Raw genomic sequence first — 57,671 nt, 5'->3', positions numbered from 1 at the left:
TCGCGCAAATCCCCCGCTCACTTTCCGCCACCAGGCAACGCCCCAGCGAACAATCGGCCAGCGCATAACGAACAGCCAGATTTTCGCCACCATGACGAAACTGTTTAGCCGTCATGCCCAGCGTTTCGTCGGCTTTACGGTAGTAACTGCTGCCGTCGGGAAATCCGGCGTGGAGAATCGCCTGGGTGACGCTCTCCCCTTTCGTTAACGATTCGCGCAAGCGACGAGCGCGCCAGGCCTGTTGCCAGGCTTTTGGTGTCATTCCGGTCGTGGCTTTAAATAAACGGTGTAAGTGGAATGGACTCATCGCCACCTGGTCGGCTAAAGCCTCCAGCGTCACGGGCGTTTCTTGTTCCAGCAGCCGGCAAGCATGGGTGATTTTATCCAACCGGTCTTGCCGGGCATTGGCTTTGTCCGGCTGGCAACGTTTGCAGGGGCGAAAACCTGCGGCAAGCGCCTCGCTGGCATCCGCATAAAAGGAGACGTTTTCCCGCAGGGCATGTCTGGCGCGGCAAGACGGGCGGCAAAAGATGCCCGTGGTACGCACGGCGAAAACGAATTTGCCGTCGGCGTGCGGGTCGCGGGCCAGGACAGATTGCCAGCGTTGATCGTCAGTTAAGCATGTGGCGTTTTTCATAAGCAGCTCCCTGGTTAAGGATAGCCTCTAGTCTGCCCGGTCACCATCACGCAAAAACCAACAATCTTGCGCTTTAATTTTTTTCGCTGATAAGGAAGCTTTTAAACTGCGGCGACATCCAGGTTTTAAAACTATCGCCCTCTTTGGTGATCATATAGACCGCCAGCCCTTCCCGGCGAACGATTTCTTTGGCTTTATCCGGCCCGAGAACCATTAACCCGGTGTCCCAGGTATCGGCCTCCAGCGCCGTCGGGGCAATTACCGTCACGGACACCAGATTATGTTCGATGGGACGCCCGGTTTGCGGATCGATAACATGGGACAGGCGTTTGCCGTCCAGCTCGTAATAGTTGCGATAGCTACCGGAGGTGCTAATCCCGTGGCCATTGATATCGACCACGGCCTGAACCGCATTCTCTTTATCGGTCGGTTTTTGGATCGCCACCCGCCACGGCTGCCCTTCACCATTCATGCCCCGGCTGTTCAGTGCGCCGCCAACCGACACCAGATAGCGGGAAATACCTTCCTGCTCCATGAGGCGCGCCAGATGATCTGCCGCATAACCTTCACCCACGGTGGAGAGATCGACATATAAGTCCGGCACATCTTTTTGCAGATATTGCTGATGCAACTGATTAATTACCGTCAGGTGCTGTAAGCCGGTTTTGGCTTTCATCGCGTCGATCTGTTCCTGGGTCGGGATTTGTACCGGCTGTTGCTCCGGGCCAAAGCCCCACAAATTCACCAGCGGCCCGACGGTAATATCCATCGCACCGTCAGTCTTTGCGCCAATGCGTAGCGAAGTGGTGACGATATCAGCCATCGCTTCACTTACCGGCCACGGCGATAAACTTTGCGAGTCGTTAAAACGCATCAGCGCGGAATCTTTTTTATAAGTCGAAAGTAGCTGATCGTCGGCATCCAACTGAGTCTGGATCTTCTCTTTGAGTTCAACACTACGTTTGGCGTCAATGCCCGGAATGCTGGCACGCCAGAAGGTTCCCATCGTTTTGCCTTCAAGAACGGTAACTTCAGGAGCGTTGGGTTTGGCGGGTTGTGGTTTTTGATCGCAACCAACAAACAAGAGCGCGGCAGCCAGCAATGCCACACGGGTAAAGTTCATTTCCATACGTGATTATCCTCATGCGAACGGTCGCAAGAGTACACCAAAAGACTGAGTTTGTACGCTGAAAACAATGAAAAAAGGGCCCGCAGGCCCTTTGTTCGATATAAATCGAGATTAGAACTGGTAAACCAGACCCAGAGCTACGATGTCATCAGTGTTGATGCCAGCAGCGCGGGTGAAACGGTTGTCGTCCAGCAGGTTGATTTTGTAGTCAACATAGGTGGACATGTTTTTGTTGAAGTAGTAGGTAGCACCAACATCAACATATTTCAGGATATCTTCGTCGTCATAGTTATGACCAGCAATGACACCCAGGTTTTTACCTTTAGACTGCAGGTATGCTACAGACGGACGCAGACCGAAGTCGAACTGGTACTGAGCAACAGCTTCGAAGTTCTGTGCTTTGTTCGCCCAACCCAGGGAACCTACGCGAGTTGCGTTATAGGTCTGGGTGTACTGAGCAGCCAGGTAGATGTTGTTCGCGTCGTATTTCAGACCACCAGTGTAGGTTTCAGCACGATCGCCGTTACCGATGTAAGCAGCGCTGTTCTGATCATCAGTACGTTTGGAGCTGGAAACTGCAGCACCGATACCGAAGCCTTCGTAATCATAAGTGATAGAACCGCCAACGCCGTCGCCGTTCTGACGCAGAGCGCCACGACCGTTGTTGGTCATGCCTTCGCCGCTTACGCTACCGTTTTTACCCTGATACTGAACAGCAAAGTTCAGGCCGTCAACCAGACCGAAGAAGTCGGTGTTACGGTAGGTCGCGAAGCCGTTACCACGCTGCTGCATGAAGTTGTCAGAACCGTAGGTGTCGCCACCGAATTCTGGCAGAACGTCGGTCCAGGAAGTTACGTCGTAAACAACGCCGTAGTTACGACCGTAGTCGAAAGAACCGATATCCTGGAATTTCAGACCAGCGAATGCCACACGGGTCCAGGAGTTGTTTTCGCTTTCCGGAGCGTTGCCCTGGATCTGATATTCCCACTGGCCATAACCGGTCAGTTGGTCAGTAACCTGAGTTTCACCTTTGAAGCCGAGACGCATGTAGGTCTGGTCGCCATCTACAGACTTGTCGTCAGAGAAATAGTGCAGGCCGTCTACTTTACCGTACAGATCTAATTTGTTGCCGTCTTTGTTGTAAACTTCAGCAGCGTTTGCTGCGCCTGCTACCAGCAGAGCTGGGACCAGGAGGGACAGTACTTTAACTTTCATGTTATTAACCCTCTGTTATATGCCTTTATTTGCTTTTTTATGCCACTGCATACTGATTAACCCTCATTAATCAGTCGGCAAGTCCATTCTCCCCAAAAATGCAGAATAATCCAACACGAATATGATACTAAAACTTTTAAGATGTTTCATTTATCGCTATAGATGTTTCAAAATGTAAATGTGATGGAACTTTTTAAGATTCTTGATGATTGGCGAAATAAGCACCTAACATCAAGCAATAATAATTCAAGGTTAAAATCAATAACTTATTCTTAAGTCGTTGATAGCACTGAATGCCAAAACAAAATCTTCACTCGCAACTAAAATATGTCTCGCTATCATCATTAACTTTATTTATTACCGTCATTCATTTCTGAATGTCTGTTTACCCCTATTTCAACCGGATGCATCGCATCCGGTTTTTTTTACCCTTCTTTACACAACTTTTATTTTCTTGTGCTACCCATGCAAAATTATAACAACTGTTAATAGTTTCACATAAAATTAACAATATTATAATTCCCCGCCATCTTTCCTTATTTGTAATTAACTTTGTTCTTTTTGCAGATTATTTGTACAAAAAAATGCCGCATGTACATCTCTTTCCCATCGTGCAAAAGGATAAATATCATTGGGGAAGAGAGAACCATCTATCTGGTAATAGTCTGGAATTTCGCTCTATACCCTTTATACTGCCCTATCACTTCGAGAAGTTTTAACAGGTCATAAACACGAATGCGTCAGAAAGAGACAACGGCCACGACCCGCTTTTCACTCCTACCGGGGAGCATTACCCGCTTCTTTTTACTGTTGATCATTGTGTTACTTGTGACGATGGGAGTGATGGTACAAAGCGCCGTCAACACCTGGCTAAAAGATAAAAGCTACCAGATTGTCGACATTACCCATGCTATACAAAAGCGTGTCGATACCTGGCGTTACGTGACCTGGCAGATCTACGACAACATCGCTGCGACGACTTCGTCTTCCACCAGTGAAGGTTTGCAAGAGACGCGTCTGAAACAGGATGTCTATTATCTGGAAAAACCACGCCGCAAAACAGAAGCCCTGATCTTTGGTTCTCACGACAATTCAACGCTTGAGATGACCCAACGAATGTCTACTTATCTGGACACATTATGGGGCGCAGAAAATGTACCGTGGTCGATGTATTATCTGAACGGCCAGGATAACAGCCTGGTGTTGATCTCTACTCTGCCATTAAAAGATCTCACTTCTGGTTTCAAAGAGTCGACCGTCAGTGACATTGTCGACTCACGTCGCGCGGAGATGCTGCAACAGGCCAACGCACTGGATGAACGCGAAAGTTTTTCTAATCTGCGTCGTCTTGCCTGGCAGAACGGCCATTACTTTACCTTGCGTACCACCTTTAACCAGCCAGGACATCTGGCGACGGTGGTTGCATTTGATCTGCCTATTAATGACCTGATCCCGCCGGGGATGCCGCTGGATAGCTTCCGTCTTGAGCCAGAAGCGGGCGCAACGGGTAACAATAATAATGAGAAAGAAGCCGCAGACAGCGTCAGCATTAACTTCAACAGTTCTAAAATTGAAATCTCTTCGGCGCTCAACTCCACCGATATGCGATTGGTCTGGCAGGTTCCTTACGGCACTTTACTGCTGGATACATTGCAAAACATTCTGCTGCCACTGCTACTGAACATCGGTTTGCTGGCGCTGGCGCTTTTTGGTTATACCACCTTTCGCCATTTCTCCGGCCGCACCACGGAAAGAGCCCCCAGTACTGCAGTGAATAACGAACTGCGTATTTTGCGGGCAATAAATGAAGAGATTGTGTCACTCCTACCGCTCGGCCTGCTGGTTCACGATCAGGAATCGAATCGCACAGTAATAAGCAATAAGATTGCCGACCATCTGCTACCGCATTTGAATCTGCAAAATATCACCACTATGGCAGAGCAACATCAGGGAATCATTCAGGCGACTGTTAATAACGAACTGTATGAGATTCGCATGTTCCGCAGCCAGGTAGCGCCGCGTACACAAATCTTCATTATTCGCGATCAGGATCGCGAAGTGCTGGTAAACAAGAAACTCAAGCAGGCACAGCGTCTGTATGAGAAAAATCAGCAGGGCCGGATGGCTTTTATGCAAAACATTGGTAACGCACTGAAGGAGCCAGCCCGGGGGCTTGCAGAAAGCGCAGCAAAACTTAACTCGCCGGAAAGCAAACAACTGGCGAATCAGGCGGACGTATTAGTACGACTGGTTGATGAAATTCAGTTAGCGAACATGCTGGCGGACGATAGCTGGAAGAGCGAGACTGCGCTTTTCTCCGTGCAGGATTTAATTGATGAAGTGGTGCCTTCTGTATTGCCTGCGATCAAACGCAAAGGTCTGCAACTACTGATTAACAATCATCTGAAAGCACATGACGTGCGCCGTGGCGATCGTGATGCCTTACGCCATATTTTGCTGCTGCTGATGCAATATGCCGTCACCTCAACGCAACTGGGGAAAATTACCCTCGAGGTTGATCAGGATGAATCCTCCGAAGAACGTCTGACTTTCCGTATTCTGGACACCGGAGATGGTGTAAGTATTCATGAAATGGATAATTTACATTTCCCGTTCATCAACCAGACCCAGAGCGATCGCTATGGTAAGGCAGACCCGCTGGCATTCTGGTTGAGTGATCAACTGGCGCGCAAACTGGGCGGTCATTTAAACATCAAAACACGGGACGGCCTTGGTACACGCTACTCCGTGCATATCAAAATGCTCCCGGCAGACCCGGACGTTGAAGAGGAAGAGGAACGTTTACTGGATGATGTCACCGTGATGGTGGATGTAACTTCTACAGAAATTCGGAATATTGTCACTCGCCAGTTAGAAAATTGGGGGGCAACCTGTATCACACCCGATGAAAGATTAATTAGTCAGGATTATGATATCTTTTTAACGGATAATCCGTCTAATCTTACTGCCTCTGGCTTGCTTTTAAACGATGATGAGTCTGGCGTACGGGAAATTGGGCCTGGTCAATTGTGCGTCAATTTCAATATGAGCAATGCTATGCAGGAAGCAGTCTTACAATTAATTGAAGTGCAACTGGCGCAGGAAGAGGTGACAGAATCGCCTATGGGTGGAGATGAAAATGCGCAACTCCATGCCAGCGGCTATTATGCGCTCTTTGTAGACACAGTACCGGATGATGTTAAGAGGCTATATACTGAAGCAGCAACCAGTGACTTTGCTGCATTAGCCCAAACGGCTCATCGTCTTAAAGGCGTATTTGCCATGCTAAATCTGGTACCCGGCAAGCAGTTATGTGAAACGCTGGAACATCTTATTCGTGAGAAGGATGTTCCAGGAACAGAAAAATACATCAGCGACATTGACAGCTATGTCAAGAGCTTGCTGTAGCAAGGTAGCCTATTACATGAACAATATGAACGTAATTATTGCCGATGACCATCCGATAGTACTGTTCGGTATTCGAAAATCACTTGAACAAATTGAGTGGGTGAATGTTGTCGGCGAATTTGAAGATTCCACAGCACTGATCAACAATCTGCCGAAACTGGACGCGCACGTGTTGATTACCGATCTCTCCATGCCTGGAGATAAATACGGTGACGGGATCACCTTGATCAAATACATCAAGCGCCATTTCCCAAGCCTGTCGATCATTGTTCTGACCATGAACAACAACCCGGCAATTCTTAGTGCGGTACTGGACCTGGATATCGAAGGGATCGTACTGAAGCAAGGCGCGCCTACGGATCTGCCGAAAGCCCTCGCCGCGTTGCAAAAAGGCAAGAAATTTACCCCAGAAAGCGTTTCTCGTTTGCTGGAGAAAATCAGTGCCAGTGGTTACGGCGACAAGCGTCTCTCGCCTAAAGAGAGTGAAGTACTGCGCCTGTTTGCAGAAGGTTTCCTGGTTACCGAGATTGCCAAAAAGCTCAACCGCAGCATCAAGACCATTAGCAGCCAGAAGAAATCCGCGATGATGAAGCTGGGCGTCGAGAACGATATCGCCCTGCTGAACTATCTTTCTTCTGTTACCTTAAGTCCGGCGGATAAAGAGTAATTTAGCCAGCCAACAGGTCGGATGCGGTGTAAACACCTTATCCGGCCTACAAATCCCAATATTTCAATAGATTGCACAAACGCAGGCCTGATACGACGTGCCAGCGTCGCATCAGACATTTACACCGACCGCACCCTACGATGATTTCCGCGCTTTCCTGACTCTTTCGGCATACATCGTCAGCGTCTGTTTTATGACATCCAGCGTCACCGGCTTCGACAGACAACTATCCATCCCGGACTCCAGGCATCGCTGCTTCTCTTCGGCCAACGCATTGGCTGTCACCCCGATTACCGGCAATGTTAGCCCCAATTGGCGAATACGCTGCGTTAACCGGTAACCATCCATATTCGGCATGTTAACGTCACTAAGCACGATATCAATGTGATTCTTGCTAAGAACATTAAGCGCATCGATACCATCATTCGCGGTCTTACACTGATAACCCAACGATCCGAGCTGATCGGCCAATAAGCGACGGTTAATAGGATGATCATCAACCACCAGAATCATCATGTCGTCGTTGCTGGTAGACTCTTTGTCCGCCAGCGGCAGAACGTTGCCAGGATCATCATTTTCCATCTCAACCCGATAGATACGCGCCAGTAGCACAGGCAGTTCATGCGACGAAGCAACGCTATGCTCCCATTCACCGGGCGCTCTTTCCAGCGGAATGCCAATATGTCGGCGGCAGAAAGTCACCACCGCTCTGCCCTGCCATTTTTCACTCAGCGGCTCATCAGTAATCAACACATCCTCAGGTGACGGTTCCTGACCTTCATATGTTGTAACGACTACACCACTGCGCTGCAAACTGGTTTCGATAAATTGGCATAGCGACGCATTGCGTACCGCCAACCAACAGCGTTTACCCGTTAACCCTTCAACGCCTTTTTTATGTGGATATTGTGCGCCGTACAGTGGAATACGCACGGTAAACTGGCTTCCCATACCAGGTTCAGACTCCACCGAGATGTCACCGTCCATCATGCTGATCAATTTTTCACAAATCGCCAGCCCCAGACCGGTTCCCTGGAAGTTACGCTGAACGCCTGTCCCCACCTGGAAGAAGGGATCAAACAGCCGCACCACTTCTTTCGCCGGGATACCCACGCCGGTATCGCGAACGCGAATAGAGAGATAATCACCATCGGCACGGACATGCAGAACAATGCAGCCGGTATCGGTAAATTTTATGGCGTTACTCAACAGGTTGGAGATGACCTGCTGTAAACGCATCGGATCACAGTTTAAAGTTACCGGCACATCCGGTTCAATAAAGCAGTACAAACCAAGCTGTTTACGCACCACCAGCGGCAAATAGTTGGCGGTGATATGGTTCATCACTTCACGCGGTGAAAACTCACGCGGTTCTATCTTCAACTGTTCCGATTCAATCTTCGAAAAATCGAGAATGTCGCTGATAATTTTCAACAGCAGACTGGAAGAGTTGTTCATTGCCGTCACCAGACGGTCAACGCCTTTCGGTAACTCTTTAGTTTGCAATAGATCCAAGTTACCGATAATGCCGTACAGTGGTGTACGCAGCTCGTGGCTGACGGTAGCAAGGAACATCGATTTCGATTGGCTCGCCTGTTCTGCTGCCTGCGCCATCTCTTGCAGCGACTCTTCCATCTTCACACGTGAAGAAACATCGACAAGTACGCAAATCGCCACGTTTTCATTACGATAGCGCGAATGGACGAAACTGATTTGCAGATTGGTATTGTTGCTGGTCAGGACATCGACAAAATTGACCTGTTGACCGCAAATAATTTGCGTCAGCCGCTGGCGATCCTCATGCGTAAGCATATTGAGATAGGTATGCGCCAGTTCGTTACTCAAAATATTGACGCCATCAGCGGTACGCAAAATGCAGATCCCGACCGGCGCGGAGGCGACAATCTTGCGATTAAACTGCTCATGCTCCTCCAGACGCTGGGCGTCGCTTTCCGCCGGAATGAAAATACGCCGCTCATACATCCGCGCGAGGGTAAACAACGCCGCCCCGGTGATCACATTGAGCAAAATCGCGTTGAGGATCAGCATACGTATGCGTTCCAGCACCTGATCAACGGGCACCGAGTAAACAATGCTTAACGATGACGGCGGCAGATTTTTCTTCAGCACCAGCTCATGGAAACCTGGTGTATAACCGAACCAGGAGCGTTCCTGCATCCAACGCGGTTCAGCTTTGATTTTACTTTCCGGTCCGGTCAACGAAATCAGGGTATGACCATTCTCATCAAGGATGGTGACTCCCATCGGTAATGTACCCGGTAAAAAGAAGTTCTCCATCCGAATGGTTTGTTCAACGCCCAACAAGGCCTGCAAACGGTTCGCCAGATAAACCGGCGTCAGCGCGTAGAAATACCCGACGCCAGGGCGCGGGCCTTCGCTGATCCAATAGAGGTTGCTGCCACTGTCATCCTGCGGCGCATTACGATACTTATTGATGCGCTCATGCAGAGCTTTCAAGGCGGTATCGCGTTCGACAGGCATATCACGCAAACCAAAGTTTGCCATGCAGAGGTTATCGCTGCCGATCAAAAATACGCGGTTGAGATCGTAAGCTGCAGAGAAATTATCGCGCCAGTAGCGCATAAACCATGCCAGCGACTCCAGAGATCCCCGCCAGGTGTTACTCATCGCGGAACAGTCAGAATCGGCAAACAGCGGTTCGAACTCGGGCACATCCGTTTGCGTTTCCCGCCCACGCGGGGAAAGTACGCCGTTTTCTGCAGACAAGCGATTTTCGGCAATGTACTTCAGCTCTTTCATCACATCAGAAGTGCGTTGGATAAACCGCTGAGCCTGATCGGAGCTCAGGTTAAATTCCTGACGAATCTCAGATTCTCGCTGATGCAGAGCATTGACGATGTAAAACACTGATGAGAAAGCAATCAACAGCCAGAGCAATAACGCCAATGCTCTGAACATATAGCGCGAAACTTTCAGGGTTGTACGAAAAGAAGCAAGGTATTTCAAAGGGGCGAAGCTCCGCCTCAGGTGACCGATGGAGTGTGGTTAAGGTAGCGGTAAAAACGTGCCACCGCAATGTTCTGTCATCCCGGTAATATGATACACCGCCGAGAAATCATCACCTTAACCCCCGATAATCGTCATATACCGGACAAGATTGGTGGATTTCAGCATGAATTATATGAAGTGGATTTATCCACGCCGCTTACGCAATCAAATGATCCTGATGGCAATCCTGATGGTCATTGTCCCAACGCTTACTATTGGTTATATCGTAGAAACGGAAGGACGTTCAGCAGTCTTATCTGAAAAAGAGAAAAAACTTTCTGCCGTGGTCAATCTGCTTAATCAGGCGCTAGGCGATCGCTACGATCTCTACAACAACTTACCGCGTGAAGAGCGTATCCGCGCATTGAACGCAGAACTTGCTCCCATTACCGAAAATATCACTCACGCCTTCCCTGGGATAGGTGCTGGTTATTACAACAAGACGCTGGATGCGATAATCACCTACGCGCCTTCAGCGCTATATCAGAATAATGTGGGCGTTACTATCGCCGCGGATCACCCTGGTCGCGAAGTAATGCGTACAAATACACCTTTAGTTTATTCAGGCAGGCAAGTTCGCGGCGATATTCTGAATTCAATGATTCCCATTGAACGTAATGGTGAAGTCCTCGGTTATATCTGGGCCAATGAATTAACCGAAGATATTCAACGCCAGGCCTGGAAAATGGATGTGAGGATTATCATTGTGCTCACCGCCGGTTTGCTGATTAGCCTGCTGTTGATTGTGCTCTTCTCCCGCCGCCTGAGCGCCAATATAGATATCATCACCGATGGCCTCTCGACTCTGGCGCAAAATATTCCTACCCGATTACCACAATTGCCCGGTGAAATGGGGCAAATCAGCCAGAGTGTTAACAACCTCGCCCAGGCACTGCGTGAAACGCGGACACTTAACGATCTGATTATTGAAAACGCTGCCGATGGCGTCATTGCCATTGACCGCCAGGGTGATGTAACCACCATGAACCCCGCAGCAGAAATCATCACTGGCTATCAACGTCATGAACTGGTAGGGCAGCCTTACGCCATGTTGTTCGACAATACTCAGTTCTACAGTCCTGTACTGGATACGCTGGAACATGGCACCGAACACGTGGCACTGGAAATCAGTTTTCCAGGCCGTGACCGCACCATTGAACTCAGTGTCACTACCAGTCGTATTCATAACACGCATGGTGAAATGATAGGTGCTTTGGTGATTTTCTCTGATTTAACTGCCCGAAAAGAAACCCAACGCCGCATGGCGCAAGCTGAACGCCTCGCCACCCTGGGTGAACTGATGGCAGGCGTGGCGCATGAAGTACGTAATCCGCTGACGGCTATCCGTGGTTATGTGCAGATCCTACGCCAACAAACCAGTGACCTAATACATCAGGAATATCTGTCCGTTGTGCTCAAAGAAATCGACTCAATTAACAAAGTCATTCAGCAATTGCTCGATTTTTCACGCCCACGCCACAGTCAATGGCAACAAGTCAGCCTTAATGCATTGATTGAAGAAACTCTGGTACTGGTGCAAACCGCCGGAGTACAAGCGCGGGTCGACTTCATAAGCGAACTGGATGATGAATTAAGCCCGATTAGCGCCGATCGTGAACTGCTCAAACAGGTACTACTGAATATCCTGATCAATGCCGTCCAGGCTATCAGTGCACGAGGGAAAATTCGCATTCGAACCTGGCAGTACAGTGACTCACAACAGGCCATTTCGATAGAAGACAACGGCTGTGGCATTGATCTCTCGCTGCAAAAAAAGATCTTCGATCCCTTTTTCACCACCAAAGCCTCAGGAACAGGGCTTGGTCTGGCGTTAAGTCAGCGCATCATTAACGCCCATCAGGGGGATATTCGCGTGGCCAGTTTGCCGGGCTGCGGCGCAACCTTCACCCTTATTTTACCGATCAACCCGCAGGGAAATCAGACCGTATGACCGCTATTAATCGCATCCTTATTGTTGATGATGAAGATAATGTTCGCCGTATGTTGAGCACCGCTTTTGCACTACAAGGATACGAAACACATTGTGCGAACAACGGACGCACAGCATTACAACTGTTTGCCGATATTCACCCTGACGTGGTGTTGATGGATATCCGCATGCCAGAGATGGACGGCATCAAGGCACTAAAGGAGATGCGCAGCCGTGAAACCCGACCCCCCGTTATTCTGATGACGGCCTATGCTGAAGTGGAAACCGCCGTCGAAGCACTACGTTGCGGTGCCTTCGACTATGTTATCAAACCGTTTGATCTCGATGAGTTGAATTTAATCGTTCAGCGAGCTTTACAACTCCAGTCAATGAAAAAAGAGATCCGCCATCTGCACCAGGCACTGAGCACTAGTTGGCAATGGGGGCACATTCTCACCAACAGCCCGGCGATGATGGACATCTGCAAAGACACCGCCAAAATTGCCCTTTCTCAGGCCAGCGTCTTGATTAGCGGTGAAAGTGGCACCGGAAAAGAATTGATTGCCAGAGCGATTCACTACAATTCGCGGCGGGCAAAGGGGCCATTTATTAAAGTCAACTGCGCGGCGCTACCGGAATCGTTGCTCGAAAGTGAACTGTTTAGTCATGAAAAAGGCGCATTTACTGGTGCACAATCCTTGCGTCAGGGATTATTTGAACGCGCCAACGAAGGTACTCTGCTCCTCGACGAAATTGGCGAAATGCCGCTGGTACTGCAAGCCAAATTACTACGCATTCTTCAGGAACGGGAATTTGAACGGATAGGCGGCCATCAAACCATAAAAGTTGATATCCGCATCATTGCTGCCACCAACCGCGACTTGCAGGCAATGGTTAAAGAAGGCACTTTCCGTGAAGATCTCTTTTATCGCCTTAACGTTATTCATTTAATACTGCCACCTCTGCGCGATCGTCGGGAAGATATTTCCCTGTTAGCTAATCACTTTTTGCAAAAATTCAGTAGTGAGAATCAGCGCGATATTATCGATATCGATCCGATGGCAATGTCACTGCTTACAGCCTGGTCATGGCCGGGAAATATTCGTGAGCTTTCCAACGTCATTGAACGCGCCGTCGTGATGAATTCAGGCCCGATCATTTTTTCTGAGGATCTTCCGCCGCAGATTCGTCAGCCTGTCTGTAGCGCTGGTGAGGCCAAAACAGCCCCTGCCGGTGAGCGTAATTTAAAAGAGGAAATTAAACGCGTCGAAAAACGCATCATTATGGAAGTTCTGGAACAACAGGACGGCAACCGAACCCGCACGGCTTTAATGCTGGGCATCAGTCGCCGTGCATTGATGTATAAACTTCAGGAATACGGTATCGATCCGGCGGATGTATAACACCAAAACTTGCTATGCAGGAATTTGCACAGTGCGCAAATTTCTGCATAGCCGATCATTCACCTTCGTCATCCCCTTCTAACTTACTCTTTATTATTCAACCAGTTAAAAAACAACAGCAAATATTCTCATTCTGGCACTCCCCTTGCTATTCCCTGACTGTACCCACAACGGTGTATGCAAGAGGGATAAATAATGAAAACAAAATTGATGACATTACAAGACGCCTCCGGCTTCTTTCGTGACGGCATGACCATCATGGTGGGCGGATTTATGGGGATTGGCACTCCATCCCGCCTGGTTGAAGCATTACTGGAATCAGGCGTTCGCGACCTGACATTGATAGCCAATGATACCGCGTTTGTTGATACCGGCATCGGCCCGCTCATCGTCAATGGTCGTGTCCGCAAAGTGATTGCTTCACATATCGGCACCAACCCGGAAACAGGTCGGCGCATGATATCTGGTGAAATGGACGTCGTTCTGGTGCCACAAGGTACGCTAATCGAGCAAATTCGCTGTGGTGGTGCCGGACTTGGTGGCTTTCTCACTCCAACCGGTGTCGGAACCGTCGTAGAGGAAGGCAAACAGACGCTGACACTCGACGGCAAAACCTGGTTACTTGAGCGTCCACTGCGCGCCGACCTGGCGCTAATTCGCGCTCATCGTTGCGACACACTTGGCAACCTGACCTATCAACTTAGCGCCCGCAACTTTAACCCCCTGATTGCCCTTGCGGCTGATATCACGCTGGTAGAGCCAGATGAACTGGTCGAAACCGGAGAGTTGCAACCTGACCATATTGTCCCCCCTGGTGCCGTTATCGACCACATCATCGTTTCACAGGAGAGCAAATAATGGATGCGAAACAACGTATTGCGCGCCGTGTGGCGCAAGAGCTTCGTGATGGTGACATCGTGAATCTGGGCATTGGTCTGCCGACGATGGTCGCCAACTATTTGCCAGAAGGCATTCATATCACTCTGCAATCGGAAAACGGTTTTTTGGGGCTAGGCCCGGTGACAACGGCACACCCTGATCTGGTGAACGCTGGCGGACAGCCATGCGGTGTTTTGCCTGGAGCAGCCATGTTTGACAGCGCCATGTCATTTGCACTGATCCGCGGCGGCCATATTGATGCCTGCGTGCTCGGTGGTTTACAGGTAGACGAAGAAGCCAACCTCGCGAACTGGGTAGTGCCTGGGAAAATGGTGCCCGGTATGGGTGGAGCGATGGATCTGGTGACCGGGTCGCGCAAAGTGATCATTGCCATGGAACATTGCGCCAAAGATGGTTCACCAAAAATCTTGCGCCGCTGCACCATGCCGCTCACTGCGCAACACGCGGTGCATATGCTGGTAACAGAACTGGCAGTCTTTCGTTTCGTTGACGGCAAAATGTGGCTCACCGAAATTGCCGACGGATGTGATTTAGCCACCGTGCGTGCCAAAACCGAAGCTCATTTTGAAGTAGCCACCGATCTGAATACGCAACGGGGTGATTTATGATTGGTCGCATCTCGCGTTTTATGACGCGTTTTGTCAGCCGGTGGCTTCCCGATCCCCTGATCTTTGCCATGTTGCTGACGTTGCTAACATTCGTGATCGCGCTTTGGTTAACACCACAAACGCCGATCAACATGGTGAAAATGTGGGGTGACGGTTTCTGGAACTTGCTGGCGTTCGGTATGCAGATGGCGCTTATCATCGTTACCGGTCATGCCCTTGCCAGCTCCGCTCCGGTGAAAAGCTTGCTGCGTACTGCCGCCTCCGCTGCAAAGACGCCCGTACAGGGCGTCATGCTGGTCACTTTCTTTGGCTCAGTCGCTTGTGTCATCAACTGGGGATTTGGTCTGGTTGTTGGCGCAATGTTCGCCCGTGAAGTCGCCCGGCGAGTACCCGGTTCTGATTATCCGTTGCTCATTGCCTGCGCCTACATTGGTTTTCTCACCTGGGGCGGCGGCTTCTCTGGCTCAATGCCTCTGTTGGCTGCCACACCGGGCAACCCGGTTGAGCATATCGCCGGGCTTATCCCGGTGGGCGATACTCTGTTCAGTGGTTTTAACATTTTCATCACTGTGGCATTGATTGTGGTGATGCCGTTTATCACCCGCATGATGATGCCAAAACCGTCAGACGTGGTGAGTATCGATCCGAAACTACTCCAGGAAGAGGCTGATTTTCAGAAGCAGCTACCGAAAGATGCCCCACCATCCGAGCGACTGGAGGAAAGTCGCATCCTGACGTTGATCATTGGTGCACTCGGTATCGCTTACCTGGCGATGTACTTCATCGAACATGGTTTCAACATCACCATAAATACCGTCAATCTGATGTTTATGATTGCGGGCCTGCTACTGCATAAAACACCAATGGCTTATATGCGTGCTATCAGTGCGGCAGCACGCAGTACCGCCGGTATTCTGGTGCAATTCCCCTTCTACGCCGGGATCCAGTTAATGATGGAACACTCAGGCCTCGGCGGACTCATTACCGAATTTTTTATCAATGTCGCAAATAAGGACACCTTCCCGGTAATGACCTTCTTTAGCTCTGCGCTGATCAACTTCGCCGTACCTTCTGGCGGTGGTCACTGGGTTATTCAGGGGCCATTTGTGATACCCGCAGCCCAGGCACTGGGCGCAGATCTGGGTAAATCCGTAATGGCGATCGCCTACGGCGAGCAATGGATGAACATGGCTCAACCGTTCTGGGCGCTGCCAGCACTGGCAATCGCCGGACTCGGTGTCCGCGACATCATGGGCTATTGCATCACTGCCCTGCTCTTCTCCGGCATCATTTTCGTCATTGGTTTAACGCTGTTCTGACGGCAACTCTACAGACAGAAGGAATATAAAATGAAAAATTGTGTCATCGTCAGTGCGGTACGTACTGCCATCGGTAGTTTTAACGGTTCACTCGCCTCCACCAGCGCTATCGATCTAGGGGCAACGGTGATCCAGGCCGCCATTGAACGCGCAAAAATTGACTCACAACACGTAGATGAAGTGATTATGGGTAACGTCCTGCAGGCGGGTTTAGGGCAAAACCCGGCGCGTCAGGCATTGCTTAAAAGCGGGCTGGCAGAAACGGTGTGCGGATTTACGATCAACAAAGTGTGTGGCTCGGGTCTGAAAAGCGTGGCGCTTGCCGCCCAGGCGATTCAGGCCGGTCAGGCGCAGAGCATCGTCGCGGGTGGAATGGAGAACATGAGTTTAGCGCCCTACTTACTCGATGCAAAAGCACGCTCAGGTTATCGTCTGGGAGACGGTCAGGTTTATGACGTAATCCTGCGCGATGGTCTGATGTGCGCCACCCACGGTTATCATATGGGGATTACCGCCGAAAACGTGGCTAAAGAGTACGGAATTACCCGTGAAATGCAGGATGAACTGGCACTAAATTCACAGCGTAAAGCGGCAACGGCAATTGAATCTGGTGCTTTTACAGCCGAAATTGTCCCGGTAAATGTCGTCACACGGAAGAAAACCATCGTCTTCGATCGCGATGAATTCCCGAAAGCAGATTCTACTGCAGAAGCTCTGGCTGCATTGCGCCCGGCCTTCGACAAAGCCGGAACGGTCACTGCCGGGAATGCTTCAGGCATTAACGACGGTGCTGCCGCACTGGTGATTATGGAAGAATCGGCGGCGCTGGCGGCAGGCCTTAAACCACTGGCTCGCATTAAAAGCTATGCCAGCGGCGGCGTGGCTCCCGCGTTGATGGGAATGGGGCCAGTACCTGCCACACAAAAAGCGTTACAACTGGCAGGGCTGCAACTGGCAGATATTGATCTTATCGAAGCCAATGAAGCGTTTGCTGCGCAGTTCCTTGCCGTAGGGAAAACCCTGGGCTTTGATCCTGAGAAAGTGAATGTTAACGGCGGGGCTATCGCGCTCGGGCATCCTATCGGTGCCAGCGGTGCACGTATTCTGGTCACTCTGTTACATGCAATGCAGGCACGCGATAAAACGCTGGGGCTGGCAACGCTATGTATTGGTGGTGGTCAGGGAATTGCGATGGTGATTGAACGGTTGAATTAATAAACAAAAACGCCCGATAGCGAAAGTCATCGGGCGTTTTCTTAAACAACGACAGTGAAGGTAACCTCATTAATTACCAGTCAAAACTTTTCACCAGCGTCAGTTCACCAGCATTACGCATCGGGACAACAAAAGTTTCCTGTTTTTCATTGACCGAGCCTTCATCAGTGATGAGCGTCAGTTGAGCAGTCGTCAATTCCGTTTCGCTGCGTCCGCCATAGTAGTTGATATACACCTGATAGCGCCCGTGAATCGGCGCAGGCATAGCGAAAATCTCTGGTCCGTAACCTGTCGTGACATCCATATCCAGTGCGCCACTATTTTTCAGCGCTGTATTACCGTACCAGGCGTGTTCACCATCCGGCGTGACGACATGGAGATCGAGATCGGTATTATCCGTATCCCATGAAAGAACTAACCGTAAACGCGCGCGAATTGCACCAGCCCCCGGTGTAGAGTAAAACTGCATTTTTTGTCGGCTTTGCCCATCAGGGCTGATGACCTGCACACTGTTGCTGCCTTCGGTAAAAATATAAGGGCGCGCAAATGAACCATCAGATTCAATTCTCTGCGGCATACTGGCACCGTTGACCACCAATCGCCCCTGCTGGGTTTTGCCCGCCGCAGCATAATTTTTTATTTTGCCGCGGATCTGCGCAGAGATATTTTGATCATCAGCCATATTGACGGACGACGCGGGGTAATTGATCGATTGTGAAAAACTGGCATCTTCACCCTCTGCCGGATGCCAGCCAGAAAGCGGTGCATCAATTTCGACTTCCTGCACTCCTTCGCTGTGGGCAACAGGCGAAAGTGCCACCAGTAACAACGGAAGAAATATCTTTCGCATAGCATTAGTCCATTAATAATTGTCGGGTCAGCGCTTCGATATAGTTCTCATCCAGCCCGGTGGGGTATCCATCAAAGGCAAGATGCAGGTACTCATGAGTTAAATCCAGTCGATCCTGAAGTGTAAAAAAATTACGAATAAATAGCCTTTTTTGCTGCCGATCGGTATAGGGGAACCCCGAGACTAAACGGCACACCGCGAATACGTCTGGCTCGTTGTACCCCGTCTCGTCTTGTAACGCGCGCCGCCACTGTGGCATTTTTTCCGCCAGCCAGGCTTTCGCTTTCGGTAATAACTGGCAAGTAGAGCGTGGTGCTCCCCAGCGGCTAAGGCTGTTGTCGGGATAAGCAAAGGCGAGTATCTGGTCGTAACGCTCTCCCTGCCCCGCCTGGACGGTGGCTTGCCGCCAGGACAGCGTTCCTTCAGCAGCGCGACTGCCATGATAATGAACCGGATCGCCCGCATAGATGAGATCCTGCGTCCAGGCGGTCATCGTCCGCGCGCCCGTGGTGGCTGGCGAAGCAGAAACGCGCTGAGTGGCGCTGCTGTCCGGGATTGTCAGGCAATCGCCTTCCCGATCGGCATTTTGCTGTAAAAATGTGCGAATCGCCACGGTCATGGCTTTCGCTGCCTCAGGGGGCGTACTTTTCGCCTCGCGATCCAGCACTCTGGCAACGTACTCTTCACGATCGAGATGCGACTGCAATTTCAGTTTGCCATTTTCCGTAAGTAAGGTCGTCTCACCGTGGCTGACCAACGTAATATGGTTACCATTGGCAAACGTCACTCGATAGCGCCCATTAAGCACGCCGGGTTTTACTGCCGTCGTACTCTTTTCCGCAGTGATTTTTTTCACCGGATAACGAGCAAACAGATCCACCAGTACACATTGCCCACTGGCAACTTGCGTCGGTACAGGCAAAACCTGATTAAGAATCGTCGCGTAACGGGTCAATACCGTTTTGCTGGTGCCGCTGCCTGTAACCCATAGCGGCGTACCATCAGTTAACCAACCAGCAAAACCGCCCTGACGGATTTCCTGTTTATCATCGGCAAACCAGCTCCAGGTTTTCACTCGTACCCGACTACCGAGCATGGACGCTACGCCAATTTTCGAATCGTCCAGCACCACGTCCAGTAATATTTCCTGGGCTTTGTTTTGCGCAGGTAACGTCGCCAGTGAATCAAGCAACGATTTAACGGTTACCGACGTTTCGGGTTTCAGCGTAGAAAGCGATGCTAACCAGGTTGGTGCCTGGCGCTGTTGCCAGTATTGCCCCCACGCATCCGCACCGATGTGCAACCGCTGCGGCGAAAAGTAGAGACCACAGGAACGCACCAACGCCGTTTCGCGCGTAATGCTCTCCCCCGCCTGACAGCAATAGACTTCTTCCGGAGAGTTACCGCGACACTGGTAGGGCTGCTCCGGCTGATGAGTATCCTCAAGCCAGGCATAAACATACAGCTTCCATAAGCTCCCTAACGGCGTAGTGAGCGTGTCAGGTAGCGTAGAGACGTTTGTCACGCCCGATGGCGTCAACTGATACAGTTGATCATGCTGCGCCCCCCGCAGTGCCAGTTGTAACGGCGTCTCCTCCGCAAACGTTGACAGCGTAACCAGCGTCAATAGCCAGACGATTCTGCGCAAGTACACTTATTTCACCTGCATCCCGCGCCATTCGCTACCTGCCGCAACGCTTTGCTGCGCAGGCGCATAGGAACGCACATAACGAACGGGCGGTAGAACGAATTGCCCTTTTTGCGAGAAGCGCAGCAGATGGTGGAAAGTGACCGTTCCTGCAAATTCTTTCACCGGCACCATATAAGCCAACTCGCTCATTTCATTACGCGCTTTTTCCAGCAACTGCCCCTGCTGTTTCGCGGTGTTGGGCTTGTTGACTGAGATGCCCCACGTTGTCCGTTCAACATCAGCTCCCGGCGGTAGCGGTACTTCCACCTGACCGTAGCGCAGCGGCGCATCCTGCTCACTGGTGAGAGTGATTTCATCGAGATACAGCGCATCGCTGTCAATCTCACTACTGGTAACCGGCTGCAGAGTAAAGCTCATCTCTTCATCCCCCGGGATCAGCCGATACAACTGGCGTTCAACGGTCACCGGAATGTTACTTTGTTGAGCAGTTTTTGCCGGTTCACGCCAACGGACCTGCACGTTTTGCGACGATAATTCGTCACCAAAAGAGAGAATGTCTGGCACCCCCTGACCAACCCAACGCCAGTATTCGCCCCCGCCAGTCGCCTTTTGTTTAGCCCATGCGCCCGCAGGTGCGGGTAACACTACGGGAGGCATCGCTGCCATATATTTCGCCAGCCAGTTCATGGCCAGTGCACGTTCGATACTGGATTGCTGGGCGGTTAAACCACTTAAAATGGCCGCAGCCTGGGTGGAGTCGCCACCGCTATTAAGCAACACAACCGTGTGCGCCAGCGGTTGGTTGCTGTTTGCCGCTTTATCCCACGCATACTGCTGGACCTGTGGCATGACAGTGGACTTCAACTGTGCTTTTTTCAGTAACGTCATGGTTAAAACGTTTGCCACCGCATCCGCCAGCGGAGACTCTGGCGCATCGAGGATCAGGCTATCATTGATATCACGAGTGTCTTCCTCTGAGAGCGCTTTGATTTCTTTCCGGGAAACCGCTTCATCCAGCCCTTTCAGCAACGTTTTGCACGGCAGATTCATCTCCTGCGCCCACGCCAGCACCAGCGCCCGATGCAGTAACGGCATGTTATCCGCCTGCTCTGCGTAGCTGTCGAGCATATGCTGCCAGTATTCAGGTTGTTGCATTACGCCAAGCGCCTGACTGGCCTGCCAGTCGGCATACCATGCCCATACTGTCAGGAAGGCATCGCCATTGCCATCTTCACCCCACCAGGTAAAGCGCGCGCCTGGCCCCGCCAGTTGCATCAGCCGCAAACGGTTATCCTGAATCATCTGACGAATGTCGTTGGCGGCAGCACTCTGATGATCGGCAAGCGCACGCCAGGCAAGGCTTAGGGGGAGCAGACGGCTACCGGTGTTGATTACGCCCCCCCAGGGTTCATCGACTAACGCGTCGAGGTTATTACGGAAAATCTCCTGCGGCGTTTCGCTGCTTTGTAGTCGGATGTTACTCGCCAGCTCTGGCAACATCAGCGTGTTATCGCCACCGCCGAGCATGACGTTTTTCTGCTGTTCAACGGACCAGGTGTTATCAACAAAAGACAGTTTTGTGCTAATGCTGTCCTGCACTTGCCCATTTTGTTGCAATTCTGCGCTTAGCAAACCAGATTGCTGAATGTCCTGCGTCAGCGAAATATAGTTAGCCCCTTTATGCAACGTCAGCGTCTGGCGCATTTCAACACCCGCAAATTTACTTACCAGCTCTACCGGTTCGTTATCCTGCTGACTGAAAATAAACAGCCCTGCCGCCGGTTTGTCGCCCAGGCGATACACCGTTGGCATACTCCACTTCATGTAGAGATTTTTTTCCGAGCGCAAATAAGCACGCCCCTGCCCGACCAGCCCGTCGCCGTTCATCCCACGTGCGGTAATGCGCCAACGGGTTAACGAATCCGGCATCAGGAACGTGAAATATGCTTTGCCTTGTTTGTCCGTTGTTAGCGATGGCATCCATGCCGCGGTATCAACCTCTTCGCGCCGTGGGCGTTCCAGCATTTTCACTCGCCGCTCGCTGCGGTTTGTTGCTCCTGGCGCAACCGGCTCGCTGGAGAGTGCCTGGTCGTAGCTGATAAATGACAGGCTGGAACTGGTACGCACATTGTTACGCCCCAGCGGATAGAAAAATTTGCCGATATTTGGCGCAATCTCCGGTTGCAGCGCGTAGATCATTTCATCGACCACGCCAACCGTTAGTTGTGCAGAAACAGGTTTGCCCTTCAGCAATGAGGTTAATTCCACATTTACCAGTTCGCCTGGCTGGTAATGAGTTTTGCCCGTTTTCACACGAATATCTAACTGGGGAACGGCGACTTTGATCCCGGCATTCTGAAAACTGTACTGCCCGTTACGGGTATACAGCACCGAAAAGGTGATGTTAGGCGCAAAGGTATTACTCACCGGAACGCGGGCTTCATACTGGGTATCGTTTAAACGTTGCAGTGTTAGCCAGCTTGCTGGTTGCGATAACAGCGACCGCTGTTCAACGCGATCACGCTCCAGCGTCAGCAACGCTTCATCAATCGGTTCCGGGAAAGTGATCAGCATCTTCGCGGTTTCGCCGGGCTGGTAGAGCGTTTTATCCGCCACAATATCTACCGTACCGGTATGCGCCATGCTGCCCTTACCGCTGACCGCATGGCTTAACCCGGCGAGAATCAGGCCGTCTTTATCACGCAAAGTCAGATTGTAGTTGCCGGGTTTATCGAAATTAACGGTGAAGGATTTACCGCCAGACGCCAGGTCACCGCTGTAGCTTGTGCGGTCTTCCAGACGCAACCACTCGTACTTAACGGGAACCTGTTTTGAAGCCTCCAGCGCGGCATAACGGAATACCACCGGCTCGCCACTTTTGCTGTATTGTGCGGCGGTGCTTAGTGTGTAATGTGCAAGACCGCGTTCAATGAGGATCTCTTTGGTGGTGGTAACACGATATGCCGCGCCGTCGCTGGCGGAGACAGTTAATAAATAACGGCTCGGTTTATCGGCAGCGGGAAGATTTAACGCCACATGACCGCTATCGTCTGAAACCGTTTCGCTGCCTTCAAGCGACACCGGGAAACGCCCGGCATAACGCAAATCGTTGCCAACCATCGACAATTGTTGGGCGCGCAAACTTAACTGCACCCGAGCATTTTTTACTGGCTCACCATCCGGGTAGAGCAGTTGTAGTTTACCGCTGACCGCTTCGTCAGTTTTGAAATCTTTTTTGTCGAGGGCTAAGCCAATCTCAAAATGCGGTTTGATGTAGTTTGCCACGCGAAAACTGCTGCTATAGACCTGGTTGCGGTAAGCCAGGCGTAACTCATAACCTCCGGCAACGGCATTTTCTGGCAGGCGGAAACTCCCCTGCCCGCCATTACGCGCATCAAGCGCGACATTGACGGTTTGCAACAGACTACCGTTGGCATCCAGCACCGAGAGTTTCGCCGGAGCACTTACGATAGGGGATGAATGCAGCGGGCCGTGAAACTCGCGCCCCATCACTTTGACATCAACACGGTCGCCTGCGCGGTATAGCGGGCGGTCGGTAAAGATATACAAACGGGTGTTATAGGTTTCGCTTTCGTAGAAGAAATTCTCGGATACAAAAACGCCGCCTTCAGCATCTTTACCAAGAATGTATGAACGTTCAGGCGATATATGTTGTAACTGCAAGGCACCGCTGTCATCAGTAACGCCGCGAGTCATCACGCCAAAACCGTCAGTCCACAGGATCTCGGAGCCAGGCTTCGCTTCACCCTGCTTTTTGCCAGCGGTCCACACCAGAAGTTCGTTACCCGACACTTTGCTGAGCGCCACGGTATCGGAAACAAATACCACTGTTGTCGCCCGATAACTGCCTACCATCGCCTCGACGAGGTACAGTCCAGGCTCTTGTTTGCCGAGAGGAATATAGACATTGCCCGGCTGCGGCGAGATGAAATTACTGGATGCACCGTCCAGTTTTACGCCTTGTTGTGGCTCGACTGGTTTTGCCTGCCATAGTGGGTAACGAAACTGCTCCACCAGCGGGTATTTCTTCAGCGGTGAAAACAGGTTGTTTTGTACATAACGGGAAGGTTTGATGATGGCATTGCCAAGCTGCAATTCCGGTAATGCCTGAGTTACATTCTGCCGCGACTGAGAAGAGAAAGAACGCTGCATCACGCGGCGAGATTTGCCGTACCAGTTATCCCACAGCCAGGTCAGCGTATTGTTCAGACCGTCGCCCAGATATTGCGGCTGTACCACAATGCGATGCAGGTTTTTCTGCTGACGCAGGAACGCTATTGGGTCAGGAATACGATACAGGCGAACATCCACGCCGCCGTATTCTTCCATCTGATAACGCCGATAATCACGCCCCGGAGCTTCCAGCCGCACTTTAGCCTCTTCATTGCTGCTAAAACTGCTGTCAGCGAGCAAAAAGAATGTTCCCCCGGCAGGTGGCGCATAATTGCTGGAAGGGAGTGAGTCATCAGCGTTAACAAGCCCCGTCCCTGCGAGAGACAAGCACAGACAGGCCGCTATCGCGCCAGAAAATTTAAACGATAAATGCCAATAAAATTGGGATTGGAATCGTTGGGTATCCATCGGGTGTCCTTCCATGTCATAAGTTGTTGCAGACTGACTGCGCGCATTCCGTTGTCAGTTTTCGTAGCGCTTCCGGTGTGGTAGATGACGTAACGCCCCATCCAGACCATTAAATGCTGGGCATCGCCCTGATCGAAAAAAATCATATCACCAGGCTGCGCCTGGTTTATGTCCAGGCCAATAAAATGGCTGTTGTACTGAATCAAATTAATCGCTGTCACATAGGGGCCGGTTTTGTCGTTCCCCTGATTCCAGTTTTGTGCCAGTTGCCGCTGTTCAGGTGTTAGCGTCATCTCTGGCGGCAAATACTGACTTGCTATACCGTTACTTTTTAGCCATTTGCTGTCGTGAACTTTCAGTGCCTCGTTCGCCGCAAAGCGCACCAGTCCCGCACAATCCTGCTGATACCAACGCGGACTTGGCCCCTGGCGTAGTTGTTCTTGTGCAATGCGCACAAACCAGGCGCGAAATAGCCCCGATTGTTCGACATTCAGCCTTTCGCTATGGGCAACAAAACAACACAGCCAACAGCTCAGCGCCAGCAACCCGTGTCTCATAGTGGCTGCCAGGTAATGGGTATCCACTGCCAGGCGGCACCGGGTTCCATCTGAGCCAGCTTTATGACATAGCGAGGTTGTTGAGATAAAGCGTCCAGCTTCGGCATTAATAAAGTTTGCGCGGCATTATAAAAAACCGGTTCGAGGTTCTTCGGCAGACTGGTCAGCGTTTCGTTGCGCAACAATTTCGCCACGCCTTGCGGATTCACATAAACCGGAACCACACCACCGACCGGAATTACATCCACCATTGCCGGTCGCGTTTTATTCAGTGTTTGCAATGCGTTATTCACCAGCGTGTCATCCAGGGAGAAAAGCAACGTTTTATTTTGCATCGCCAGCGACACACGGAAAAAGGACGCTGACATAAGTTGTTCAGGTTGTGCAGCCTGTGCGGCCGGGTACTGGCCGTAACGAGAACTGACTTCCCGACGCCATATTCTGGCCTCTCCTTGTTGTGTTTCCGTCACCGGCAGTACACCTTCCGGCGCTTTGCTTTCGTGCGCGCCGATATTTTGGCTAAACAGTTTCCCTGGTAGTTGCGCCTGTTCGGCTGTGCCATCAAACTGACCAACAAATAACGGTGTTTGCAGTTTTGAGTCTTCATACCAACACAGTCCGGCTGCACCATCTAACGCCCCGTTCAACTTGTCGTTTTCCTGGCTGATGTGCGAAAGCATCTCTTCGGCAATACCGTGCGAATACGGCACAGCTACGCAGAAGCTGGCACCAGCAGGCATACTGTTCCATACCGGAGTGAAATCGAAACTGGCATCTACACTGGCGGATCCATCATTTAATGCCAGAAAGCTGTGCCAGCCGTCGTTGTTCATTTCGAAGCGCACACCGGCAAAAGATGGGATAAGTCGCTGGTAGCCAAAGCCCAGCAAATTTGCGCTAACCACGATACGCTGACGTACTGGTGTTTTTCCGGCAGTACGCTCTTCCAGGCCAAAGCGGGTTTCCCAGCGTTTTTTGCCGCTCAACAAATCACTCGCGATCGCCGTCGCTTCGCTATCCTGCTGGTCGTCTTTAAACAGCATATCCGTACTGGAGAAAACCAGCATTTTGTCCTGATAAGTCGTGAACATCAGTGTGTTATTGCTGTTATAGCGCAACTGATAAACAGGAATAGTTTCATTATTTATCTTGATGCTGCTGATTTCCGTCTTGCTTAACTGGCTGTCGCTGGTGGCAGCAAACAGTAACGGTTCCAGTAATTTACTTAAGCCACTGCGCTGAATCAGCACCATATAATGTGAAAGATGTCCCTGTTTATCGTGCCACAGCGCCGCCTGCGCAGGCTGGTCTAACAACGAGGAAAATAACTTATCTTTCAGCGTGAGATCGTGTTCATAGACAATGCGGCGAATGCTGCCTTCAATGCCCAGACGGTCGGCATGGTTCTGATAATAAAAAACAAAATCTTCGCTTAAAACATCATGGAGAAAAGGAATTGTGAGGAGATCTTTGGGGAGCTGGCTTAGAGAGTCGCTGTCGAGAAAGAGGTCCGGCTCATTGAGATCGATTTGCAGATTGTTGTGCACCACCAGTGGCGACAAGGTTTTTTCTGCTCCACTGCCAGTGTATTGCAATGCCCAGACGCCTGCGGAAAGCAGTGCTATTGCCCCAAAACCTACAAGGCCATAAAACCGCCAGCCTTTCGCCTTTTTTTCACCACTCATTGCCACATTCCTTGTGTAAAACCAGCCATTTTTTATGGGCGATGTAAAACTTTATCGCGCCCTAATACGACAAAAGCCCAGACTTTGCAGTCTGGACTTTTCAATTCAAAAAAGGGAAACAGCTCCCTTTTGGCATGAAGCGATGAAATTATTCTTCTTCTGGTTCGTCGTCAACGTCCACTTCCGGAGCGATTTCATCGTCCCCTTCCGCAGCACTGCCGTCGATAGCATCCAGCTCTTCGTCGTCAACTGGCTCTGCGACACGTTGCAGCCCCACCACGTTTTCATCTTCCGCTGTACGGATGAGGATAACGCCCTGAGTGTTACGACCAACCACACTGATTTCCGAAACACGTGTACGCACCAGCGTACCGGCATCAGTGATCATCATGATCTGGTCGCAGTCATCTACCTGCACCGCACCAACCACTAACCCGTTACGTTCAGTGACTTTGATGGAGATAACCCCTTTCGTCGCACGCGACTTGGTTGGGTATTCCGCCACCGCAGTACGCTTACCGTAACCGTTTTGCGTTGCGGTAAGGATTGCACCATCACCACGTGGAACGATCAGAGATACGACTTTATCACCTTCGCCTAAACGGATACCGCGAACACCAGTGGTGTTGCAGCCCATCGCGCGAACAGAAGATTCTTTAAAGCGCACCACTTTACCTTCAGCGGAGAACAACATCACTTCGTCTTCGCCGCTGGTCAGGTCAACGCCAATCAGTTCATCGCCTTCAACCAGTTTGATTGCCACTTTACCAGCGGTACGCAAGCGGTTGAATTCGGTGAGGACGGTTTTCTTCACAGTGCCGTTAGCTGTCGCCATGAAGACTTTCACGCCTTCTTCAAACTCGGTCACCGGCAGAATGGCGGTGATACGTTCGTCCTGTTCCAGCGGCAACAGGTTAACGATCGGACGACCACGCGCACCACGAGAGGCTTCAGGCAACTGATAAACCTTCATCGAATAAACGCGACCACGACTGGAGAAGCACAGAATATGATCGTGGGTGTTCGCCACCAGCAACCGGTCGATAAAGTCTTCTTCTTTTATACGTGCGGCAGATTTACCTTTCCCGCCACGACGCTGCGCTTCGTATTCCGAAAGCGGCTGATACTTCACGTAGCCCTGGTGAGAAAGCGTTACGACCACATCTTCCTGGGTGATCAGATCTTCCAGGTTGATATCAGCGCTGTTAGCCGTGATTTCAGTACGACGTTTGTCACCAAACTGTTCACGAACCAGTTCCAGTTCTTCACGGATCACTTCCATAAGGCGATCGGCACTGCCAAGAATACGCAGCAGTTCAGCAATCTGATCCAGCAGCTCTTTGTATTCGTCGAGCAGTTTTTCGTGCTCAAGGCCGGTCAGTTTTTGCAGACGCAGATCCAGAATCGCCTGAGCTTGCTGTTCGGTCAGGTAGTACAGACCGTCACGCACGCCGAACTGTGGCTCCAGCCATTCCGGACGCGCAGCATCGTCGCCCGCACGTTCCAGCATCGCGGCAACGTTGCCCAACTGCCACGGATTGGCAACCAGCGCAGTTTTCGCTTCTGCCGGGGTCGGCGCATGACGGATCAGCTCGATGATCGGATCGATGTTCGCCAGCGCCACGGCTAATGCTTCAAGGATATGAGCACGGTCGCGCGCTTTACGCAGTTCGAAGATGGTACGACGCGTCACCACTTCGCGGCGGTGACGGACAAACGCTGCGATAATGTCTTTCAGGTTCATGATCTTCGGCTGACCATGATGCAATGCCACCATGTTAATACCGAAAGAAACCTGCAACTGGGTCTGGGAGTAGAGGTTGTTGAGCACCACTTCACCGACCGCATCGCGTTTAACTTCAATCACAATGCGCATACCGTCTTTGTCAGACTCGTCACGCAGCGCGCTGATGCCTTCCACGCGTTTTTCTTTTACCAGCTCCGCAATCTTCTCAATCAGGCGTGCTTTGTTCACCTGATACGGAATCTCGTGGACGATAATGGTTTCACGCCCGGTTTTGGCGTCAACTTCCACTTCGGCACGCGCGCGGATATACACCTTGCCGCGACCGGTACGGTAAGCTTCTTCAATGCCACGACGACCGTTGATGATTGCTGCCGTCGGGAAGTCTGGTCCCGGGATGTGTTCCATCAGCCCTTCAATGCTGATGTCTTCATCTTCGATATACGCCAGACAACCGTTGATCACTTCCGTCAGGTTGTGCGGCGGGATGTTGGTTGCCATACCTACGGCGATACCGGAAGAACCGTTCACCAGCAGGTTAGGAATTTTGGTCGGCATGACGTCCGGAATTTTTTCCGTGCCGTCATAGTTATCAACGAAATCGACCGTCTCTTTTTCGAGATCGGCCATCAGTTCATGGGCAATTTTCGCCAGACGGATTTCCGTATAACGCATTGCCGCCGCGGAGTCGCCGTCGATAGAACCGAAGTTGCCCTGACCGTCTACCAGCATGTAACGCAGCGAGAATGGCTGCGCCATACGGACGATCGTGTCATAGACCGCCGAGTCACCATGGGGATGGTATTTACCGATTACGTCACCAACGACACGGGCAGATTTTTTATAGGCTTTGTTCCAGTCATTGCCTAGTACGTTCATGGCGTAAAGTACGCGACGGTGTACCGGCTTCAGGCCATCTCGGACATCTGGCAGCGCACGGCCAACAATGACCGACATCGCATAATCCAGATAGGAGCTTTTCAGCTCTTCCTCAATGTTGACCGGTGTAATTTCTCTCGCAAGGTCGCTCATCTAACCGCTATCCCTCTACTGTATCCCGGATTCAAAGGTCGCAAATTATAACACAGCCGCGCAGATTGAGGTAAACCTATACGCTTTATTCACCTGCAATGCCTGATATACTCGCTTGTCTTGCCAATTACGGAGTAGAAGTGCCAATGAATGCCGAAAAATCGCCGGTAAACCATAACGTAGACCACGAAGAGATCGCTAAATTTGAAGCCGTCGCCTCCCGCTGGTGGGATCTGGAAGGCGAGTTCAAACCACTGCACCGTATTAACCCGCTGCGTCTGGGCTATATTGCCGAGCGTTCCGGCGGTTTATTTGGCAAAAAGGTGCTTGATGTCGGTTGTGGCGGCGGCATTCTGGCTGAGAGTATGGCGCGAGAAGGCGCGACGGTGACCGGTCTGGATATGGGCTTTGAGCCATTGCAGGTAGCAAAACTTCACGCACTGGAAAGCGGCATTCAGGTGGAGTACGTGCAGGAAACCGTTGAAGAGCACGCGGCAAAGCATGCCGGACAGTATGATGTGGTAACCTGCATGGAGATGCTGGAGCACGTTCCCGATCCGCAGTCAGTGGTCAGAGCCTGTGCGCAATTAGTAAAACCGGGCGGCGATGTCTTTTTCTCAACGCTTAACCGCAACGGCAAGTCGTGGCTGATGGCGGTAGTCGGCGCGGAATATATTTTGCGCATGGTGCCAAAAGGCACGCACGACGTGAAGAAGTTTATTAAACCGGCAGAACTGCTGGGTTGGGTGGATCAGACCAGTTTAAAAGAACGTCATATGACCGGACTGCATTACAACCCGCTCACTAACTCCTTTAAGCTCGGCCCCGGCGTTGATGTGAACTATATGCTGCATACGCAGAATAAGTGAGATTGTAAGCCGGATCGCACCGAATCCGGCAACGATGCCAATGCCTGATGCGACGCTTGCCGCGTCTTATCAGGCCTACAAACGCTCCAGTAGGCCGGATAAAGCATTTACTCCGCATCCGGCAACGATGCCGGGCGGGCAGTAATTACCATTTCACCGTCATCGACAAAAATCCTGCCGTCTGGGCAAAATCATCACTTCCCTTCTGCCACGCCACGCTGCCGCGCAGGGAAACTCGCTGGCTAATATTGCCTGTTATCCCCACTTTTATTTCACCACGCTGCTTCGCCACATCATCGCTAATATTGCTGCCATCTTCTTCAATTTCTGCCGAATGAGGATCGTGATAATAATTCAGATCCAACGTTGGCGTGACATGAACGACGGTATGCCATTCGCTGTGTAATCCCAACCGCATCTGAATATCATCACCCTGCGATTGGGACACCCGAGCACGGTTAGCGGCGGTGAAATCATTTTGCTTCACGCCCTGATAGACAACCTGCGCTTGCGGTTCAATTAATACGCCGCGCATCGGTAACCACTGATACCCCGCCTCCAGCGACGCAACGATCCCTGATGAACGATAATGGTCCACGCCATCGCCTTGCTCGCTGACATCGTTATTAAACTAGGCATATTGCAGCCAGCTATCAAGCCATGCCCCCTGCTTTTGACTGCCATGCTGAAACCAGCTTGATGTCAGACCAACGGCATAACCGCGGTTCTGGTTATCGGCACGGGTTGAGGTGATATTCGAGCGACTATATCCCTGGTTATTGCTGTAGCTTCCAACGCCCGCCAGTGTCCATTCGCCATCATCCCCCCAGTTTTCACTTAACAGGTTGCCACTAAGCTGTATCGTAGAAGTGTCTTCGTGCAGGGCCATTTGCCCCACGGCAGTGTAATGCTCGTGCCCACCCAAAATGCGTAAATGTAGCGATTGACTGTTGCCACCGGCATGGTCGCGTCTCTCCATCACAAATGCCTGGTTTACCGCTCGCAGGTTATTAAGATATCCCCCGGTTTTCGCATTCAACACAGGCTGGTAAGCAGGCATCGGGGTTGGTGCAGGATCAGGCGTGGGATCGGGAGTCGGTTCCGGCTCAGGTAGCGGCGTCGGAGTCTCTTTTTGCGAACGCAAATACCAGTCGCTGTTATCTTCCACCAACATATAGTCGTAAGCGCCCATATTGACGTAGCCGCTGCCCGCCAGACTAAACTGCGCATTGTTCTGAAATTGTGTGGGATCGGCATTGAAATCAACCACTTTAATACCTGTGGATGTCGGCTCGCCAATGCCAGTAATCGGGTTAATCACTACCGTGGTGTTACCGGAGGTATTGCCGTTAAGTACCAGCAGATCGCTTACAGAATCATTGCCGTCTAATTCACTATCGAGCAGCAACGTACCGCCGCCATTGTAATCGCCATTCACCGTCAGTGTGTCGCCAGCAGCACCATTTTGCAGACTCACCTCACCGGAAGTATTGGTCAGATCACCATTGACCGTCACGTCTGAAAGGTAAGTCAGGCTGTCAGTTTCAAGATTGGTATTAAGCTCACCGGTCAACACCGTACCATCGGAGACATTGACCAGAGTACCGCCACCGATAAACAATGAGGCATCCAACGCGGCGGAAGTCTCCTGTCCGGTTAAACGTAAGACGGTGCCATCGCTGATATCGATAGTGCCGCGGGAAGTCGCATCAATAGACTGAATATCCTGATCCGCACCAGTCTCGAACGTAGCCCCATCACCGACCCACAACGACGAAACATAAGGAAAGATATCCGCAACATCACCTTTCAGCGTGCCTTCCTCCACTCGCACCGCCGACTGCGCCGTGCCACTGGCGGTCAGTTCCAGGGTGCCTGCGCCTGTTTTCGTTAGTGTGCTGCCAGCATCCTGATCCTGCCCACTACTGTCGGCCATCAACGCCCCCCATTGCGTGTAGACCCCCGCATCAACTGCGACTTCACCATCAGCGCGCATTTCGATATTACGCCCATGCCCCGCCGTCGCTGAGCATGTGTCAACATCTGCAGTTATCTCCATTACACTATTTTGCTGGTTATCGGTAAAAATGACCTGACGGTTGTAATCCGTATCGCCAAGCTGTGAATTATCGCTAACGATCAGCGTTCCCGAAGCGATTTGCGTAGTGCCCAGATATGGATTGTCATTCGCCAGGCTTACCTGTCTATCACCTGCATCCACCACCACATAGACACCTTTTTTCCCGTCATCGCCAATATGCAGATCGTCGCCGCCATAGAGATCGGCAACGTCCTGACTGCCAATCACCGTGCCGCCACTGCCGCTAATTTCCAGACCATCGTTTTCTGCCGTACCACTCTGCCAGGTAGTAAAATCGGAAAGATCCAGCACACCATTGTTTAGCACGATTGACTGTGGATCGTTCTGCATCGCCGCCAGGTCATCAGCATTGCCGGTTAAGGAGAGAATCGCCCCGTCTTCCACCACAATATCGCCGGTCAGTGCCATCGACTGCGCTCCCGTCAGGACATAACTACCGTTTTCAGCAATAGTCAGTTGCCCATCCCCCTGAACAGTCCCGGCAAAACCGCCCTGGTTGACAGTAACATTACCACCGGCGTCAATATTTAAAGTGCCATTCTGAAAACCCGTTAACGAATGTACAAATGTTTGCTGAGTCGTTCCAACGTTAAGCTCAGCCTGATTATCTGTCTGTCCGATACTGCCAACGCTCAGACCATAGCAATTTTGCGGATTGTTTTGGCACTGATTGTCACCAACATTCATCAGCGAATTATTCCGCCCCAACATGACTTCACCGTTTTTAATTCTCATCTCACCGGTAAAATCATTGTTATCAGCGTTAAGCACCAGTTCGCCCGCTCCGGCTTTGGTAATAAAGCCCGTCCCCGCAATGGAATCGATAACCCCATCATTTTTCGTACTGCCAATGATCAAAGTTTTACCAGCCGCAATATCAAAACGGATCTCACTTGACCCCATATACAGAAAGCCTCCTGCCGCTGCCGAAGCCTCTTCACCGTAAGCAAATGCACTGTTATTCACATCTAATAATACGCCCTCGTTCTGGCCATAACTGTCATCAACAGCGATATCAATAAGATAAGGAGAAATTGCGTTGCTGGTATAAATTGCACCACCATAACCTTCGGCAGTGTTATTTATAAATGAAGTATTATTAATGACTGTAAAGCCTGATGGATGTGTTTTATCGTTATTATTATCAGTAATATCGATAGCTCCACCATCGCCATCACTGTAACTCGTTGATGTATATGCCTGATTATTATTAAAAACCGTGTTGTTTAAGTAGACATTATTATTAATTGAATAAATTGCGCCACCTTTGCCATCGTTAGCAATATTATCTGTAAATACAGCATTGGTGACGCTAAGATCAATATCACCAGCGTCATTTGTCCCCGCGGAATAAATCGCCCCCCCATACCCCCTGCTACATTACCGTCAAAAATAACCTGAGTAAGATTCAGCGTTGAATTTTCTTTCGCAAAGATAGCCCCGCCATTATTATACTCACCACTCACGGTATTATTTTCAAACAGCGTCATCCCTGTTCCGTCTTGTGCTGACAATGTGAAATTGGCACCTTGTTGTAAAAATACCGCACCTCCACTGGTATCATTTTTCATAGAAGAAAAAATAAGCCATTGCCCGTCAGCAACATTCCAGACCTGTGTACTACCTGAAAGGCTCTGGCGACTGGCCCGGCAACTGGCTATAACGTTAACACCCTGACATGAAGGCATAATCTGCGACGCTGCATTCGCTCGTGTAAACGCACATGCAACGACAGCCAGAAAAATTAAGAGATATTCTTTCCTGATAAAAACAATCCATTTTTTATTCATAATCTGACAGCCTGTGAGAAATAACACGCCATCATTAAAAGACATATTACGATTGTAGATAATGACTAATTGTAAGCAAGAAGAATTTAAAACCTATATACTAAAAATATTATCTTCTGAAAGAGATTAATTATTCTTTTTGATATTCACTAAATTATGAAATAACAATAATTAAAACACATCAAACTGATTAATTCGTTTCTTGTTTACCTGGAATAATCAACATAGCAAATTTTTATTTCACATCTGCTGATTAAAAAATACCGCTTCCGTGAACCACAACCATTTACATTCGCTCACATCATAAACATAACATTAAGTCACAACGTGATATGAATTTGTGCTGGTATCAATTTTCGCCACTCCTGACATAAGCGCAATAAATAACCTGGATCAATAATTATCTCAAATTGAACGTTCAAGAAATCACCGAACGGTTATTTTTAACAATTTTTTCTCTTCCCATTGACTTTCCCGGACACCTTGTCTGACCTAAGGTGCGTGGAAGCCACTTTTCCCGTTGCGACTTATCCACAAAGTTATGCACTTGCAAGAGGGCCATTTTCACACTATCTTGCAGTGAATCCCAAACATACCCCCTATATATAGTGTTCATTGCGACTTTCCTTACTACAGGTAGTCAAAGCGATGCTATTGCGGAAAGTATTCCAAAAACAGGTACGACATACATGAATCAGAATCTGCTGGTGACAAAGCGCGACGGTAGCACAGAGCGCATCAATCTCGATAAAATCCATCGCGTTCTGGACTGGGCGGCAGAAGGGCTGCATAACGTTTCGATTTCCCAGGTCGAGCTGCGCTCCCACATTCAGTTTTATGACGGCATCAAGACCTCCGACATCCACGAAACCATTATCAAGGCTGCCGCTGACCTGATCTCCCGTGAAGCACCGGATTATCAGTATCTCGCCGCGCGTCTGGCGATCTTCCACCTGCGTAAAAAAGCCTACGGCCAGTTTGAGCCGCCAGCGCTGTACGATCACGTGGTAAAAATGGTTGAAATGGGCAAATACGATAATCATCTGCTGGAAGACTACACGGAAGAAGAGTTCAAGCAGATGGACACGTTTATCGATCACGACCGTGATATGACCTTCTCTTACGCTGCTGTTAAACAGCTTGAAGGCAAATATCTGGTACAAAACCGCGTGACCGGAGAAATCTACGAGAGCGCCCAGTTCCTCTATATTCTGGTTGCTGCGTGCCTGTTCTCGAATTACCCGCGTGAAACGCGTCTGCAATACGTGAAGCGTTTTTACGATGCGGTTTCCACGTTTAAGATTTCGTTGCCGACGCCAATCATGTCCGGCGTGCGTACCCCGACTCGCCAGTTCAGCTCCTGCGTACTGATCGAGTGCGGCGACAGCCTGGATTCCATCAATGCCACCTCCAGCGCAATCGTGAAATACGTTTCCCAGCGTGCAGGTATTGGCATCAACGCCGGTCGCATTCGTGCACTGGGTAGCCCGATTCGCGGCGGCGAAGCGTTTCACACGGGTTGTATCCCGTTCTATAAACATTTCCAGACCGCAGTGAAGTCCTGCTCCCAGGGCGGTGTACGCGGTGGTGCAGCTACGTTGTTCTACCCAATATGGCATCTGGAAATTGAAAGCCTGCTGGTGCTGAAAAACAACCGTGGGGTTGAAGGCAACCGCGTGCGCCATATGGACTACGGTGTACAAATCAACAAGCTGATGTATACCCGTCTGCTGAAAGGTGAAGATATTACCCTGTTCAGTCCATCCGATGTTCCGGGGTTATACGACGCGTTCTTTGCCGATCAGGAAGAATTTGAGCGCCTGTACACCAAGTATGAGAAAGACGACAGCATCCGTAAACAGCGCGTGAAAGCGGTTGAGCTATTCTCGCTAATGATGCAGGAACGCGCGTCTACCGGTCGTATCTATATTCAGAACGTTGACCACTGCAACACCCACAGCCCATTTGATCCGGCTATTGCGCCAGTGCGCCAGTCTAACCTGTGCCTGGAAATCGCCCTGCCGACCAAACCGCTGAATGACGTCAACGACGAAAACGGTGAAATCGCGCTGTGTACGCTGTCTGCTTTCAACCTGGGCGCAATTAACAGCCTGGATGAACTTGAAGAACTGGCGATTCTGGCAGTACGTGCGCTTGATGCGCTACTGGATTATCAGGATTACCCAATCCCGGCGGCAAAACGCGGGGCAATGGGGCGTCGTACGCTGGGTATTGGCGTGATCAACTTCGCTTACTATCTGGCGAAGCACGGTAAACGTTACTCCGACGGCAGCGCCAACAACCTGACGCACCAAACCTTTGAAGCGATCCAGTATTATCTGCTGAAAGCGTCTAACGAACTGGCAAAAGAGCAAGGCGCGTGCCCGTGGTTTAACGAAACCACCTACGCAAAAGGGATCCTGCCGATCGATACCTACAAGAAAGATCTGGATGCTATCGCCAATGAGCCGCTGCATTACGACTGGGAAGCATTGCGTGAGTCGATCAAAACCCACGGCCTGCGTAACTCCACGCTTTCAGCGCTGATGCCGTCAGAAACCTCTTCGCAGATTTCTAACGCCACCAACGGTATTGAGCCGCCACGTGGTTACGTCAGCATTAAAGCGTCGAAAGACGGGATTCTGCGCCAGGTGGTGCCAGACTATGAACACCTGCACGACGCCTATGAGCTGCTGTGGGAAATGCCGGGTAATGATGGTTATTTGCAACTGGTGGGTATCATGCAGAAATTCATCGACCAGTCGATCTCTGCTAACACCAACTACGATCCATCGCGCTTCCCGTCAGGAAAAGTGCCGATGCAGCAGTTGCTGAAAGACCTGCTCACCGCCTACAAATTCGGGGTCAAAACGCTGTATTATCAGAACACCCGTGATGGCGCAGAAGACGCGCAGGACGATCTGGTGCCGTCAATCCAGGACGATGGCTGCGAAAGCGGTGCATGTAAGATCTGATATTGTGATGCCGGATGCGGTGTGAACGCCTTATCCGGCATTAAACTCCCAACAGGACATATTCATGGCATATACCACATTTTCACAGACGAAGAATGATCAGCTCAAAGAACCGATGTTCTTTGGTCAGCCGGTCAACGTGGCTCGCTACGATCAACAAAAATATGAAATCTTCGAAAAGTTGATCGAAAAGCAGCTCTCTTTCTTCTGGCGTCCGGAAGAAGTTGATGTCTCCCGCGACCGTATCGATTATCAGGCGCTGCCAGAGCACGAAAAGCACATCTTTATCAGCAACCTGAAGTACCAGACGCTTTTGGATTCCATTCAGGGTCGTAGTCCGAACGTAGCGCTTCTGCCGCTGATTTCGATTCCAGAACTGGAAACCTGGGTAGAAACCTGGGCGTTTTCGGAAACTATTCACTCCCGTTCCTACACGCACATTATTCGTAATATTGTTAACGATCCGTCTGTTGTGTTTGACGATATTGTCACCAACGAGCAGATCCAGAAACGCGCAGAAGGGATTTCGGCTTACTACGACGAACTGATCGAAATGACCAGTTACTGGCACCTGCTGGGCGAAGGCACCCACACCGTTAACGGTAAAACCGTAACTGTCAGCCTGCGCGAGTTGAAGAAAAAACTCTATCTGTGCCTGATGAGCGTTAATGCGCTGGAAGCAATTCGCTTCTACGTCAGCTTCGCTTGTTCCTTCGCTTTCGCTGAACGTGAGCTGATGGAAGGTAATGCCAAGATTATTCGCCTGATTGCCCGTGACGAAGCACTACACCTGACCGGCACTCAGCATATGCTGAATCTGCTGCGCAGCGGTGCGGACGATCCGGAAATGGCGGAAATTGCCGAAGAGTGCAAACAAGAGTGCTATGACCTGTTTGTCCAGGCGGCGCAACAGGAGAAAGACTGGGCGGATTATCTGTTCCGTGACGGTTCAATGATTGGTCTGAACAAAGACATTCTCTGCCAGTACGTTGAATACATCACCAATATCCGTATGCAGGCTGTCGGTTTGGATCTGCCGTTCCAGACACGCTCCAACCCGATCCCGTGGATCAACACCTGGCTGGTGTCTGATAATGTGCAGGTTGCTCCGCAGGAAGTGGAAGTCAGTTCTTATCTGGTCGGACAGATTGATTCGGAAGTGGACACCGACGATTTGAGTAACTTCCAACTCTGATGGCTCGCGTTACCCTGCGCATCACTGGCACACAACTGTTGTGCCAGGATGAACACCCTTCCCTTCTGGCAGCGCTGGAATCCCACAACGTGGCGGTTGAATATCAGTGTCGCGAAGGCTACTGCGGCTCCTGTCGCACGCGTCTTGTTGCAGGCCAGGTGGACTGGATTGCCGAACCGTTAGCCTTTATTCAGCCAGGGGAAATTTTGCCCTGTTGTTGCCGGGCAAAAGGCGATATTGAAATCGAGTTGTGATCGAGTACTAGTGCCAGATGCGACGCTGATGCGTCTTATCTGGCCTACAACGATTACATGGCGTAGTAATACGCTTTCACCTGTTCCCAGTCCGCTTTAGGGATCGGCTCCAGATATTTCTCCAGTTGCCGGAAGTCATGATTAATCGCTTTATGGCGACGCAGACGACGGCGACTTTTCTCCAGATCAAGAAAACCGGCTTCTGGCTTACCTTCTGTTTTCACATAGATATGGCGAACGTAGCAGCAGCCGTGTTGACGATTAACGCTATGCATCTTTTTAAATGCCAGCGCCACTGCTTCCAACATTGCTTGCCGTACATCGTTGGGATAGGGCGTTACTGCATGCTGTGCATACCAGTCAGCAATACTGACAAAACCCGCCATATCTTCAGTCACCAGTAACGCACGCCATTCGCCATCAATTTTCACCGCTTCTCCAAAAACGATTTTCGGCACAATCACGCCAGCGCGTTCCAGATCTTTTATCACCGCAACCTCGCGCACAATCGTCGGGCGACCAAACGGATAGCGGATAGAATGAAACAGGTGCCGAGTCATGCGCTTTACATACAGCTTTTTGCCGTTGTGCTCGACGCATTGCACCCCGCTCATGCCGTTGCGGCGGTAATTCGGTTTCTCAACCCAGTCACCTTCTGTAGCCCACCAATGATTGAATTCGTCGAGTTTTGCTGAAACTGCCATACCCTGTCGCCTTGTTTTTATTGTTAACGACAATGACTATAGGTGTTCACCTTAAGAAAAACTTAATAAAAAGTGTTTCTTAAGGTATTTCATTTGTCGGGAACTCGTCACCTCACGCTAAAGAACAGCAAGCAAAGATAACTAACTGACTTTATTGAAGAATTAATTTCACTCTGACGTGAATGGGATTTTGAATGAAGGGAAATAGCGGATGGCACGTAAGTGCCATCCGAGACTGAAGTTACTCTTTATTGAGGAATTTTACTGCTTTATCCGGGAAGTCCGTAAACAGCCCATTAACACCCGCTTTGTTATACAGAGCGTCATACAGTTGATTCACATCGGTCGTATATTCTGGCAGCTTATCCGACCGCACGGTATAAGGATGCACAACCAACTTATTCTGCTGCGCGTCTTTCACCATTCCGGTAAGTTTAATATTGCCCGGCTGCGATGTCTCATCAATCACCATATGGTAATCCGGGCCAATGCCGTCAGCATACTCCGCTACCTGCTTCATGGCACCCGGCTTAAACATCCAGTCGTAACTGTAATTAACCCAGGTTCCATCTGGTTGTTTCTGCTGGGTTTCATTCCAGTCAGTATAGGCAATCAGTTGAACCAGATTAAGATCCATGCCCATTTTCGGTTCCAGCTCATTTTTAATACGTTTCAGCTCATCAGCATCAAAGCATTGCAAATAAACTTTGTCATCTTTACCGGTGTAACCGTATTTTTTCAGCACTTCCAGGGTTTTAGCCGCAATATCTTTCCCTTCCTGATGATGAAACCACGGCGCTTTAATTTCTGGATAGATGCCGATATTTTTCCCCGTCGAGTGGTTTAACCCCTGAACAAATTCAATCTCTTCTTCGAAAGTGTGCACACGAAAGTCAGATTTCCCCATCGGGAAGCGTCCGGGGAAAGTCTGCACTTTTTTGCCATTTTCAATATCAAAGCCTTCAGTGAATTTTAAAGACTTAATTTCATCCAGCGTAAAATCTATCGCGTAGTAACGGCCATCTTTACGCGCCCGCTCCGGAAAACGCTCGGCCACATCAGTAACGCGGTCAAGATAGTGGTCATGCAGGACGACCAGATGGTCGTCTTTGGTCATCACTAAATCCTGCTCCAGATAATCCGCCCCTTGCGCATACGCCATCGCTTTTGCGGGTAGCGTATGCTCCGGCAAATAACCACTTGCGCCGCGATGGGCTATTACAATTTTCTCGCTGTTGTCTGCCGCCATTGCACTGCTTCCCATGATCATTCCACTCATCATGATCGCCATGCTAAGGTTTTTAAGTGTCAGTTTCATGCTATTAGCCTCCGTTGCGTTTTTGCTGTAATTCCTGATGGCGACGTTTTTCGCCAATCATCACGACAATTAACAAGATAACTGCCAGAATGCTGCCGCCAATCATCACCATGAAGCCGCCATCCCAGCCGAAGTAGTCAACGGTGTAACCGACAATTGCGCTTGCCGCCACAGAACCGCCAAGATAACCAAACAGCCCGGTAAAGCCCGCCGCCGTACCTGCTGCTTTTTTCGGTGCCAGTTCCAGCGCGTGCAGACCTATCAGCATGACAGGACCGTAGATCAGGAAGCCAATGACAATCATACAAACCATATCAACAGTCGGATTACCTGCCGGGTTCATCCAGTAAACAATAGTAGCGATGGTCACCAGAGTCATAAAGAAGACGCCAGTTGCCCCACGGTTACCGCGGAAGACTTTATCCGACATCCAGCCACACAGCAGAGTGCCCGGAATGCCCGCGTACTCATAAAGGAAGTAGGCCCAGGAAGATTTATCCAGCGCGAAATGCTTCACCTCTTTCAGGTAGGTTGGCGACCAGTCGAGGATGCCGTAACGCAGCAGATAAACGAATACGTTGGCAATAGCGATGTACCACAGCAGCTTGTTCGGCAGTACGTACTGCATGAAAATCTGCTTCGCAGTCAGTTCCTGTTCCGCTTTTTCGTTATAGTCGTCCGGATAATCATTTTTGTACTCTTCGATCGGCGGCAAACCACAGGATTGTGGGGTATCGCGCATCATGGCAAAAGCGAAAAGCGCCACCAGAATGGCACAGAAAGCAGGCATATAGAGCGCCGCGTGCCAGTCATTAAACCAGGCCATACCCAGCAGGAACAGCAGCGGCGGAATACCACCACCGACGTTATGCGCACAGTTCCATACTGACACAATGCTGCCACGCTCTTTCTGCGACCACCAGTGCACCATAGTACGACCACACGGCGGCCATCCCATTCCCTGGAACCAACCGCAGAGGAACAGAAGAACAAACATCACCGCAATGCTGGAAGTCGCCCACGGCACAAAGCCCATAAATAGCATCACTGCCGCCGCAAGAATCAAACCTGCTGGCAGGAAAACGCGCGGATTCGAGCGATCCGAAACTGACCCCATGATGAATTTCGAAAATCCGTAAGCAATGGAGATACCGGAAAGGGCAAAACCTAAATCCCCACGAGAGAATCCCTGCTCCACCAGATAGGGCATAGCGAGAGCAAAGTTCTTACGAACCAGATAGTAAGCGGCATAACCAAAGAATATCCCCAGGAAAATTTGCCAGCGCAATCGACGATAAGTCGGATCGATCTCCGCAGCAGGTAGGCGCGCTTTGTGTGGCGCTGGTTTAAAAATACTCAACATTTATAGCCTCCGTGGCCCGTGGTCTTATTTATGATTAACAGACTGATTCAATAGAAGAACCTGCCGTTTCTTGAGTGGCCGCGATGTTAATTAATCATTCATTTTATGAATGTGAATTACCGCACACATTATTAAATAAGATTGTCAAAATGTTCCGAAAGACGCATGAAATCACGTTTCACTTTCGAATTATGAGCGAATATGCGCGAAATCAAACAATTCATGTTTTTACTATGGCTAAATGGTAAAAAACGAACTTCAGAGGGATAACGATGAAAACTCGCGACTCGCATGACGTGATTATCATTGGCGGCGGCGCAACGGGAGCCGGGATTGCCCGCGACTGTGCCCTGCGCGGGCTGCGCGTGATTTTGGTTGAGCGACACGATATCGCAACAGGCGCGACCGGGCGTAACCACGGTCTGCTGCACAGCGGCGCACGTTATGCAGTAACAGATGCGGAATCCGCCCGCGAATGCATTAGTGAGAACCAGATTTTAAAACGCATCGCGCGTCACTGTGTCGAACCGACCAACGGCCTGTTTATCACCCTGCCGGAAGATGACCTCTCTTTCCAGGCTACGTTTATTCGCGCTTGTCAGGAGGCGGGGATCAGCGCGGAAGCCATTGATCCGCAGCAAGCACGCATTATCGAACCTTCCGTTAACCCGGCATTGATTGGCGCGGTAAAAGTCCCGGATGGCACCGTGGATCCATTCCGCCTGACCGCTGCGAACATGCTCGATGCAAAAGAACACGGTGCGGTTATCCTCACCGCCCACGAAGTCACTGGCCTGCTTCGTGAAGGTGCGACGGTGTGTGGCGTTCGCGTGCGTAATCATCTTACAGGCGAAACCCAGGCGCTCCATGCACCAGTGGTGGTGAATGCTGCCGGGATCTGGGGGCAACATATTGCCGAGTATGCCGATCTGCGTATTCGCATGTTCCCGGCCAAAGGATCGCTGCTGATCATGGATCACCGCATTAATCAGCACGTGATCAATCGCTGCCGTAAACCTTCTGACGCTGATATTCTGGTGCCCGGCGATACCATTTCACTGATTGGCACCACCTCTTTACGCATTGATTATGACGAAATTGACGATAATCGGGTGACGGCAGAAGAGGTCGATATCCTGCTGCGTGAAGGGGAAAAACTGGCTCCGGTGATGGCGAAAACGCGCATTCTGCGTGCCTACTCTGGTGTGCGCCCACTGGTTGCCAGCGATGACGATCCGAGCGGGCGTAATGTCAGTCGCGGCATCGTGCTGCTCGATCACGCCGAACGCGATGGCCTGGACGGATTTATCACCATTACCGGCGGTAAACTGATGACCTACCGTCTGATGGCGGAATGGGCCACAGATGCCGTCTGCCGCAAACTGGGCAACTCGCGCCCCTGCACAACCGCCGACCTGGCACTACCGGGTTCACAAGAACCGGCTGAAGTGACACTGCAAAAAATCATTTCCCTCCCTGCACCACTTCGCGGTTCTGCGGTTTATCGTCACGGTGATCGCACGCCATCCTGGTTAAGTGAAGGCCGCTTGCACCGGAGCCTGGTGTGCGAATGCGAAGCTGTCACTGCAGGCGAAGTGCAATACGCGGTAGAAAATTTAAACGTCAACAGCCTGCTGGACTTACGCCGTCGCACCCGTGTGGGGATGGGGACCTGTCAGGGCGAACTCTGCGCCTGCCGCGCCGCCGGACTGCTGCAACGCTTTAACGTCACCACGTCCGCGCAATCTATCGAGCAACTTTCCACCTTCCTTAACGAACGTTGGAAAGGTGTGCAGCCCATTGCCTGGGGCGATGCGCTGCGCGAAAGCGAATTTACCCGCTGGGTTTATCAGGGACTGTGTGGTCTGGAGAAGGAGCAGAAAGATGCGATTTGATACTGTCATTATGGGCGGCGGCCTTGCCGGATTACTCTGCGGCCTGCAACTACAAAAACACGGTCTGCGTTGTGCGATTGTCACTCGCGGTCAGAGCGCGCTGCATTTCTCGTCCGGCTCACTGGATTTACTAAGCCATCTGCCAGACGGGCAGCCGGTGACAGATATTCACGACGGACTGGAAACATTGGGTCGCCTGGCCCCCTCCCATCCCTACAGCCAACCCGGCCCACAGCGCGTGCTCGACCTCGCTTGCCGGGCGCAGGCGTTAATTGCAGAAAGCGGTGCGCAATTGCAGGGCAGCGTAGAACTGGCTCACCAGCGGGTTACTCCTCTCGGCACGCTACGCTCAACCTGGCTAAGCTCACCAGAAATCCCAGTCTGGCCGCTGCCCGCGAAGAAAATATGCGTAGTGGGAATAAGTGGCCTGATGGATTTTCAGGCACACCTGGCGGCAGCCTCGTTACGTGAATTAAATCTTGCTGTCGAAACTGCTGAAATTGAATTGCCGGAACTGGATGTCTTACGCAATAACGCCACCGAATTTCGTGCAGTGAATATTGCCCGTTTCCTTGATAACGAAGAAAACTGGCCACTGTTGATCGATGCGCTTATCCCTGTTGCCAACACCTGTGAAATGATCCTGATGCCCGCCTGTTTCGGCCTGACCGATAACAAACTGTGGCGCTGGCTGAATGAGCAACTGCCCTGTTCATTAATGTTACTGCCAACATTGCCGCCTTCCGTGCTGGGTATTCGTCTGCAAAATCAGCTTCAACATCAGTTCGTGCGCCAGGGCGGTGTGTGGATGCCGGGCGATGAAGTAAAAAAAGTGACCTGCAAAAATGGCGTCGTCAGTGAAATATGGACCCGTAATCACGCCGATATTCCGCTACGTCCACGCTTTGCCGTGCTTGCCAGTGGCAGCTTCTTTAGCGGGGGGCTGGTGGCAGAACGCGACGGTATTCGCGAACCGATTCTCGGCCTTGATGTGCTGCAAACCGCCACGCGGGGTGAGTGGTATCGAAGTGACTTTTTCGCTCCGCAACCGTGGCAACAATTCGGCGTGACCACTGACGAGGCGCTACGCCCGTCGCTGGTAGGTCAAACGATAGAAAACCTGTTTGCCATTGGTTCGGTGCTGGGCGGATTTGATCCCATAGCCCAGGGATGCGGCAGCGGCGTTTGTGCTGTCAGTGCATTACATGCTGCTCAACAGATTGCCCAACGCGCAGGAGGCCAAGAATGAACGATACCAGCTTCGAAAACTGCATTAAGTGCACCGTCTGCACCACCGCCTGTCCGGTGAGCCGGGTGAATCCGGGCTATCCGGGGCCAAAACAGGCGGGACCAGATGGCGAACGTCTGCGTCTGAAAGATGGCGCACTGTATGACGAGGCGCTGAAATATTGCATTAACTGCAAACGTTGCGAAGTCGCCTGTCCATCCGATGTGAAGATTGGCGATATCATCCAGCGCGCACGAGCAAAATACGACACCTCGCGCCCGTCGCTGCGCAATTTCGTTTTAAGTCATACCGACCTGATGGGCAGCTTTTCTACGCCGTTCGCGCCTATCGTTAACACCGCTACCTCACTAAAACCGGTGCGACAACTGCTTGATGCCGCGTTAAAAATCGACCACCGTCGAACACTGCCGAAATACTCCTTCGGCACCTTCCGCCGCTGGTATCGCAGCGTGGCGGCACAGCAGGCGCAGTATAAAGATCAGGTGGCGTTCTTCCACGGCTGCTTCGTCAATTACAACCATCCACAACTGGGTAAAGATTTAATTAAAGTACTCAACGCGATGGGAACGGGCGTGCAACTGCTCAGCAAAGAGAAATGCTGCGGTGTGCCGCTGATTGCCAACGGTTTTACCGATAAGGCGCGTAAACAGGCGATTATCAACGTGGAATCGATCCGCGAAGCTGTCGGAGCGAAAGGCATTCCGGTGATTGCCACCTCCTCCACCTGTACGTTTGCCCTGCGCGATGAATATCCGGAAGTGTTGAATGTCGACAACAAAGGCTTACGCGATCATATCGAACTGGCAACCCGCTGGCTGTGGCGCAAGTTAGATGAAGGCAAAACCTTGCCACTTAAACCGCTGCCGCTGAAAGTGGTTTATCACACCCCATGCCATATGGAAAAAATGGGCTGGACGCTCTACACCCTGGAACTATTACGTAAAATCCCTGGGCTTGAACTGACAGTGTTGGATTCTCAGTGCTGCGGTATTGCTGGTACTTATGGATTCAAAAAAGAGAACTACCCCACCTCACAAGCCATCGGAGCGCCACTGTTCCGTCAGATAGAAGAGAGCGGCGCGGATCTGGTCGTCACCGACTGCGAAACCTGCAAATGGCAGATTGAGATGTCCACGAGCCTTCGCTGCGAACATCCGATTACTCTGTTGGCCCAGGCGCTGGCTTAAACTCCCTTCTGATGCCCGGTAAGCATGTTGCTTATCGGGCATTTTTGCGGGCGCGATTCCGTGCCAAATGTACGCGTTGCATCGCCGTGAAAATTCCTCTGAAAACGTCTCGCAAAGACTGAAACTGTCAGATGTCAAAGGCCCGGGATACTCGTAATGTCGCGTCATCATAAACATCTGGTGACGGACAACCATGACAGAATCAACAACATCCTCCCCGCATGATGCGGTATTTAAAACCTTTATGTTCTCGCCCGAAACCGCACGGGATTTTCTGGAAATACACCTGCCGGAACCGCTACGTAAGCTTTGCAACCTGCAAACCTTACGCCTGGAACCCACCAGTTTTATTGAAAAAAGTTTACGCGCTTACTACTCGGATGTTTTGTGGTCGGTAGAAACCACCGACGGCGAAGGTTATATCTACTGCGTGATTGAGCATCAGAGTACTGCGGAAAAAAACATGGCCTTTCGACTGATGCGTTATGCCACTGCCGTCATGCAGCGCCATCTGGACAAAGGCTATGACAGAGTCCCTCTGGTAGTGCCAATGCTGTTTTATCACGGCGAAACCTCACCCTACCCATATTCACTTAACTGGCTGGATGAATTTGACGACCCGCAGCTTGCCCGGCAGTTGTACACCGAAGCTTTTCCGTTGGTGGATATCACCATCGTACCTGACGATGAGATCATGCAACATCGGCGTATAGCTCTGCTGGAACTGATTCAAAAGCATATTCGCGAGCGCGATTTAATCGGTCTGGTCGACAGGATCACCACGCTTTTGGTTAGGGGCTTCACTAATGACAGCCAGGTGCAAACGCTGTTTAATTATCTGCTGCAATGCGGCGATACCTCCCGTTTCACCCGCTTTATTGAGGAAATTGCCGAACGTTCGCCACTACAAAAGGAGAGATTGATGACTATTGCTGAACGGCTACGGCAGGAAGGACACCAAATTGGCTGGCAGGAAGGTAAATTAGAAGGTTTGCAGGAAGGCATGCATGAACAAGCCATTAAAATTGCCTTGCGCATGCTGGAGCAGGGCTTTGAACGTGAGATTGTGCTGGCGACAACCCAACTCACTGATGCTGATATTCCACCGAACTGTCATTAAAAGAAGAGATTGATGACTATTGCTGAACGGCTACGGCAGGAAGGGCATCAAATTGGCTGGCAGGAGGGTAAGATTGAAGGCTTGCAAGAAGGTAAATTAGAAGGTTTGCAGGAAGGCAAAGTAGAAGGCATGCATGAACAAGCCATTAAAATTGCCTTGCGCATGCTGGAACAGGGTATTGATCGTGACCTGGCTGCTCGCAGCCACCCAGCTAAGCGAAGCCGATCTGGCAGCGAATAACCACTAATTAACACAGGCCCACAAGCAATCCCCATGGGCCTTTGATATCAATAACTACCTTTTATGCGTGGCTCATTTTTGCCTGATTTAAATATCGCCAGTCGCTTATCCAGGGCATCACTGTAGAGCATGGTGTCGACGCCAACGGCGACAAAGTTCGCTCCCCACGCAAGGCATTGCTGCGCCATATCAGGAGCCACAGCCAGAAAACCTGCTGCTTTACCCGCAGCGCGGATCCGTCGGATGCTGGTTTCAATAATACGCTGCACTTCCGGGTGTCCGGCATTATCCGGGTAACCCAACGACGCTGAGAGATCCGCTGGCCCAATAAACACACCATCACCCCCCTCAACGTCGAGGATTTCATCCAGATTATCCAGTGCTGTTTTACTTTCCACCTGCACCAACAGACAAAGTGAGTCGTTGACTTGCGCAATGTAATTCTCAATGCGTCCCCAGCGTGCTGCCCGTGCCACGCTGGCCCCGACACCACGCTCACCGTACGGTGGATAGCGAGTTGCAGACACTATCTGACGCGCCTGTTCGCCAGTGTCGACCATCGGGATCAGTAGAGTTTGCGCGCCAATATCCAGGACTTGTTTAATCAGCGACTTACTCCCCTCCACTGGGCGGATCACGGGTTGGCTGCCATAGGGCGCTACCGCCTGAAGTTGGTGATAAAGGTTCTGAATGGTATTTGGCGCATGTTCACCATCAATCAGCAACCAGTCATAACCGGAGGTGGCGGCAATTTCTGCCATATAGGAAGTTGTCGAACTTAACCACAGACCAATTTGTACTTCACCCTTGCGTAAGCGTTCTTTGAATGGATTGATTAATAATGTGTTCATCATGTTCCTTAACCTGTTAATGATGCGCCACGTTGGTCTGCGCAACAGCGCGACTTACACGCAGAGTGAAAATAATCAGCGAACCGATGACCGCCACCGCAGCCAGCATCAGCAAGCCTGCCGCATCGCTGGCAAACAACGTTTCTGCTTTTACACGCAGGATCGGGGCGATAAATCCGCCCACCGCGCCAAACAGGTTTACAAAACCAATCCCCGCAGCCAGCGCCGTACCGGAAAGCAGTTGTGTCGGCATCGTCCAGAACACCGGCTGAACCGCAATAAACCCTATTGCTGCAACACACAGCGCAACGATTGCCAGTACTGGCGAAAGTAGCCCGGAAAGGCCAATACCAATGCCCGCGGACAGCAATGTCAGCGCCGCGACATTGCGCCGTTCGCCGGTTTTATCGGAATAGCGCGGAATAAGCCAGGTCCCCAACAATGCCGCAATCCACGGAATGGCGGCGACCACGGAGGCCGTAAAGCCCACTTTTGTTCCCAGCAATGCGGCAACCTGCGTCGGCAGGAAGAAAATTAATCCGTAAACCGCCACCTGAATAGTCAGGTAGATAATCGCCAGTTGCCAGACTCGCCCATTACGCAGCGCATCACTCAGTCGCGAAGTGACTTTCTGTTGTTCTTCACTTGTAAGTTGATTAATGAGCAACGTTTTTTCTTCTTTACTCAGAAAACGTGCCTGCTCCGGTGTGTCATCAAGCCAAAAGAATGTGAACACCCCAGCACCGACTGCCAGTAATCCTTCAATCACAAACATCCAGAACCAGCCGGGATGTCCCATAAATCCATGCATCTCCAGAAGCGCGCCGGAGAGCGGTGATCCCAGCGTTAACGCCAACGGTGCTCCCATATAAAACAGCCCCATAATGCTGGCGCGATTACGCTGCGGAAACCATTGCGAAGTGAGATAAATCATGCCTGGAAAGAACCCGGCTTCCGCAGCACCAAGCAGGGTGCGAACTATCAGAAATTTCACTTCAGTATCGGCCCATGCCATTGCCGCCGAAAGAAATCCCCACAGCAGTGTCGTCGTACCAATCCAGGTCCTGGCTCCCAGTTTGCGCATCAACAAATTCGCCGGAACACCGAGAAACGCATACACCACAAAGAAAATTCCCGCTCCCAGCGCATAAGCTTCATTACTTAGCCCGGTATCAATCTGGTAGGTCTGTTTGGCAAAACCAATATTCGAACGATCGAGAAACGCCAGCACGTACAGCGCCAACATAAACGGGATCAAACGCGCGCGGTTTTTCTTCACCACGGCGTCAAGCAAAGCGGTGCTCATAAGAAGCTCCTTAGAACATGTGAGCGTTACTGTTGTCACGGCAACGCCCGGAATGATTAGTGGCTGTAAGGGCGTTTCAGATTGCAGTCACGATTGAGTTCGACGCCGAAACCCGGTTTATCAAGTACTGATTTGTGAATACGACCATTCACCGGCACCGGCTCATTAAGCAAAATCGGATCAAACTGCGGACGCATCGATGAACAATCCGGACTGGTCATCAGGAATTCGCTAAATGGGGTATTGGTGAAGGTGATCACCGCATGGTGGGAGTAAACAGACGAACCGTGCGGCACCACCAGTTGTCCACGTGATTTGGCAATTGCGGCAATCTCCACCAGCGTGGTTAAGCCACCGCACCAGCCAACATCTGGTTGCATAATGTCGATACCGGTTTCTGAAAGTGTACGGAAAGATTGCAGTGTGCCGTGGTGCTCGCCACTGGTGACCATCATTCCTGCTGGTGCGTTGCGTTTTAATTCGCGATAACCTTCATACTGTTGCGGCGGCAGGCACTCTTCGATCCATTTCAGGTTATAAGGGGCACAAGCGTGAGCCAGTTTGGTGGCATAGTTCACGTCCTGGCTCATCCAGCAGTCGAGCATCAACCAGAAATCTTCACCGCATTTTTCACGCATCCCCGCGACCATAGCGGCGTCTTTGCGGATCCCCGCATCACCATCATGTGGCCCCCAGTGCGTCGGCATCTTGCCGCCGATAAAGCCCATCTCTTTTGCCAGATCCGGGCGAGCGCCCGTGGCGTAGAACTGAATTTCATCACGGACAGCGCCGCCTAAAAGTTTATAAACCGGAAGCCCGACCACTTTGCCGAACAGATCCCACAGAGCCAAATCAACACAGGAAATCGTGTTCATCACCAGGCCCCCTGAACCGGAGTAATACTGGGTGGCGTTGAGCATTTGATCGTGAATCAGTTTGATATCACTGACACATTTGCCCTCTATGAAACGGTTTAGGTGTTTTTCAACGATAAAGCACCCCATTTCACCGGCTGTTGAAACGGCGAAGCCGGTCTGGCCATTTTCTGCTTCGACTTCAACAATTAACGTGCCAAGAACGTTAATACCAAATGACTGGCGGGACTGCTCGTAATCGCGGTATTTACTCATCGGGGTAGCAATATGATCGTCAATCCAGTGATCCACTCCCTGGTCGTGATAATCACCGCCGCCAGCGCCTTTTTCTGCTGTCGCTCCTCCAGTAAACCAGGCGCGAACCTGTTTGATTTTTGGTAGGGTCATGATGTTCTCCATTTTTATGAGGCCAGTAAGTCAAAGGGACTTTTCCATCCCAACAGACGTGAAATATCCCTGGCGCAGGCGATGGCTTTGCCCGCCAGATAATCACGATATTCTTCATTGATTTGTAAACGAGTACCGACCACTGAGATCGCGGCGGTAAGCTCGTTATTGGCGTTAAACACCGGGGCAGCAACACAACGGACATCGGTGTAATCTTCACCGTTGTCATAGCTCCAGCCCTGACGGCGAATACGTGCCAGTTCTTCGTGGAGCTGTGGTGGACGGGTAATCGTGGTGGGTGTCGCCTGTTCCCAGACCAGCCCTTCGATAATACTTTGCTGTACAGCTTCAGGTTGCCAGGCAAGCAGGCATTTACCTATTCCGGAGCGATAAAGCGAAAGGCTTTTTCCTTCATGGGAACGCACGCTGATAGTGGCTGAAGACTCCACTTTCAATATGTAATATGCGCTACCGTTATCGATGATCCCAAGGTGACACAACAGTCCAGTGGTATCCATCAGTTGCGTCAGGCGTGGGCGTGCCAGTTCCCGGAGATCCATCTTGCTTAACGCATGGCCGGAAAGCTCCACCAGCCTGGTCCACAGACAAAAATTTTCCTGGTGATCAAGACTCAGAAAACGCTGACGCTTGAGTTCGTTAAGCAGCAAATAGGCTGTGCTTTTAGGGATCCCCAATGTGTCGATGATCGTCGCAGCACTACAGGGGCCAATGCGAGCAATCAAATTGAGAATATCAATAGCCCGTGTCAGGGCGGGAACTTTGCTTGATTCCAACATACTGGACTCCAGTCTTAGATACTGGAATCAGTCTCGTTGCTCAGGGGGAGTAAAATTGTGAAGCGCATCAAATCCCACTCCTCGTCCAGAGGACTGGAGGAATTACGCACAAATTTGTGAATTAGCGCACGGATTTTTTCTTATTGAGTACAACAGGTTGGACAACCTTTGCGGGAGAGAAGTGTGCCGGTGTAGTAAACCGGCACGGAGTGGCTGCTCAGGCAGTTAGGGTCATAGATTCAACAACCTCAATCCAGCCATGCTCGCTGGCAATGTCCTGACCGTTCAGCCAGCGACGCAGCATATTGAGTGCCATCATTGCACACACTTCCTGACGAATAGCCAGACTGTAGCGCGTAGTGCTGAAATGTACGCGCAGAGCAAAAGTGCCATCCGGCGTGGCCAACGCAAAGTTGAGATACCCATCTTCCAGGCCAGAAATGGCCAGTGCCAGCCCGGCGAAATGTTTGGCTCGTCGTTCAGTTATCCAGTGTGCGGTTTGCGCCAGTGTTTCTTCCTGTGAAGGCACGACTTCACACGCCAGTAATGGCGCACCAGCACGAGAAAGTTGCAACGCCAATAAACCACCGGTGAATTGCTCGCTCAACGTCAGACTGAACTGGCGACGTTGCAATTCCCGGCTGATCTGCGCAGGTAGTCCTTCGGTGCCTTCAAAAATCATGCTCTGTCCGGCGACGCGTTTAACGTCCTGCCATAGTTTTTCCATCGCCTGTAGCTCGCTTGCCGGTCCGGTGAGTTTCAATTCGATAATCGGCATGGAAGAGCGATAGCCCATCGTTACGCCCGGCGGCAGTTGCAACGTGTCCAGGCTTTGCGCCAGATCGCTTTCTGAACGACCAAAGGTAGTCAAACGCAGGCAAACCGGTGGCTGCGGTAAGGAAAAACGCTCACGCAGGCGCGGCAGAATTTCATGCTCCACCATCACTTTAAATTCCGAAGGCACGCCTGGGGTAAAGAACATCAGGCAACGGTTAAGTTGCACAGCAAAACCACAGGCCGTGCCAACCGGATTATTGATAAATTCAGCACTGGCTGGCAGCTCCGCCTGTTTGCGGTTACTCGACGCCATCACGCGCCCACGTTCGCGGAAATAGCGTTCCATCTCTTGCAGCCAGGCTTCATGAAGAACTAATCCCTCACCTTTTGCTGTCGCAGCAGCCAGTGCGCTTAAATCATCGCTGGTCGGCCCCAGACCACCGTTGACGATCAGCACATCGGCGTGCTGGCTACGTTCACGCAGAATGGTGACTAAATCCTCAAGGTTATCGCCCACCGTATTACGGCGAGATAATGGCAACCCCTGATGAAAGAAAAAATCAGCCAGCCAGGCAGCGTTAGTGTCAACGATTTGCCCGTGTAACACTTCATCCCCTGTGGATAACATTTCCACTTTTAACATGGTTATCTCCTGCTTTTGTTATCGAATCACTATAACGCAAAGGGAGATAAGGCGTAGAAAGAAACTGAATGGCGCGGCAGAACGCCGCGCCGAAAGGCATCAGAAGCTGGCGTTAACCCCGACATAAGGGCCGTCAGCCACCGCGTTGTCGCGGTTGCCGTCTTTACCCGACAGATTCAGATAGCGGTAGCCCGCCTCAATGCTGACTGGACGCATAATAGTGTAACGCGCGCCTGCATTCGCTTCTTCATAACTTTTAATACCGCTGGAGAGCGAATCCGGAGAGTAGTAATACTCGCCAAACAGACGGAAGCTATCGCCAATTTGCCACTGCAAGCCACCGCCTACCGCCGCGGCATAGCCTTCATCACCGTCGTTCGGGTTGGTATAAACGCCTTTACCACCCACGGTTGCCATTAGCGGACCCAGCGGCAGATTCAATCCCAGACCAACGCCCGCGACGTCACCGTCGTCATCGTTATGTGTCCAGTTACCGCTTAATGCCAGACCGGTCGATTCAGTACCGAAACCAACATCAATATTGGTATATTCTTTTCCCGCCTGACCGCTGATACTCATCGCATTTGCCGATGCAGAAACCAATAGCATTCCAGCCAGAACTGGCAGCGCCAATTTTTTCATTTTTACCTTTTCCCGCAAGAAGATAATTAAAAGTCCCCAAAGCTGCGGGATTGTACTGCCTGACGCAGAGGATTCAATGCGTGAAAAAAGCGATCTGCTAACTTATTGTAACTAAATACTTCTTGAATAATTAAGTGCAGAAAAAGCAGCCATCAAAAATTGATTGCCAGCCAAATAATCATCGTGGCTATCATCACCCAAAAGACAAATGCTACTTTCACCTGTTTGTCCATTGCCGTATTCTTTTATTTTATTTTCGATGGTAAGGAATATTCCCATGCGACAACGGACTATCGTTTGTCCCTTAATTCAAAATGATGGTGCTTATCTGCTGTGTAAAATGGCCGACGATCGCGGCGTTTTCCCCGGACAATGGGCGCTGTCTGGTGGCGGCGTAGAGCCCGGTGAGCGTATTGAAGAAGCATTACGTCGTGAAATCAGGGAAGAGCTGGGCGAACAACTGATTCTTACTGACATCACACCATGGACCTTCAGTGATGATATCCGCATCAAGACCTACGCAGATGGTCGCAAGGAAGAGATTTATATGATTTACCTAATCTTTGACTGCGTCTCTGCCAACCGTGAAGTGAAAATTAACGAAGAGTTTCAGGACTATGCATGGGTAAAACCTGAAGATCTTGCGCACTATGATTTGAATGTCGCCACCCAAAAAACATTACGTTTGAAAGGTCTGATGTAACAGTAATGACAGCCATTATTGGCTGTCATATTAAAAATATCAGCGATTAGCAAATTCACCATCCAGTAAAACGTTGCCTTTTTCCACATGCATTACCAGCCCATCCAGATAATCTGGTTTAAATGTCACGTTACGTTTATCTTTAGCGATATAGGTCAGACAATGGTTATGGGTGAAAATAACGATGTTTTTATCTGGTGCTTTGCTTTGTAACTCCTTAATGGTGCTATAAATCTCATTTCTACATTGTAGAAATCGTTTATCTACCGTCAGTTTTTTTCCAGCAGAAAACCAGCTCGCTGATTGAATAGTCCGAACGGTATTACTGGAATAAAGATCGAAATTAGGGATGTCCGCGCTGAAAGCTTTGCCCAGTTCACGGGCATCCTGAGTACCTTTCACCGTAATGCCTGTTTTGTCTGACAAGCAGTGATTGGAGGAACGGTCGCAGCGTTCCGCATGGCGAAACAGAACCACAACCGGGTGCTGCTGCGCTAATCTGGCCAGCGTTCTATTGTCGATACGTGGCAAACCATTACTGCTCCAGGCAGCATGTGTACCCAGCCCCACAATCGCCACAAGCACCAGTAAAATGAAGATATATTTTTTAGACTTCAACGAAGCCTGACAAAAAGCTAACACGTAAGCTCCACCTATAGACAAGCGTAGCCAACTAAATGGCCGTGAAAACAAACGTCATTTTCATCGGTAAATAGTGGCGGGATAAATTAAAACATTACGGCGCACGCAAAATGCCTTAAATTTTGTCAAATTAAAAGCCCGAATAAGATGAAAAAACAAAAAAATAATATTTAAGTCTTATATTCATTCCTTAAGGTTAAATTAATATTCTAACCTTAGAATTTCACTCCAAATGGCAAAATAGACATAACGCTCCCTATGACAAATATTAGCGAATAACTGGGAAAGATATTCAATGACCGAAGGAAAAACCATGTCAGACTTTTTGCCTTTTTCACGTCCGGCAATGGGTGTGGAAGAACTCGCCGCGGTTAAAGAAGTTCTCGAATCAGGATGGATCACTACCGGTCCGAAGAATCAGGCACTTGAACAAGCCTTTTGCCTGTTAACGGGAAATCAGCATGCCATCGCAGTCAGTTCAGCCACTGCCGGAATGCACATCACGCTGATGGCGCTGGGGGTTGGTGTTGATGATGAAGTCATTACTCCCTCCATGACCTGGGTTTCAACTCTCAATATGATCTCCCTGTTGGGCGCAATACCGGTGATGGTGGACGTTGATCGCGATACGCTGATGGTCACGCCTGAAGCGATCGAAGCGGCCATTACGCCTCGTACCAAAGCGATCATCCCGGTGCATTATGCCGGAGCGCCGGCAGATATTGACGCCATTCGCGCCATTGGTGAGCGCTACGATATCGCAGTCATTGAAGATGCCGCCCATGCCGTCGGTACAAATTACAAAGGTCAACATATTGGCGCGAAGGGCACCGCTATTTTTTCATTTCACGCCATCAAAAATATTACCTGTGCGGAAGGTGGATTAGTCGTTACTGATGACGAAAATCTCACTCGCCAGTTACGCATGTTGAAATTTCATGGTCTGGGTGTCGATGCATACGACCGAAAAACATGGGGTCGCGCACCGCAGGCTGAAGTATTAACACCAGGCTATAAGTACAATCTGACCGATATTAACGCCGCGATTGCTCTGACGCAGTTGAATAAATTAGAGCAACTAAATACCCGTCGTCGAGAAATTGCCCTGCAATATCAACAAGCACTGGTGGATCTACCCTTCCAGCCTCTGAAGCTTCCCACATGGCCACATGTTCACGCCTGGCATCTGTTTATTATTCGTGTTGATGAACAACGTTGTGATATCAGCCGCGATGCGTTGATGGAAGCACTGAAAGAAAGAGGCATTGGCACTGGGTTACATTTCCGCGCAGCTCACACGCAAAAATATTATCGTGAGCGTTTTCCCACGCTGTCGTTACCGAATACCGAATGGAATAGCGAACGCATCTGTTCGTTGCCGCTTTTCCCGGATATGACCACCGCCGATGCCGACCGCGTCATCACTGCCCTTCAGCAACTCGCAGGACAATAAGCCATGTTTGACATCCACCCTGTTAAGAAAGTCTCGGTGGTTATTCCCGTTTATAACGAGCAGGAAAGTTTACCGGAATTAATCAGGCGCACCACCGCAGCCTGTGAATTGCTGGGCAAAGAGTATGAAATACTGCTGGTTGATGACGGCAGTAACGACAATTCTGCGCAAATGCTGGTCGATGCCTCACAAGCAGAGGGCAGCCATATTGTGTCTATTTTGCTTAACCGCAATTACGGACAACATTCGGCAATTATGGCAGGTTTCAGTCACGTTACCGGCGACTTAATCATTACTCTTGATGCCGATCTCCAGAATCCGCCAGAAGAGATCCCCCACCTGGTGGAAAAAGCCGATGAAGGTTACGACGTGGTAGGGACTGTGCGCCAGAACCGCCAGGACACCTGGTTTCGTAAAACTGCCTCGAAGATGATTAACCGACTGATCCAGCGCACCACCGGCAAAGCGATGGGCGACTACGGCTGTATGCTGCGCGCTTATCGTCGTCATATTGTCGATGCCATGTTGCACTGCCATGAACGCAGCACCTTTATTCCGATTCTGGCGAATATCTTCGCCCGCCGCGCCATTGAAATTCCGGTACACCATGCCGAGCGTGAGTTTGGCGAATCAAAATACAGCTTTATGCGCCTGATTAATTTGATGTACGACCTGGTGACCTGCCTCACGACCACACCGTTACGTATGCTTAGTCTGCTTGGCAGCATTATTGCGATTGGTGGTTTTAGCATT

At 50.7% G+C, this 57,671-nt stretch carries 40 protein-coding genes and 2 pseudogenes (2 of these 42 running past the window's edge); 20 read left to right on the top strand and 22 right to left on the bottom strand.

Features of this window, described 5'->3' with window-relative positions:
• The 3 genes from ada to ompC form a co-directional block, all read right to left on the bottom strand.
• Window positions 1-637, bottom strand: the 5' portion of a protein-coding gene (gene ada, locus C1192_RS00835) for a bifunctional DNA-binding transcriptional regulator/O6-methylguanine-DNA methyltransferase Ada (protein ID WP_016248976.1). The gene continues 428 nt to the left of window position 1, outside the view; only the first 637 of its 1,065 coding nucleotides appear in the window; it begins with the start codon at window positions 635-637; its stop codon lies off the left edge, out of view.
• Between the two features lie 73 nt (window positions 638-710).
• On the bottom strand, window positions 711-1,766 hold the full coding sequence (apbE, locus tag C1192_RS00830) for an FAD:protein FMN transferase ApbE (RefSeq protein ID WP_038355063.1): 1,056 nt from the start codon (window positions 1,764-1,766) through the stop codon (window positions 711-713).
• A gap of 111 nt (window positions 1,767-1,877) precedes the next feature.
• The gene (gene ompC / locus C1192_RS00825; protein WP_001516741.1) at window positions 1,878-2,981 is read right to left on the bottom strand and encodes a porin OmpC; all 1,104 of its coding nucleotides are present in this window, start codon (window positions 2,979-2,981) and stop codon (window positions 1,878-1,880) included.
• Window positions 2,982-3,716: 735 nt separating this feature from the next.
• On the opposite strand from ompC, the gene rcsD reads away from it, so the two are divergent.
• The gene (rcsD, locus tag C1192_RS00810; protein ID WP_038355062.1) at window positions 3,717-6,389 is read left to right on the top strand and encodes a phosphotransferase RcsD; all 2,673 of its coding nucleotides are present in this window, start codon (window positions 3,717-3,719) and stop codon (window positions 6,387-6,389) included.
• Window positions 6,390-6,405: 16 nt separating this feature from the next.
• Window positions 6,406-7,056, top strand: coding sequence for a response regulator transcription factor RcsB (rcsB, locus tag C1192_RS00805; protein WP_001516743.1), 651 nt, complete (start codon window positions 6,406-6,408; stop codon window positions 7,054-7,056).
• 135 nt (window positions 7,057-7,191) lie between these two features.
• Here the strand turns inward: rcsB and rcsC are convergent, their stop codons facing one another.
• Entirely contained in the window at window positions 7,192-10,044 is a 2,853-nt protein-coding gene (rcsC, locus tag C1192_RS00800) for a two-component system sensor histidine kinase RcsC (RefSeq protein ID WP_038355061.1), read from the bottom strand.
• A 166-nt stretch (window positions 10,045-10,210) separates the two neighbouring features.
• Here rcsC and atoS point away from each other — a divergent pair, with 166 nt between their 5' ends.
• The 6 genes from atoS (at window position 10,211) to atoB (ending at window position 17,461) form a co-directional block, all read left to right on the top strand.
• Window positions 10,211-12,037, top strand: a complete 1,827-nt coding sequence (gene atoS, locus C1192_RS00795; protein ID WP_001516745.1) for a two-component system sensor histidine kinase AtoS — start codon at window positions 10,211-10,213, stop codon at window positions 12,035-12,037.
• Complete coding sequence (gene atoC, locus C1192_RS00790; protein ID WP_038355060.1) at window positions 12,034-13,419, top strand: acetoacetate metabolism transcriptional regulator AtoC; 1,386 nt, start codon at window positions 12,034-12,036, stop codon at window positions 13,417-13,419. Before atoS ends, atoC begins: the two co-directional genes overlap by 4 nt.
• Before the next feature lie 195 nt (window positions 13,420-13,614).
• Window positions 13,615-14,277: an acetate CoA-transferase subunit alpha gene (atoD, locus tag C1192_RS00785; protein WP_038355059.1), complete on the top strand. Its 663-nt coding sequence runs from the start codon at window positions 13,615-13,617 to the stop codon at window positions 14,275-14,277.
• On the top strand, window positions 14,277-14,927 hold the full coding sequence (atoA, locus tag C1192_RS00780; RefSeq protein ID WP_000339068.1) for an acetate CoA-transferase subunit beta: 651 nt from the start codon (window positions 14,277-14,279) through the stop codon (window positions 14,925-14,927). The genes atoD and atoA overlap by 1 nt, the downstream gene beginning before the upstream one ends.
• Window positions 14,924-16,246 (top strand): TIGR00366 family protein, encoded by a 1,323-nt coding sequence (locus C1192_RS00775; RefSeq protein ID WP_038355058.1) that lies wholly within the window; start codon window positions 14,924-14,926, stop codon window positions 16,244-16,246. Before atoA ends, C1192_RS00775 begins: the two co-directional genes overlap by 4 nt.
• 30 nt (window positions 16,247-16,276) lie before the next feature.
• A complete protein-coding gene (gene atoB, locus C1192_RS00770; RefSeq protein WP_038355057.1) occupies window positions 16,277-17,461 on the top strand; it encodes an acetyl-CoA acetyltransferase in 1,185 nt (394 codons plus the stop codon).
• Between the two features lie 73 nt (window positions 17,462-17,534).
• Here the strand turns inward: atoB and C1192_RS00765 are convergent, their stop codons facing one another.
• From C1192_RS00765 to gyrA, 6 genes are all read right to left on the bottom strand, one after another.
• On the bottom strand, window positions 17,535-18,311 hold the full coding sequence (locus C1192_RS00765) for a YfaP family protein (RefSeq protein ID WP_001225842.1): 777 nt from the start codon (window positions 18,309-18,311) through the stop codon (window positions 17,535-17,537).
• Between the two features lie 4 nt (window positions 18,312-18,315).
• Window positions 18,316-19,965 (bottom strand): YfaQ family protein, encoded by a 1,650-nt coding sequence (locus tag C1192_RS00760; RefSeq protein ID WP_038355056.1) that lies wholly within the window; start codon window positions 19,963-19,965, stop codon window positions 18,316-18,318.
• On the bottom strand, window positions 19,966-24,564 hold the full coding sequence (locus C1192_RS00755) for an alpha-2-macroglobulin family protein (RefSeq protein ID WP_101958044.1): 4,599 nt from the start codon (window positions 24,562-24,564) through the stop codon (window positions 19,966-19,968).
• Window positions 24,498-25,121 (bottom strand): DUF1175 domain-containing protein, encoded by a 624-nt coding sequence (locus C1192_RS00750; RefSeq protein ID WP_038355055.1) that lies wholly within the window; start codon window positions 25,119-25,121, stop codon window positions 24,498-24,500. Before C1192_RS00750 ends, C1192_RS00755 begins: the two co-directional genes overlap by 67 nt.
• Window positions 25,118-26,806, bottom strand: a complete 1,689-nt coding sequence (locus C1192_RS00745) for a DUF2138 domain-containing protein (protein WP_016248986.1) — start codon at window positions 26,804-26,806, stop codon at window positions 25,118-25,120. Before C1192_RS00745 ends, C1192_RS00750 begins: the two co-directional genes overlap by 4 nt.
• Window positions 26,807-26,954: 148 nt before the next feature.
• Window positions 26,955-29,582, bottom strand: a complete 2,628-nt coding sequence (gene gyrA / locus C1192_RS00740) for a DNA topoisomerase (ATP-hydrolyzing) subunit A (protein WP_016248987.1) — start codon at window positions 29,580-29,582, stop codon at window positions 26,955-26,957.
• Between the two features lie 146 nt (window positions 29,583-29,728).
• On the opposite strand from gyrA, the gene ubiG reads away from it, so the two are divergent.
• Complete coding sequence (gene ubiG / locus C1192_RS00735; RefSeq protein ID WP_000990777.1) at window positions 29,729-30,451, top strand: bifunctional 2-polyprenyl-6-hydroxyphenol methylase/3-demethylubiquinol 3-O-methyltransferase UbiG; 723 nt, start codon at window positions 29,729-29,731, stop codon at window positions 30,449-30,451.
• A gap of 145 nt (window positions 30,452-30,596) precedes the next feature.
• Here ubiG and yfaL read toward each other — a convergent pair.
• A pseudogene (yfaL, locus tag C1192_RS25435) lies at window positions 30,597-34,342 on the bottom strand (AIDA-I family autotransporter adhesin YfaL/EhaC).
• A 689-nt stretch (window positions 34,343-35,031) separates the two neighbouring features.
• Here yfaL and nrdA point away from each other — a divergent pair.
• The 3 genes from nrdA to yfaE all read left to right on the top strand — a co-directional run bounded on the left by nrdA (window position 35,032) and on the right by yfaE (window position 38,766).
• Window positions 35,032-37,317, top strand: a complete 2,286-nt coding sequence (gene nrdA, locus C1192_RS00720) for a class 1a ribonucleoside-diphosphate reductase subunit alpha (protein ID WP_038355054.1) — start codon at window positions 35,032-35,034, stop codon at window positions 37,315-37,317.
• 64 nt (window positions 37,318-37,381) lie between these two features.
• Complete coding sequence (nrdB, locus tag C1192_RS00715; RefSeq protein ID WP_000332038.1) at window positions 37,382-38,512, top strand: class Ia ribonucleoside-diphosphate reductase subunit beta; 1,131 nt, start codon at window positions 37,382-37,384, stop codon at window positions 38,510-38,512.
• Window positions 38,512-38,766, top strand: a complete 255-nt coding sequence (gene yfaE / locus C1192_RS00710) for a ferredoxin-like diferric-tyrosyl radical cofactor maintenance protein YfaE (protein WP_000135039.1) — start codon at window positions 38,512-38,514, stop codon at window positions 38,764-38,766. The genes nrdB and yfaE overlap by 1 nt, the downstream gene beginning before the upstream one ends.
• A 53-nt stretch (window positions 38,767-38,819) precedes the next feature.
• Here yfaE and inaA read toward each other — a convergent pair whose 3' ends face one another.
• The 3 genes from inaA to glpT form a co-directional block, all read right to left on the bottom strand.
• Window positions 38,820-39,470 carry a lipopolysaccharide kinase InaA gene (inaA, locus tag C1192_RS00705; RefSeq protein WP_000301036.1) on the bottom strand — a complete coding sequence of 217 codons (651 nt, stop codon included), beginning with the start codon at window positions 39,468-39,470 and terminating at the stop codon, window positions 38,820-38,822.
• Window positions 39,471-39,711: 241 nt separating this feature from the next.
• Complete coding sequence (gene glpQ, locus C1192_RS00700; RefSeq protein ID WP_000779068.1) at window positions 39,712-40,788, bottom strand: glycerophosphodiester phosphodiesterase; 1,077 nt, start codon at window positions 40,786-40,788, stop codon at window positions 39,712-39,714.
• 4 nt (window positions 40,789-40,792) lie between these two features.
• A complete protein-coding gene (gene glpT, locus C1192_RS00695; RefSeq protein WP_000948746.1) occupies window positions 40,793-42,151 on the bottom strand; it encodes a glycerol-3-phosphate transporter in 1,359 nt (452 codons plus the stop codon).
• A 272-nt stretch (window positions 42,152-42,423) separates the two neighbouring features.
• On the opposite strand from glpT, the gene glpA reads away from it, so the two are divergent.
• The 5 genes and pseudogenes from glpA to C1192_RS00670 all read left to right on the top strand — a co-directional run.
• The gene (gene glpA / locus C1192_RS00690; protein WP_038355053.1) at window positions 42,424-44,046 is read left to right on the top strand and encodes an anaerobic glycerol-3-phosphate dehydrogenase subunit A; all 1,623 of its coding nucleotides are present in this window, start codon (window positions 42,424-42,426) and stop codon (window positions 44,044-44,046) included.
• Window positions 44,036-45,295: a glycerol-3-phosphate dehydrogenase subunit GlpB gene (gene glpB / locus C1192_RS00685; protein ID WP_038355052.1), complete on the top strand. Its 1,260-nt coding sequence runs from the start codon at window positions 44,036-44,038 to the stop codon at window positions 45,293-45,295. Before glpA ends, glpB begins: the two co-directional genes overlap by 11 nt.
• On the top strand, window positions 45,292-46,482 hold the full coding sequence (gene glpC / locus C1192_RS00680) for an anaerobic glycerol-3-phosphate dehydrogenase subunit GlpC (protein ID WP_001000345.1): 1,191 nt from the start codon (window positions 45,292-45,294) through the stop codon (window positions 46,480-46,482). Before glpB ends, glpC begins: the two co-directional genes overlap by 4 nt.
• A gap of 193 nt (window positions 46,483-46,675) precedes the next feature.
• Complete coding sequence (locus tag C1192_RS00675; protein WP_000140544.1) at window positions 46,676-47,602, top strand: ISNCY family transposase; 927 nt, start codon at window positions 46,676-46,678, stop codon at window positions 47,600-47,602.
• Window positions 47,603-47,849, top strand: a pseudogene (locus C1192_RS00670) (Rpn/YhgA-type helix-turn-helix domain-containing protein); the annotation flags it as partial.
• A 40-nt stretch (window positions 47,850-47,889) separates the two neighbouring features.
• Here the strand turns inward: C1192_RS00670 and yfaU are convergent.
• From yfaU to C1192_RS25025, 7 genes are all read right to left on the bottom strand, one after another.
• Window positions 47,890-48,693, bottom strand: a complete 804-nt coding sequence (yfaU, locus tag C1192_RS00665) for a 2-keto-3-deoxy-L-rhamnonate aldolase (protein ID WP_038355051.1) — start codon at window positions 48,691-48,693, stop codon at window positions 47,890-47,892.
• Window positions 48,694-48,709: 16 nt separating this feature from the next.
• Window positions 48,710-49,999 carry an MFS transporter gene (locus C1192_RS00660; protein WP_001516759.1) on the bottom strand — a complete coding sequence of 430 codons (1,290 nt, stop codon included), beginning with the start codon at window positions 49,997-49,999 and terminating at the stop codon, window positions 48,710-48,712.
• Window positions 50,000-50,055: 56 nt separating this feature from the next.
• On the bottom strand, window positions 50,056-51,261 hold the full coding sequence (rhmD, locus tag C1192_RS00655) for an L-rhamnonate dehydratase (RefSeq protein ID WP_016248993.1): 1,206 nt from the start codon (window positions 51,259-51,261) through the stop codon (window positions 50,056-50,058).
• Window positions 51,262-51,275: 14 nt separating this feature from the next.
• The gene (locus C1192_RS00650; RefSeq protein ID WP_000894175.1) at window positions 51,276-52,058 is read right to left on the bottom strand and encodes an IclR family transcriptional regulator; all 783 of its coding nucleotides are present in this window, start codon (window positions 52,056-52,058) and stop codon (window positions 51,276-51,278) included.
• 217 nt (window positions 52,059-52,275) lie between these two features.
• A complete protein-coding gene (locus tag C1192_RS00645) occupies window positions 52,276-53,478 on the bottom strand; it encodes a nicotinamide mononucleotide deamidase-related protein YfaY (RefSeq protein WP_016262177.1) in 1,203 nt (400 codons plus the stop codon).
• Window positions 53,479-53,577: 99 nt separating this feature from the next.
• Window positions 53,578-54,120 (bottom strand): YfaZ family outer membrane protein, encoded by a 543-nt coding sequence (locus C1192_RS00640; protein ID WP_038355050.1) that lies wholly within the window; start codon window positions 54,118-54,120, stop codon window positions 53,578-53,580.
• Between the two features lie 111 nt (window positions 54,121-54,231).
• On the bottom strand, window positions 54,232-54,399 hold the full coding sequence (locus tag C1192_RS25025) for a hypothetical protein (RefSeq protein WP_158650410.1): 168 nt from the start codon (window positions 54,397-54,399) through the stop codon (window positions 54,232-54,234).
• Here C1192_RS25025 and nudI point away from each other — a divergent pair.
• A complete protein-coding gene (gene nudI / locus C1192_RS00630; RefSeq protein WP_001249881.1) occupies window positions 54,398-54,823 on the top strand; it encodes a nucleoside triphosphatase NudI in 426 nt (141 codons plus the stop codon). The genes C1192_RS25025 and nudI overlap by 2 nt on opposite strands.
• Before the next feature lie 39 nt (window positions 54,824-54,862).
• Here nudI and ais read toward each other — a convergent pair whose 3' ends face one another.
• Window positions 54,863-55,465: a lipopolysaccharide core heptose(II)-phosphate phosphatase Ais gene (ais, locus tag C1192_RS00625; RefSeq protein ID WP_001516763.1), complete on the bottom strand. Its 603-nt coding sequence runs from the start codon at window positions 55,463-55,465 to the stop codon at window positions 54,863-54,865.
• Between the two features lie 313 nt (window positions 55,466-55,778).
• On the opposite strand from ais, the gene arnB reads away from it, so the two are divergent.
• Window positions 55,779-56,918, top strand: coding sequence for a UDP-4-amino-4-deoxy-L-arabinose aminotransferase (arnB, locus tag C1192_RS00620; protein WP_038355049.1), 1,140 nt, complete (start codon window positions 55,779-55,781; stop codon window positions 56,916-56,918).
• A gap of 3 nt (window positions 56,919-56,921) precedes the next feature.
• Window positions 56,922-57,671 carry the 5' portion of an undecaprenyl-phosphate 4-deoxy-4-formamido-L-arabinose transferase gene (gene arnC, locus C1192_RS00615; RefSeq protein ID WP_000459655.1) on the top strand. It continues 219 nt past the right edge of the window, so 750 of the gene's 969 nt are visible here — the first part of the coding sequence; its start codon is at window positions 56,922-56,924; the stop codon falls past the right edge of the window.

The sequence above is a fragment of the Escherichia marmotae genome (genome assembly GCF_002900365.1).
GTDB lineage: Bacteria > Pseudomonadota > Gammaproteobacteria > Enterobacterales > Enterobacteriaceae > Escherichia > Escherichia marmotae.
The sequence above is the reverse complement of the archived record's forward strand: the minus strand, read 5'-3'. Positions and strand labels throughout refer to the sequence as shown.

Excerpts from the sequence above, each read along its gene's own strand:
- glpT (WP_000948746.1), bottom strand. The coding sequence starts at position 42,151 with ATGTTGAGTATTTTTAAACCAGCGCCACACAAAGCGCGCCTACCTGCT.
- yfaU (WP_038355051.1), bottom strand. The coding sequence starts at position 48,693 with ATGAACACATTATTAATCAATCCATTCAAAGAACGCTTACGCAAGGGT.
- atoA (WP_000339068.1), top strand. The coding sequence starts at position 14,277 with ATGGATGCGAAACAACGTATTGCGCGCCGTGTGGCGCAAGAGCTTCGT.
- atoC (WP_038355060.1), top strand. The coding sequence starts at position 12,034 with ATGACCGCTATTAATCGCATCCTTATTGTTGATGATGAAGATAATGTT.
- glpA (WP_038355053.1), top strand. The coding sequence starts at position 42,424 with ATGAAAACTCGCGACTCGCATGACGTGATTATCATTGGCGGCGGCGCA.
- apbE (WP_038355063.1), bottom strand. The coding sequence starts at position 1,766 with ATGGAAATGAACTTTACCCGTGTGGCATTGCTGGCTGCCGCGCTCTTG.
- glpQ (WP_000779068.1), bottom strand. The coding sequence starts at position 40,788 with ATGAAACTGACACTTAAAAACCTTAGCATGGCGATCATGATGAGTGGA.
- atoB (WP_038355057.1), top strand. The coding sequence starts at position 16,277 with ATGAAAAATTGTGTCATCGTCAGTGCGGTACGTACTGCCATCGGTAGT.
- inaA (WP_000301036.1), bottom strand. The coding sequence starts at position 39,470 with ATGGCAGTTTCAGCAAAACTCGACGAATTCAATCATTGGTGGGCTACA.
- glpC (WP_001000345.1), top strand. The coding sequence starts at position 45,292 with ATGAACGATACCAGCTTCGAAAACTGCATTAAGTGCACCGTCTGCACC.
- ubiG (WP_000990777.1), top strand. The coding sequence starts at position 29,729 with ATGAATGCCGAAAAATCGCCGGTAAACCATAACGTAGACCACGAAGAG.
- ompC (WP_001516741.1), bottom strand. The coding sequence starts at position 2,981 with ATGAAAGTTAAAGTACTGTCCCTCCTGGTCCCAGCTCTGCTGGTAGCA.
- yfaE (WP_000135039.1), top strand. The coding sequence starts at position 38,512 with ATGGCTCGCGTTACCCTGCGCATCACTGGCACACAACTGTTGTGCCAG.
- arnB (WP_038355049.1), top strand. The coding sequence starts at position 55,779 with ATGTCAGACTTTTTGCCTTTTTCACGTCCGGCAATGGGTGTGGAAGAA.
- C1192_RS00755 (WP_101958044.1), bottom strand. The coding sequence starts at position 24,564 with ATGGATACCCAACGATTCCAATCCCAATTTTATTGGCATTTATCGTTT.
- gyrA (WP_016248987.1), bottom strand. The coding sequence starts at position 29,582 with ATGAGCGACCTTGCGAGAGAAATTACACCGGTCAACATTGAGGAAGAG.
- atoS (WP_001516745.1), top strand. The coding sequence starts at position 10,211 with ATGAATTATATGAAGTGGATTTATCCACGCCGCTTACGCAATCAAATG.
- C1192_RS00765 (WP_001225842.1), bottom strand. The coding sequence starts at position 18,311 with ATGCGAAAGATATTTCTTCCGTTGTTACTGGTGGCACTTTCGCCTGTT.
- atoD (WP_038355059.1), top strand. The coding sequence starts at position 13,615 with ATGAAAACAAAATTGATGACATTACAAGACGCCTCCGGCTTCTTTCGT.
- C1192_RS00645 (WP_016262177.1), bottom strand. The coding sequence starts at position 53,478 with ATGTTAAAAGTGGAAATGTTATCCACAGGGGATGAAGTGTTACACGGG.
- rcsB (WP_001516743.1), top strand. The coding sequence starts at position 6,406 with ATGAACAATATGAACGTAATTATTGCCGATGACCATCCGATAGTACTG.
- rcsD (WP_038355062.1), top strand. The coding sequence starts at position 3,717 with ATGCGTCAGAAAGAGACAACGGCCACGACCCGCTTTTCACTCCTACCG.
- nrdB (WP_000332038.1), top strand. The coding sequence starts at position 37,382 with ATGGCATATACCACATTTTCACAGACGAAGAATGATCAGCTCAAAGAA.
- C1192_RS00660 (WP_001516759.1), bottom strand. The coding sequence starts at position 49,999 with ATGAGCACCGCTTTGCTTGACGCCGTGGTGAAGAAAAACCGCGCGCGT.
- C1192_RS00650 (WP_000894175.1), bottom strand. The coding sequence starts at position 52,058 with ATGTTGGAATCAAGCAAAGTTCCCGCCCTGACACGGGCTATTGATATT.
- C1192_RS00640 (WP_038355050.1), bottom strand. The coding sequence starts at position 54,120 with ATGAAAAAATTGGCGCTGCCAGTTCTGGCTGGAATGCTATTGGTTTCT.
- C1192_RS25025 (WP_158650410.1), bottom strand. The coding sequence starts at position 54,399 with ATGGGAATATTCCTTACCATCGAAAATAAAATAAAAGAATACGGCAAT.
- C1192_RS00750 (WP_038355055.1), bottom strand. The coding sequence starts at position 25,121 with ATGAGACACGGGTTGCTGGCGCTGAGCTGTTGGCTGTGTTGTTTTGTT.
- C1192_RS00745 (WP_016248986.1), bottom strand. The coding sequence starts at position 26,806 with ATGAGTGGTGAAAAAAAGGCGAAAGGCTGGCGGTTTTATGGCCTTGTA.
- nrdA (WP_038355054.1), top strand. The coding sequence starts at position 35,032 with ATGAATCAGAATCTGCTGGTGACAAAGCGCGACGGTAGCACAGAGCGC.
- C1192_RS00775 (WP_038355058.1), top strand. The coding sequence starts at position 14,924 with ATGATTGGTCGCATCTCGCGTTTTATGACGCGTTTTGTCAGCCGGTGG.
- C1192_RS00675 (WP_000140544.1), top strand. The coding sequence starts at position 46,676 with ATGACAGAATCAACAACATCCTCCCCGCATGATGCGGTATTTAAAACC.
- nudI (WP_001249881.1), top strand. The coding sequence starts at position 54,398 with ATGCGACAACGGACTATCGTTTGTCCCTTAATTCAAAATGATGGTGCT.
- glpB (WP_038355052.1), top strand. The coding sequence starts at position 44,036 with ATGCGATTTGATACTGTCATTATGGGCGGCGGCCTTGCCGGATTACTC.
- rhmD (WP_016248993.1), bottom strand. The coding sequence starts at position 51,261 with ATGACCCTACCAAAAATCAAACAGGTTCGCGCCTGGTTTACTGGAGGA.